Below are 55226 nucleotides of genomic sequence, written 5' to 3' on the forward strand. Positions count from 1 at the left end.
CACCGCCGCGCGCCTGGTCCACGGCCAACGCCGCCGCCGACTACGCATCCCACCGACCTGGCCCTGGGCCGAACAGATCACCGCCGCGTTCGCCCGGATCGCGGCCATCCCCGCACCCGGCTGACCACCACAGCCGCCATCCCACCGACCGGAGGACCCCCAGGAGACCACGCCCACCGCCGCGACAGACGGCCCCTCACTGCACCCCCGAACCAGATCAATCGGAGACCACCGATCAATCACCCCGGGTCGAAACACCCGACACCAGCCATGAACGATCGAGGCTAGGCCGTGTCTCGCGGATCATGAAGAGCGGTCCGGGACCGCGCGGAGCCAGTCGAGGGTTTCGGCGAGGTCGAGTGTGGCCTGGTAGGACTCGGAAAGCTTGTCGTAGCGGGTCGCCAGGCCACGCCACTGCTTTCGCCTGTTGAACCCTCGCTCGACCTGGTTGCGCTGTCTGTAGCGGTCGGTGTCGAAAGACGGCGGACGCCCACCAGAAGATCCTTTCTTGGCCCGGTTGGCTTTCTGATCCGTCCGCTCGGGGATCACCGCCTCAATCTTGCGGACACGCAACGCCGCCCGGTTCGCCTTGCAGGAGTACGCCTTGTCCGCCGACAGCGAGTCCGGACGCTTGCGGGGCCGACCGACCCCACCCGGACGCTTGACCGACACCTGGTCCAGCAACGCGATCAGCTGTTTGGTGTCGGCCACCTGGCCTGGCGTGACCCGCGTGGCGAGCGACCGGCCACGCCCGTCGGTCATAGAGTGAACCTTCGTGGTCAGTCCCCCACGGGAACGACCCAGACCTTCCCGTGCCTGCGCCTGCTGCGCATCGAGCCCCCTTTACGAGCTCCCGCGGCATGCTGATGAGCCCGCACCACCGTCGAGTCGACCTGAGCGTGCCAGTCGACGTCACCGTCCGCCTCGGCCACCGCGATCACATGCGCTTTCAACCTCGCCCACGTGCCGTCAACGGCCCACCGGCGGAACCGTCCAGCCAGGGTCTTCCACGGCCCGTACCGCTCCGGGGCGTCCCGCCACGGCGAGCCCGTACGTTTCACCCAGCAAATACCGTTGATCACCTGCCGGTGATCACGCCACTGACCACCCCGAACCGGCTGCTTGGGCAGCAACGGTTCCAAGATCGCCCACTCGTCATCCGTCAGATCAAATCGCGCCACGTAAGGAACAACGAGTCACCCCCAAGATCCGCGAGACACGGCCTAGGCGTCCGGGCCGATGCAGGGAGCATCGACCCGACGGCCGGCCCGGTCCGACTCGGTGCCCGGCCGCGGCCTGTCCGCTCCGTACCCGGTCGTCCGGCTCGGCCACGGCGGGCCCGGCGCGGCCGGCGGGCCCCGCGCGGGCCTGGCACGTAGGCTACGGACGTGAGGGACAACAGGGACGCCACCACCAGGCACAGCGCGCGGGCCGCCGGGCCCGCCCTCCGGACCGCCCCGGTCGGACGTGGGCGTGGTGACGGCGAACGCAGCGAGGAGACCGCATGACCGAGTTCGACGGGCTGCCCGTCCTACGGTCGCCGGTGGCCATCGCGGCCTTCGAGGGCTGGAACGACGCCGCCGACGCGTCCACCGCCGCCGTGGAGCACCTGGAGCAGGTCTGGTCGGCCCGCAAGATCACCGAGCTCGACCCGGAGGACTTCTACGACTTCCAGGTCAGCCGGCCGACGATCAACATGGCCGAGGGTGAGACCCGGCGGGTGGAGTGGCCGACCACGCGGTTCATGGTCGCCAGCCCGGAGGGCACCGACCGGGACGTGGTGCTGATCCGCGGCATCGAGCCGAGCATGCGCTGGCGCACCTTCTGCGAACAGGTACTGGAGATCTGCCACAGCCTGGAGGTCAACCGGGTGGTGCTGCTCGGCGCGCTGCTCGCCGACGTGCCGTACACCCGGCCGTTGCCGATCAGCGGAAGCGCGTCGGACAAGGACTCCGCCGAGCGCTACCAGCTCACCCCCACCCGGTACGACGGCCCGACCGGCATCGTCGGGGTGCTGCACGACGCCTGCACCCGCGCCGAGGTGGACGCGTTGTCGTTCTGGGTGCACGTGCCGCACTACGCCAACAACCCGCCCTGCCCGAAGGCGACGCTGGCGCTGCTGCACCGGGTCGAGGAGGTGCTCGACCTGCCGGTGCCGATGGCCGACCTGGCGGAGGAGGCGGCCGAGTGGGAGCAGCGGGTGAGCACCGCCGCCGAGCAGGACGCCGAACTCGGCGAGTACGTCCGCGAGTTGGAGGAGCGGGTCGGTGACGCCGGGATCAAGCCGCTGACCGGGGACGAGATCGCCCAGGAGTTCGAGAAGTACCTGCGCCGCCGGGGCGGCTCGGCCGGCCCGACCGCCGGCTCCTGGTGACGGGCTGACGGTTGACGGGCCGGCCGGTCGTCAACGCGTACGGTCGGCCGGCCCGCCACCGGTGATCAGGTCGCCGCGGCCGCCCACTCCGGCTTGACCGCCATCATCCGGGCGGTCTTGCCCGGGTCCGTGTCGACCAGGTCGCCCAGCACCTCGTCGATCCGGCGCAGTACGTCGTCGGGCAACCGGAGGCCGGCCGCGCCGGCGTTCTCGGTCACCTGCTCCGGGCGGGACGCGCCGATCAACGCCGCGCACACGCCGGGCCGGTTCAGCACCCAGGCGACGGCGAGTTGCGCCATCGACCGGCCGACCTCGTCGGCGATCGGGCGCAGCCGCTGCACCCGCTGCAGCAGGTGGTCGCCGAGCACCCGCCGGACGAACACCGGTGACCTGCCGTCCCGGTCGGCCCGGGAACCGGCCGGCGCCGGCCGACCGGGGTGGTACTTGCCGGTCAGTACGCCTTGGGCGAGCGGCTGGAAGGCGATCTGACCGATCCCCTCGGCCCGGCACAGCGGCAGCACCTCGGGTTCGATCACCCGCCAGAGCATGTTGTACTGCGGCTGGTTGGCCACGATCCGGTCGCGTAGGCCGAGTTCGCCGGCCAGGTCCAGGGCCGACCGGAGTTGCGGCGCGGTCCACTCGGAGACGCCGAGATAGCGCACCTTGCCCTGCCGGACCAGGTCGTCGAAGGCGATCAGGGTCTCGTCCAGCGGGGTGCCGTCGTCGAACCGGTGCGCCTGGTAGAGGTCGACGTAGTCGGTGCCCAGCCGGCGCAGCGAGGCGTGGCAGGACTCCATGACGTGCTTGCGGGACAGGCCCCGGTCGTTGGGGCCGTCGCCGGTGGGCAGGCAGACCTTCGTGGCGATCTCCACCGACTCCCGGCGTACGCCGCGCAGGGCCTCGCCGAGCAGTTCCTCGGCGGCGCCCATGGCGTACACGTCGGCGGTGTCGAAGGTGGTGATGCCGGCGTCCAGGGCGGCCCGTACGCAGGCCAGGGCGGCGTCCCGGGCCACCGATTCGCCGTGCGTGAGCCAGTTCCCGTAGGTGATCTCGCTGATCATCAGGCCGCTGCGGCCGAGGTGGCGATGCTCCATGTGGATCACCGTACGGTGATCGGCCGTGGGGCGGCGTCCCGCGTGTCGGTCCCGGGTGGATCGGCGTGTCGCGTTCCTTCCGGCACATCCCGTAGGCCATCCTAGGAACCTAGCTGTGATGGGGAGGACCGATGCAGATCAATCCGGGCACCGCCGAGTTCCCGCACCGGCAGATCGCCGCGCAGTTGCGGGCGCGCATCCGGCAGGGTGACTGGGCCGCCGGCGAGCGGCTGCCGTCCATCCCGGCGATGGCCGAGATGTTCGGCGTGGCCAAGCAGACCGTGCAGCGCGCCGTCGACCAGCTCCGGGTGGAGGGCGTACTGATCACCAAGCCCGGCTCCGGGACGTACGTCCGGGGCACCCGGCGCCGGCTCAACCGGCTCTCCCGCGGCCGGTACGGCGGCTACCGCGGCTACCACGCGGACCTGGCCGCCCGGTACCGGCAGCAGCTCGTCGAGGTCGGTCGCGCGCCGGCCCCGCCCGAGGTGGCCGACGCGTTCGGCGTCTCCGACGGCACCGAGCTGCTGGTCCGGCGGCACCTGGTGCGCACCGAGGACGCGCCGGTGGAGATCGGCGCCTCCTGGTTCCGGGTCGCCGACGCCGAGGGCACCTCGCTGGAACGGGCCGAGGCGTTCGGCCGGCCGCTCTACCAGGAGGCCGAGGAGGAGACCGGCCGGCGGTACGTCACCGCCACCGACACGATCAGCGCCCGGCAACCCAGCCGGGAGGAGGCCGAGCTGCTGCAGATCCGGCCGGACACGCCGGTGCTGCACCTGCTGCACGTGGCCTACGACGCGGCGCACAAGCCGATCGAGGTGGCCCAGGCGACCTGGCCGGGACCGATGACCACGCTGACCGAGGAGTACCGGATCCCGGCGCCGACGCCGGAGCCGGACCCCGATCCGGGCCTGGTCCTCGGCTGAGCCCGCGCCGGCCCGGTGATCGCCTAGAGGCGGATGCCGAGCAGGGCGTCCACGGTGGCGGCGAACAGGGCGGGCGCCCCGGTGTCGGCGCCGGTGCCGGTCAGCGTGCCCTCGACCCAGGCGTCCAGCAGCGCCAGCGCGCCCGGGGTGTCGAGATCCTCGGCCAGCCGGGCGCGTACCCCGGCGAGCAGCTCGTCCCCGGACGGCCCGGCCGGCGCGGTGGCCGCCTCCCGCCAGCGGGCCAGCCGCTCGGTGGCGACCTTGAGCAGTTCGTCGGTCCACGCCCGGTCGGACCGGTAGTGGCCGGCCAGCAGGGCGAGCCGGACCGCCATCGGGTCCACCCGGTCGGCCCGCAGCCGGGAGACGAAGACCAGGTTGCCGCGGGACTTGGACATCTTCTCGCCGTCCAGGCCGATCATGCCCGCGTGCACGTAGTGCCGGGCGAACGGCGCGGCGCCGGTCAGCGCCTCCGCGTGCGCGGCCGAACACTCGTGGTGCGGGAAGACCAGGTCGTTGCCGCCGCCCTGCACGTCGATGGTCTCGCCGAGCAGGTCCAGGGCGATCGAGGCGCACTCGATGTGCCACCCCGGCCGGCCGGGGCCGAGCACCCCACCGGGCCAGGACGGCTCGCCCTCGCGGACACCGCGCCACAGCAACGGATCGAGCCGGTCCCGCTTGCCGGCCCGGTCCGGGTCGCCGCCGCGTTCGGCGAAGAACTCCAGCATCCGGTCGCGGTCCAGGTTCGACTCGTAGCCGAACCGCGGCGCGGCGGCGATGTCGAAGTAGACGTCACCGGTGCCGTCGTCGAGCCGGTACGCGGCGCCGGCGTCCAGCAGCGCGGTCACCCGCTCGGCGATCGCCGGGATGGACTCGACCGCGCCGACGTAGTGCGCCGGCGGGATGATCCGCAGGCTCTCCATGTCCTCCCGGAACAGGGCGGTCTCGCGCATGGCCAGCACCACCCAGTCCTCACCGTCCCGGGCCGCCCGCTCCAGCAGCGGATCGTCGATGTCGGTGACGTTCTGCACGTACGTCACCGGGTGCCCGGCGTCGCGCCACAACCGCTGCACCAGGTCAAAGGTGATCATCGTGGCGGCGTGCCCGAGGTGGGTGGCGTCGTACGGGGTGATGCCGCAGACGTACATGGTCGCCGCGCCGGTCGGGTCACTCGGGGCGACCGTCTGCCGCGCGGAGTCGTACAACGCGAGCGGCTGCGCCGTCCCCGGCAGCCGCGGTACCTCGTGGCCCGCCCATGAATCCATGGTCGCCAGCCTAACGACCCGACGGGCCGCTCCCCCGGCCCGGCACCGGAAGTGATCAAGCCGACAGCGCCGGCCGCCCGGACACCGGCGACGCGATCGCCCCCGGCGGTGGGGTCACATCGGCGGCCAGGGCACCGCGGGCCAGTCCGGCGACGGGGCCGGGAACCGGCTGTCGGTCCGCAGCCGGGCGACCCGGGCGGTCAGCGCGGCGACCTCCCGGACGGTGAGGTGGTCGGCGAGTTCCTCGCCGAGCGGTCCGGCCAGGCTGCCGGCCAGCCGGCCGAGCATCTCCACCGCGTCCGGCGGCAACTCGCGGCCGGTCCAGCCCCACAGCACGGTACGCAGCTTGTCCTCGACGTGCAGGCTCACCCCGTGGTCGACCCCGTAGATCCGGTCCTCCGGGCCGACCAGCACGTGCCCGCCCTTGCGGTCGGCGTTGTTGATCACCGCGTCGAAGACCACCAACCGGGCCAGCCGCGGATCGTCGGAGTGCGCCAGCGCGTACGGGTTGCCGTCCTCGTCCTCGGCGGCCGCGACCCGGAACCAGCGCGGCGGCAGGCTGTCCGCCGGTACGAAACCGACGAGCGGTTCCGCGTCGTCGGGTTCGTCGATCCAGAGCTGGCAGGCGCCCGGGCCCAGCGGCCCGTCCCGCAGCACCGTCGGCGGCACCACGTGCCAGTCCATCGCGTGCGAGATCAGGTACGCGCTGACCTCCCGACCGGCCAGCGTGCCGTCCGGGAAGTCCCACAGCGGCCGCTCGCCGCGGATCGGCTTGTAGACGCATCGGCGGGTCACCCCGTCCAGGGTCAGGAATCCGCGCAGGGTGGTGTTGGAGGCGTCGACCAGCCGACCCTCCAGTTCGAACTCGCCGCCGCGCAGCAGCCGCAGGGCGTCCGGCTCGTCGAGCACCGGTTGCACGGACTCCGCGGTCACCGGTGGTAGCCGTTGTGCCGCGGGCAGAGGTGGCCCGCGGGGTCGAGCGGTTGGCCGCAGAGCGGGCAGGGCGGGCGACCGGCCGCCACCACCCGACGGGCCCGTTCGATGAACTCGCGGGCGGCCTGCGGGGTCAGCCGCACCCGGAGCCGGTCGAGATCCTCGTCCGGCTCGTCCTCGTCCTCGTCCTCGACCTCCTCGGCGACCCCGGTCAGCTCGGCCTCCGACTCGGACTCGGTCTCGCCGGCCTCGATCGCCTCGATCACCACGGTCGCGGTGTCGACGTCGAAGGCCAGGCCGAGGGTGCCGACCCGGAACTCCTCCTCGACCGGCGTGTCGAGGGGCTCGTTGTCGGACCCGGCGGCCACCGACTCCGGCAATTCCACCCCGAACCGGCGGCTGGCCTCGGTCAGCAACTCCTCGAGCTTCTCGGCCAGCAGGGACACCTGAACCTTCTCCAGCGCGACGCTGACCAGCCGGCCCCCGCCGCGCGCCTGGAGGAAGAACGTCCGTTCTCCGGGCGGCCCCACGGTCCCTGCGACGAACCGCTCCGGCGGCTCGAAGGCGTGCACCTGGTGGGTCATACCCACGACCCTATCCGGCCCGTCACGGCGCCGCGCGGCGCACCGACCCGAATCGCCGCCCCGGCGGTGCCGCCCGCCGTCGGCCCGGGGGTCGGGGTGCCGCTCACCGGCCCGATCCCCCGGCGCCGCCGCCGACCGGGGCGTCGGATTCGGCCGCGGCGGCCGGCGGCGCGACCAGGTTGGTCAGGTCCCCGCCGGTGTCGTTGGCGCGCAGCACGAACGGTCGGGTCGGGGTGTAGCGGATCGCGGTCACCGACCCCGGGTCGGCCACGATCCGCTGGAACTGGTCGAGGTGCAGACCCAGGGCGTCCGCCACTATGGCCTTGATCACGTCGCCGTGCGTACAGGCGAGCCAGATCGCCTCCGGTCCGTGCCGTTCGGTCAGCCGGGCGTCCCAGCCACGGACCGCGGCCACGGCCCGGGCCGCCATCGCCGCCATCGCCTCCCCGCCGGGGAACACCACGGCGCTCGGGTGCTGCTGCACCACCGGCCACAGTGGATCCTTGGCCAGCTTCTCCAGCGGCTGGCCCTCCCAGTCGCCGTACCCGCACTCGACCAGGCCGTCCTCCACCACCGGGGCGGCACCGGGCAGCGCCAGCTCCAGGGTCTGCCGGCACCGGATCAACGGGCTGGTGACCACCGCCGCCAGCGGCAGGCCGGCCAGCCGCTGGCGGACGGCGACCGCCTGGGCGCGGCCGGTGTCGTCCAGCTCGACCGGTTGGCGGCCGGCCAGGCCGCCCTCGGCGTTCGAGGTGGTCCGGCCGTGTCGCAGGAGCAGGAGGGTCGCCACGCCACCACCCTAACGGGGTACGCCCGGCCAGCCGGTCGGGCCCGGCCGCGCGCCTCTGGCCGGGCCCGGCCGCGCGCCTCCGGTCGGGCGCCTCCGGCCGAGCCCGATCGGGCCGCCCCGGGTCAGGTGGCCGCGATGGTGCCGGTCATCAGCAGGGCGAGCACCAGGCTGCCCAGCGCCACCCGGTAGAGCACGAACACATACAGCGTGTGGTGCGCCACGTAGCGCAGCAGCCAGGCGATGGCGGCGTAGCCGACCGCGAAGGCGATCACCGTGGCGACGATCATCTGCGCCCCGGACGGCGCGTGCCCGGTCCGGTCGAACACGTCCGGGATGCTGAACACCCCGGACATCACCACGGCCGGGATGGCCAGCAGGAAGGAGTACCGGGCGGCGGTCTCCCGGGTCAGGTTGAGGAACAGCCCGGCGGTCAGCGTGCCGCCGGACCGGGACACCCCCGGCACCAGGGCCATCGCCTGCGCGAATCCCATCACCACGCCGTCGCGCATCCGGAAGTCCTTGATGATCCGGCTCTGCCGGCCCCAGAACTCGGCGAAGGCCAGCACGAAGGCGAACACGATCAGGACCGTCGCGACCAGCCAGAGGTTCCGGGCCGCGGTGCGGATCTGGTCCTTGAACAGCACCCCGAAGATCCCGATCGGGATCGAGCCGACGATGACGTACCAGCCCATCCGGTAGTCGAGGCTGGAGCGGACCGAGGAGTCCCAGATGCCGACCACCCAGGTACGGGTGATCCGCCAGATGTCCTTGGCGAAGTAGACCAGCACGGCGGCCTCGGTGCCGAGCTGGGTGACCGCGGTGAAGGACGCGCCGGCGTCCTGATCGAAGAAGATCGCCGAGGTGATCCGCAGGTGCGCCGACGAGCTGATCGGCAGGAACTCGGTCAGCCCCTGGACGATGCCCAGGACGATTGTCTCAATCCAGCTCATGCCGGCCCTCCGCTGCGCTGCGGGCCGTCATGAGCACGTTCACGCTGATTCTGATGGTTCGCTCGCTCCGCTCGCTCACGATCCGACTCCGGCCAGGTCGAGGGCCTCGGCGCAGGTACGCAGGGTCTGCACCCCGCTGTCCCGGTCCGCGACGAACAGGGTCACCGAGAGGGTGGTGACGCCGGCCGCGGCGTACTCGCGCATCCGTTCGGCGATCCGCTCCTTCGGGCCGAGCAGCGAGGTCCGGTCGATGAACTCCATCGGCACCGCGGCGGCCGCGTCCCGCTGCCGCTTGTCCAGGTAGAGATCCTGCACCTCGCGGGCGGCGTCGCCGTAGCCCATCCGGGTGGCAAGCTGGTTGTAGAAGTTCTGCTTGCGGCTGCCCATCCCGCCGACGTAGAGGGCGGCGTACCAGCGGACCAGTTCGGCGCAGTTCGCGATGTCGTCGCCGACCACCACCGGCACGGACGGCACGACGTCGAAGCCGGCCAGTTCCTTGCCGACCCGGGCCCGGCCCGCCCGGACCGAGGCGAGCTGTTCCTGGGCGAACTCCGGGGCGTAGAAGACGGCCAGCCATCCGTCGGCGATCTCGCCGGCCAGCTCCAGGTTCTTCGGCCCGACGGCGGCCAGGTAGACGGGGATGTGGTCACGGGGTGGATGGAAGCCCAGTCGGAGCGCCTTGCCGGGGCCGTCCGGCAGCGGAAGGGTGTAGTGCTCGCCCGCGTACTCGACCGGCTTGCGGGCCACCGCCAGCTTGACGATGTCGACGTACTCCCGGGTCCGGGCGAGCGGCTTGGCGAACCGGACACCGTGCCAGCCCTCGGAGACCTGCGGGCCGGAGACCCCCAGCCCGAGCCGGAACCGGCCGCCGGAGAGCGCGTCGATGGTGGCGGCCGTCATCGCGGTCATCGCCGGGCTGCGCGCCGGGATCTGCATGACCGCCGAGCCCAGGTCGATCCGCTCGGTCTGGCCGGCCATCCAGGCCAGCATGCTGGGCGAGTCCGACCCGTACGCCTCCGCCGCCCAGACCACCGAGTAGCCGAGCCGGTCGGCCTCCTGGGCGAGGGCGAGATGGTCGGCGGGTGTACTCCACGCCGTCTGGTAGCCGAGGCTGAGCCCGAGTCGCATCTGGTTCTCCCCATCCGCACCGCAAGTCGCATCAGGGTACGCAATACGGCCGGGCGGTCCGATCACCGGTGTGCCCGGCCCGCCGGTCGGGCGTCCGGCGACGACCCGCACGGCGGCCGGACGGTCGGCTAACCGACGATCATCGCACTTCACCGGGAGCGAGGATATCCGCGCGGCGAGGTAATGAATAAGGTTCACCCATGCAACAGCGACCGCTCGGCCGAAGCGGGCTGGCGGTCTCCCGGCTCGCGCTCGGCACCATGACCTGGGGCCGGGACACCGACGCCGACGACGGTGCGGCCCAGCTCAAGAGCTACCTCGACGCGGGCGGCAACCTGGTCGACACGGCCGACGTGTACGCCGACGGCGAGGCGGAGGCCGTCATCGGCTCCCTGCTGGGCACCCTGGTCGCCCGGGACGACCTGCTCATCGCCACCAAGGCGGGGCTGCGACCGGGGTCGTCCCGGCGCCGGGACGGCTCCCGGGGACACCTGTTGCGCACCCTGGACGCCTCGTTGCGCCGGCTCGGCACCGACCACGTGGACCTGTGGCAGGTGCACGGCTACGACCCGGACACCCCGCTGGAGGAGACCCTCGCGGCCCTGGACCACGCCACCGCCAGCGGCCGAGCCCGGTACGTCGGCGTGTCGAACTTCTCCGGCTGGCAGACCGCCCGCGCGGCGGCCTGGCAGGCGGCCTTCCCGGGCCGGGCCCCGGTGGTCGCCACCCAGGTGGAGTACTCCCTGCTCGAACGGGGGGTGGAGCGGGAGGTGCTGCCCGCCTGCGCGGCCCTCGGGCTGGGCGTGCTGCCCTGGTCGCCGCTGGGTCGAGGCGTTCTGACCGGGAAGTACCGCCATGGGCGGCCGGCGGACTCGCGGGCCGCATCGCCCCATTTCGAGCCGTTTGTCGCATCTTACCTGGAGCCGCGCTGCTCGGCCATCGTCGAGGCGGTCGCCACCGCCGCCGACGGGCTCGGCGTCTCCCCGCTGGAGGTGGCGCTGGCCTGGGTGCGGGACCGCCCCGGGGTGGTGGCGCCCATCCTCGGCGCCCGGACCGTCGGCCAACTCCAGGGCGCCCTGCAGGTGGAACGGATGACCCTGCCGGTCGAGATCGCCCGGGCGCTGGACGACGTCTCGGCGGTGCCGGTGGGTTACCCGGAACGGGACGGCTGAGCACCGGACCCGGATGACCCCCGTCACCAGGGCGGACCCCGACGGGCGGCACCGCGCGCCGGGACTGGTGCCGGCGGGAGGCGATTGGGCAGGATAGTTCCCATGGACTACGAATACGCGCCGCTGCGGTTACCGCCGAATGTCGACCGGTTGACCGCCGCGGCGCAACTCGCCATCCAGGCGGAGTACTCCGGTTGGGAACTGGCCCGGGTGCGGCTGTTCCGCGACGGCACGCGACAGGTGGTGCTGCGTCGCCGGGTGCTGAACAAGCCGCAACCGGGCCTTTCCTACTGAATTCTTCCCGGCCTCAGCGGGCCGGCTCGGCCTCGTCGTCCTCGACGTCGTCGGTCAGGAACGGGTGCTCGTCGAGCCGGCCGACGAGCGTGTCCTGCGGACCCGGCCGGAACGGACCGGCGCCGTCCTCGTCGTCGTACGCCTCCAGGTCCAGCGGCTCGGTCACCTCGCTGACCATCACCAACCCGTCCAGCGGCTCCAACTCCGGGATGTCCAGCCCGCCGAGCGACCCGTCCCCGGTCTGCAGCAGCTCCAGCACCGCCTCGCCGACGCCCTCGACCGGCGCGACCTCCTCGCCGTCGGGCAGGCCGGAGCGTCGGGCCGCCTCCGCCACCCGCAGCAGGGCCGCCACGCTGGGCACCCGGAAGTCGCGGCGCTGGCGCACCGACAGCACCCGCGGGTGCGGGTCGGCCGGCTCGCCACCGTCCGCCCCGCCCAGGCCGACGCCGAAGCGCTCGTCGGCCTCGTCCGGGTCGATCGACTCCACGTCCCACGGGGTGACCTCACCGAAGGCGTCGAGCAGCCGCTCGTCGTAGTCGTACGAGGCGTTGTTCAAGGCGACGTACGACTGCCATACGGCGTCGTCGTCGATGCGCCCCTGGGCCGCCTTGACCGCGGCGAGGTGTCCCCGGGCGGCCTCGACGACCCGTTCCAGGGCGGCGTCCAGCTCGGCGTGCTGGTCGGTCATGGTGTCAGCAGTCCCTTCGCAGAAAATCTGGGGCGGTGGCGGACGACGCCGCGGCGCATCCCGGAGCCGTCAGCAGCTCCGGAGGAACCGGTCGAGAACCCGCACGCCGAACTCTAGCCCGTCGACCGGAACCCGCTCGTCAATGCCGTGGAACAGCGCGGAGAAGTTCAGGTCGGCCGGCAACCGCAACGGCGCGAAGCCGAAGCAGCGGATGCCGAGGGTGTGGAACGCCTTCGCGTCCGTACCGCCGGACAGCATGTACGGCACCGGGTGCGCGCCCGGGTCCTCGGCCCGCAGCGCGGCGGACATCGCGTCGACCAGCGCACCGTCGAAGGTGGTCTCGATCGCCTCCTGCCGCTGGATGTACTCGATCTCAATGTCCGGCCCGACCAGCTCCCGCAGCTGCTCGGCCAGCACCTGCGACTGGCCCGGCAGGCTGCGGCAGTCGATGGTGGCGGTGGCCCGGCCGGGAATGACGTTGTCCTTGTAACCGGCGGCCAGCCGGGTCGGGTTGGCGGTGTTGCGGATGGTCGCCCCGACGATGTTGGCGATCGGGCCGAGCTTCGCGATCGCCAGTTCCGGATCGTCCGCGTCGATCTCGATGCCGAGCAGCTCGGAGACGTGGTCGAGGAAGGCCCGTACGGTGGGGGTGACCACCACCGGGAACCGGTGCCGACCGACCCGGGCGACCGCCTCGGCGAGGGCCGTCACCGCGTTGTCGTCGTGCACGAACGAGCCGTGCCCGGGGCGGCCGCGGGCGTGCAGCCGCAACCAGTCGATGCCCTTCTCCGCCGTCTCGATCAGGTAGAGCCGCCGCTGCGCGTCCAGGCTGTACGAGAAGCCGCCCACCTCGCCGATCGCCTCGGTGCACCCGTCGAACTCCTCGGCGTGCCGCCGGGTCAGGAAGTGCGCGCCGTACTCGCTGCCGGCCTCCTCGTCGGCGGTGAACGCCAGCACGATGTCCCGCGCCGGTCGGACCCCGGTGCGCTGCCACTGCCGCACCACGGCGAGCACCATGGCGTCGAAGTCCTTCATGTCGATGGCGCCCCGGCCCCACAGGTAGCCGTCGGCGAGCTCGCCGGAGAACGGGTGCACCGACCACTCGTCCGGGTCGGCCGGGACCACGTCGAGGTGGCCGTGCACCAGCAGGGCGTCCCGGCCCGGGTCGGAGCCCGTGATCCGGGCCAGCACGTTGGCCCGGCCCGGTGCCGACTCGTAGATCCGCGCCTCGACGCCGACCTCGTCGAGCTTGCCGGCCACGTACTCCGCGGCCTGCCGCTCGCCGACGCTGGTGGCGTTGTCGCCGGTGTTCGTGGTGTCGATGCGGAGCAGGTCGCGGCACAGCTCGACGACCTCGTCCGGTGCGGGTCCGGGAACGGATGCGGGGTGGCTGGTCATGCTTCTTCATACCAGCCCGCCGGCCCGCGCGGTGCGGTGCGGGTTTCGCCGGGAGCCGCCCCGGGTACCGCCGGTGACGCCGACACAGACCCGTCGCGCCGCGCCAGGGACCCGCTCCGGGGCGTGCAACCGCGCAAGGAGGACCAGATGACCGCCGTCCCCCTTCCCCCGCTGCCCGGCGCCACCGACGAGGACGCCGACTACCGGCCCGGCGGGCGCAGCGCGGTGGAGATGCTGGCCGACGAACACGACCGCATCGTCCGGCTCGGCCGCGAGCTGGCCGATCCGACGACCGACCCGGCGCACCGGCGGGATCTGGTCGAGGTGCTGAGCGCCACGGTGACCCGGCACCTGTCCGCCGAGGAGCAGTACCTCTACCCCACCGTACGGGTGGCGCTGCCGGACGGTGGCACGCTGGCCGACCGGGAGATCGCGGCGGACGTGGAGCTGCTGCGGACCCTGCGCGACCTGGCCGCGACCACGCCGGACGACCCCGACTTCGACGGGCTCGCGGCCACGGTGTCCGAACAGTTGCGCCGGCACGTGCACGCCGCGGCCACCGAACTGTTCCCGCCGCTGCGGCAGATCGCCAGCGACGCGGAGCTGATCCGGTTGGGCAACCGGGTGGAGATCGCCGTGGAGGCGGCGCCGACCCGGCCGCGACCGGCCACCCCGACCACGCCACCGTGGAACAAGGTGGTCGAGCCGGCCCTCGGGATGGTCGACAAGGTACGCGACGCGGTGACCCGGCGACGGACGTACATCGAGGACTTGTCGACCCGCCCCCGGTCCATGTGAGGGCTCGAAGAACGCGGTTCGTTACGGAACGTTGCCCAGCGGGTCGTGATTGTTAACACGCCCTGTCTGTTCGGGTGGCTACACCTTGCCGTTCGGCGGATCTTTAACAACCAAAGGTCTTCCGGCGGATCCCGTTCTGGTCCTACCGTCACGCTATGAACTTGGAGTTGCGCCACCTCAAGGTGGTCTGCGCGATCGCCGAGACGGGCAGCGTGACCAAGGCGGCCTCGGCCCTGGGCCTCGCCCAACCGGCCCTCACCGCACAGCTTCAACGGATCGAACGCACGCTCGGCGGCCCCCTGTTCGAGCGGGACCGCCGGGGCGCGCGGCCGACCGCCCTCGGTGAACTGGTGCTGGAACGCGCCCGGGTGCTGCTGCCGGCGATGAAGGGGTTGCAGGACGAGGCGGCCCGGCTGGCCGGTGCCGGCACCGGCCTCAACCAGTACCGGTTCGGCGGCGTGAACAGCCCGATCCTCGGCCGGCTGGTGCACCGACTGACGACCGACCAGCCGCACGCGCAGATCAGCACGTACGCCTCCTGGTACGTCGACGAGCTGGCCCAACTGGTGCTCGGCGGCCGGCTGGACTACGCGCTGGCCGGCGTCTGCGGCGACGCGACCCCGTCCGCCGAGTACGGCCTCACCTGGCAGGCGGTCGCCGTGGACGCCGTCTTCGTCGTCCTGCCCGAGGCGCACCCGCTCGCCACCCGCGACGAGGTCGACCTGGCCGACCTCGCCGGCGAGCAGTGGGTCGCCGCGCCGGGTGACGGGTGCTTCGGGGACTGCTTCGCCTCGGCCTGCGCCCGGGCCGGCTTCACCCCCCGCAAGGTCTACGAGACCGACATCCGGGGCAGCACCGACCTGGTGGAGGCCGGCGCCGCGGTGGCGCTCTGCCAGGCCACCTTCCGGCCGGTGTCCGGCCTGGTCACCCGGCCGTTGGCCGGCGCGCCGCTGCGCTGGCGGCTGCTGCTGGGCTGGCACGCGGAGTCGCTGGCGGCCGGGATGGCGGAGCGGATCCTGGCGTACGCCCGGGCCGCCTACCACGACGCGATCGCCCGGAACCCGAACTACCGGGCCTGGTTGCTGCGCAACCCCACGTTCGGCGCGCAACGCCCGGCCGCGGCGTGACGTGCGGGGCGGGCGCCGCGGCATAACCACGCCGCGCGGTATGAGCAAGGTGGTATCTGTCCCGGCCCGTGTACCGGGCGTTAGGTTCTGAACGCGCCCTTCCAGATCCAGGTCGCCGATCCGTGACCCGGGCCGGCGTCCCTGACCCCCGGTTCGGCAGGGCGAGCTGGCGGCGCCGCCCGGTGATCCCCCACCCGGGCGGCCCGCGCCGTCCGGGCGTGCGAACCGGCCAGAACCGGGTACGGGTACCCCATGACCGACCTGTATCAGCCCGACGGCGACGAGCGGGACACCGCCCGCCGGGCCGCCGAGGCACACACCGCCGCCTCCCGCGACGTGGAGGTCTTCCTGCGCCGGTTGCCCGCGGTGCCGACGGCGGGCGACGTCGCCGAGTACGCCGCCCTGGTGGCCCGGGAGGAGGTGCTGCGGGCGCAGCGGCAGGCGGCGGTACGGACCGCCGGGTTGGACGTGCCCAGCGTCGAGCCGCAGTGACCTGGTCAGCGCTCCAGCAGCGGGTCGTGCCCCAGGTCCAGCAGCGCGTGCCGCCAGCTCTCGTCCGCCGCCCCGGCGGCGGGCCGGGCGTCGAGCAGGTCGTGGATGCCGGTGACCGCCTCGCGCATCACGTCCAGGTCGGCGCCGGTGAGGTCCACCTTGCGCTTGCCCTTGACCGCGAGGATGGACCGGCCGGGTTCGGGCAGGTCGAGGGCGGGGTCGGCGGAGAACGCCTGCTCGCCGGAGCCCTGGGTCAGCAGCCAACTGCGCAGCCTCTCGGAGTTGACGTTCACGACCTCGTGGAACTCGACCCAGAGCTGCTCCACCTCGGGTTCGATCCGCTGTTCCCGCGCCATCAGCACCCCTCCTCGTCGTCATCCCGGGCCGGCCCGTCCTGCGCGGCCTCGGCGTGCCGCCGCTCGTCCCGCTCGCGTTGCTGGACGGCGTTGCGCGCCTTCTGGTCGGCGTCGCGCACCTTGGTCCGCCGCGGGTTCGCGGTCGGCGCCTGAGCGACCGCGTCGGTCTTCGACGTCTTCTCCCGCGACTCCTCGGGATCGGTCACCGCCTCCCCTTCCCCGCCCGACCGGCTCACCGGCCGATCGAGGCCGCCTCCGGCGTACGGCCGGACCGGCCATCGCCCGGTGCGACCGCGAACCGCAGTTCGTCGTCGTGGGCGTCGACGGTGACCCGCTGCCCCGAGCCGAGCGTGCCGTCGAGCAGCATCCGGGACAGCCGGTTGTCCACGTCCCGCTGGATGGTCCGGCGCAACGGCCGGGCCCCGAACTGCGGCTCGTGCCCGTGCTCGGCCAGCCAGTCGATCGCCGCTTCGGTGAACTCCACCCCGATGTCCTGGCCGTGCAGCCGGCGGCGGGTCTCCTCGGTCATCAGCTCGGTGATCTGCCGCAGCTGGGCGGCCTCCAGCCGGCGGAAGATGATGATCTCGTCGACCCGGTTGATGAACTCGGGGCGGAACTGCTCCTGCAACCGGCGCATCACCCGCTCCCGCAGTTCGCTGTTCTCCTCGTCGTCGTCGCCCGCGCCGGTCCCGCCAGCGAAGCCCAGCGCGCGGTGGCTGCCGGTGATCAACTCCGAACCCGCGTTGCTCGTCATGATCAGTACGGTGTTGCGGAAGTTCACCACCCGGCCCTGGCTGTCGGTGAGCCGGCCGTCGTCGAGCACCTGCAGCAGGATGTTGAACACGTCCTGGTGGGCCTTCTCGATCTCGTCCAGCAGCACCACCGCGTACGGGCGGCGGCGGACCGCCTCGGTCAGTTGGCCGGCCTCCTCGTACCCGACGTAGCCGGGCGGGGCGCCGACCAGCCGGCTGACGGTGTGCCGTTCCTGGAACTCGCTCATGTCCACCCGGATCATCCGGTCCTGGTCGCCGAAGAGCGCCTCGGCCAGCGCCCGGGCCAGCTCGGTCTTGCCGACCCCGGTCGGCCCGAGGAACATGAAGCTGCCCATCGGCCGGTCCGGGTCGGCGAGGCCGGCCCGGGACCGGCGGACCGCCTCGGCGACCGCGCTGACCGCGTCGTTCTGGCCGACCACCCGCTCGTGCAGGTGCCCCTCCAACCGCAGCAGCCGGTCCCGTTCCTCCTCGGTGAGCTGGTTGACCGGGATGCCGGTGGCCCGGGACACCACCTCGGCTATCTCCTGCGTGCCGACCTGCGGCACCCGCTGGTCGTCGTCGTGCCCGTGGGCGTCCTCGATCCGGGACTCGATCCGCTGGATCCGGTCGCGCAGCGCGGACGCCTTCTCGTACTGCTCGTCGGTGACCGCCTGCTCCTTCTCCCGGCGGACCTCCTCCAGTTCCCGTTCCAGCTCCCGGGTGTCCCCGTCCGGGGTACGGGTGCGCAGCCGGACCCGGGCGCCGGCCTGGTCGATCAGGTCGATGGCCTTGTCCGGCAGGAACCGGTCGGTGACGTACCGGTCGGCCAGTTCGGCGGCGGCGACCAGCGCCTCGTCGGTGAACCGCACCTGGTGGTGGGCCTCGTAGCGGTCGCGCAGCCCGCGCAGGATGGCGATCGTGTCGTCCACGGTGGGCTCCGGCACCAGCACCGGCTGGAAGCGGCGGGCCAGGGCCGCGTCCTTCTCGATGTACCGGCGGTACTCGTCCAGCGTGGTCGCCCCGATCACCCGCAGCTCGCCCCGGCTCAGCGCCGGTTTGAGCATGTTGCTCGCGTCCATCCCCCCGTCGCCACCCCCGCCACCCGCGCCGACCAGGGTGTGGATCTCGTCGAGGAAGACGATCAGCTCGTCGTTGTGTGCCCGGATCTCCTCGATGACCTTCTTCATCCGTTCCTCGAAGTCGCCCCGGTAGCGGGTGCCGGCCACCAAGCCGGACAGGTCGAGCTGGATGACCCGCTTGCCGAGCAGGGTGCGCGGCACGTCGCCGTCGGCGATCCGCTCGGCCAACCCCTCCACGATGGCGGTCTTGCCGACGCCGGCCTCACCGATCAGCACCGGGTTGTTCTTGGTCCGCCGGGAGAGGATCTCCACCGCCTGCTCGATCTCGTCGGATCGCCCGATGACCGGGTCGATCTGGTCGGACCGGGCCAGCTCGGTGAGATCCTGCCCGTACCGGTCGAGGGTGGGGGTGCCGCGGTCCGGCGGCGCCGTCACGTTGCCGCGTTCGGCGTTGGCCGTCTGCAGGGCCTGCGGCTGGATCCGGCTGGCGGCCAGCATCCGGCCGGCCGGCGACTCCGGGTTCAGCGGCAGGGCCATCAGGATGTGCTCCGGCCCGATGTACGAGGCGCCCATCGCCCGGGAGAGCTGGTGGGCGTCGAGCAGGGCGCGTTTCGCCGCCGGGGTCAGCGACAGGTTCGGCGGCACCTCGCCGCCCCGCGCGCCGTCCTGCTGACCGCCCAGCGCGGCGAGCAGCGAGTCCGGGTTGGCCCCGGCGCGGTGCAGCAGGTCGGTCAGCGGGTCGCGCTGCAGCGCGGCCCAGAGCAGGTGGTCGGTGTCCAGGTCCCGGCTGCGCCGCTGGGCGGCCCGACGGGCCGCGTCGGCGAGCAGTTCCCGGGCGTCGGCGGTCATCAGCCGGGTGATGTCCACCCGGTGCGGGGAGCGACGGCCTTCGCTGCCCCGGCCGAAGTAGCGGGCCAGGAACTCGTCCCAGGGGTCGGCGCCGAACTCGTCGGGTCCCTGCGTCATGGTCTCCCCCTCCGGGCACGCGGCGGTCGGCGTGGGCTACCCGGCGGTCGGCCCGACAAACGTACGGCCGTGGCAGGCTGGCCGGGTGGAGCGTGAACCCCTGCTGGTCGTGGACGCCGCCAACGTCGTGGGCTCCCGGCCGGACGGCTGGTGGCGGGACCGGGCCGGGGCGAACGCCCGGCTGCGCGACTCGCTGGCCCCCCTCGCCCGGTCCGGCTGGGCGGAGTTGTCCGCGCCGGTGGAGGTGGTGCTGGTGGTGGAGGGCGCGGCCCGCCGGACCGCACCGGTGGACGGGGTACGGGTGGTCCGGGCGGACTCCTCCGGCGACGACGCGATCGTCGAGCTGGTGGGTGCCGAGCCGGCCGGCCGGCGCCGCGTGGTGGTGGTCACCGCGGACCGCGAACTGCGCCGCCGGGTGACCGAGCTGGGCGCCGAGGTACGCGGCCCGACCTGGCTCCGGTCGGCGCCGAGTCGACCGGATTGACGGATGACGAAGTCGCGACATTGTTGACAGTCGGGACAGTAACCAAGCGTTCTACCTCGGATACTTTCCGTCGCCGGAGGCGGCGCGGAACCGGACAACCGGTCGCCAACACGCCGAGGGGGTCGTCGGGGACGGAAGTCCTCTAGCCTCTACTGTGGGAGCCCTCCCCGCCCCCAGGAGGTCGCACCGTGGCGAGCGTCGCCGAGTTGAAGTCGGCCATTGATGCCGCGTTGCAACAGATCGGCGAAGGCCAGGCCGCGGTGCAGGCCGCGAGCGAGAAGCTGGCCGAGGCGCAGCAGACCCTGGCCGGCGCGCTGGAGGGCAGCGGTCACGCCACCGTCGGCGCCGCCCAGGCCTCACTCTCGCAGGCCAACCAGGAACTGGAGGAATGTCTCGCCGCGACACTCGCCGCGGTCGAGCAGGCGCAGCAGTACGTGGCGACCCTCTGAGCCGCCATGTCCATCATCGAGGAGCTGGGGGCCCGGGTCCGGGCGGCCAACGAGGAACTGCCGGTGGACCTGCTGGGCGTGGCGCTGGACCGGTTCAAGGCGGCCTCCGACCGGCTGCGCTGGGTCCGCCAGGAGTCGGCCGACCCGATGGGCGTACCGGAGCTGTCCGCCGCCACCGAACACGCCGAGAGCGCCGGAGCGGCGCTGCGGGTGGCCCAGGAGCAGTTCGCCAGCTACCTGGCCGCGCTGGGTCTGAGCCGGGACGGTGCCCCGACCGCCCGGCCGGTCCGTCCCGGTGCCGGCGAGCGACGGATCGAACCCGCGGTGCAGCCCCCGCCGGTGGAGGCGGTGCAGCGGGCACCGGGCGGCGAGGCGCACCACTGGTGGCCGGCCCGGGTGGCCGAGTTGACCGGTCGCACCGACGAGCCGGACAACCGGTCGGAACCCCGCGTCACCGACACCGAGGAGTTGCTGCGCCGGGTGGCCGGCGGTGCCCGGACCGGCGACCCGGGCCGGTTGCACGCCGAGCTGCGCCGCGCGGACGCCGACGTCGGGCTCGGCCTGGCCGCCCTCGCCCCGCCCAGGCTGCGCGAGCTGGCCACCGAGCTGCTCGGTCACCCACCGAAGGCGCAGGACCTGCCCCGGCTGCGCCGCGAACTGGACGGCGGCGTGCGCGCCCTGCTGCCCGGCCTCCCCCCGGCCGTCCTGGAGACGGTGCTGACCCGGGTCTGCCGGATGCCACCCCGACGCGACGGCGAGCAGCCGCACCCGGCCGACTCGGCGGTCACCGCGGGTGTCCTCACCGGCCTGCTGGAGGGCCGGGTCGGGCACCCCGCGGACCGGCGCACCGCCGCGGAACGCCGGGCGGCCACCGAGCGGCAGGCCACCGCCGAGCGGCAGGCCACCGCCGAGCGGCAGGCCACCGCCGAGCGGCTGGCCGCGGCCGAGCGACAGACCGCCGCCGACCGCCGCGACGCCGCGCAGCGGCTGGCCGCCGTGGCACGGCCGAACCCCGTGCCACGGGTCGGGACGTCCGATGGCTGATGTCCGCTCCCAGCTGACCGAACGGGTCCGGGAGATGCTGTCGCACGCCCTGGGTTCGGCCCTGGACCGGCTGGCCACCGCCCGTACCGAGGCGGCCGGTGCCCGGGACCTGCTGGCCCGTACCAGGCAGGCCGCCGAGCGGGTGCCGCGCCGGTCGGCCGGGCTGCGCGACCAGCGGATCGCCGAACTCGACAAGCGGTACGCGGCCGAGATCGACACGCTGGCCCGCCGGGCCGTGGCCGAGGCGCACCGTGAATCGCCCGGCGCGGCCGGCGAACCGTGGCCGACCTGGACCCCCGCACCGGCCGGGCGGGGCGAACCCGTCGGCGCGCTGCGGCTCGGCGACGTCGAGCTGCCGGGCGTCGATCCGGTGCCCGCGCTGCTGCCGCTGCTGGACGCGGGCCATGTCGAGCTGTCCGGCGACGACCGGGCGGGCTGCGACGCGGTGGTCGCCACGCTGCTGCTGCGCGCCCTGGGCCGGGCCGCTCCGGGCGCGGTCCGGCTGGTCGGCTACGACCCGGACCAGCTCGGCGGCGGACTGGCCGGCTTCGCCCCGCTGGCCCCGGCCGGCCTGCTCACCTTCGTCGGGCCCGGCGGCCTGGCCCGACTGCTGGACGACCTGGTGGACCAGGTCCGCCGGATCAACGAGACCGTGCTGGCCGGCGAGTACGGCTCGCTGCGGGAACTGGCCGCGGCGACCGGCCGCCGGCCCGAGCCGTGGCGGGTGGCGGTGCTGCTCGGCGGGGACGAGTTGTCCCGGCACGAACGCGGACAGCTCGACCGGCTGGTCCGCACCGGCGCCGCCTGCGGCGTGCACCTGGTGGTACGCGGCATCGACCTGCCCGCCGAGCCGGGCGTGCACCGGATCGTGCTGACCCCGGACGGCGCCCGCATCGGCGACTACCCCGACCTGCCGGTACGCCTGGACCCGGCGCCGCCCGCGACGCTGGTCACCGAGACCTGCCGGCGGATCGCCGAGCGGGTGAACGAGGGCCCACCGCCGACCCCGTTCACCGACCTGCTGCCGCCGGACGACCGGATGTGGCTGGAGAACTCGGCGAACGGCCTGGTCGCCCCGATCGGCGACGGGCCGCAGGGCCGGCAGGTCCAGCTCACCCTCGGCGACTATCCGCCGCACGCGCTGATCGGCGGCCCGTCCGGCACCGGCAAGACCAACCTGATCTTCGCCTGGATCGGTTCGCTGGCCACCCGCTACTCCCCGGCCGAGCTGGAGTTCTACCTGCTCGACTTCAAGGAGGGGGTGTCCTTCGCCCGGTTCGCCCAGGGCCGGCGGGACCCGAGCTGGCTGCCGCACGTCCGGCTGGTCGGGATCAACGTCAACACCGACCGGGAGTTCGGCCTGGCGCTGCTGCGGTTCCTGGCCGAGGAGCTGCGCAACCGGGCCGACGCGGCGAAGCGGCACGAGGTGACCAAGCTGGCCGAGCTGCGGGCGGTGGACCCGGACGGGCACTGGCCCCGGATCGTCGCCGTGGTGGACGAGTTCCAGATGCTGCTGGCCGGCCGGGACGCGGTGGCCCGGGAGGCCGCCGACCTGCTGGAGGACCTGGCCCGTCGGGGCCGGTCGCAGGGCATCCACCTGGTGCTGGCGTCCCAGGACGTACGCGGCATCGAGGCGCTCTGGGGACGCCCGGCGCTGGTCGCCCAGTTCACCCTGCGCATCGCGCTGCCCAAGGCGCTGCGGATCCTGGCCGAGCGCAACGACGAGGCGCAGACGCTGCCCCGGCACCACGCCGTGGTCAACGCCGAGTCCGGGATGGCCGAGGGCAACCAGGTGGCCCGCATCCCGGCGGCCAGCGACTGGGAGACCTGGAGCGAACTGCAGCACCGGCTGTGGCGGATGCGTACCCCGGACGCCGCACCGGCCCGGCTGTTCGACGGTGACGCGGTGCCCCGGCTGGCCGACGCGCCGGACTTCCGGGCGTTGACGCCGCCGGCACCGGCACGGTCCGGCGACGCCGGGGCGGGTGCGCCACCGGGCGCCGCCGCGCCGCCGGCCGGTGGAGCCCGGGGGCCGGTGGCGCTGCTCGGGGAGATCATCGACGTGCAGGCCCGGTCGGCCGGGATGCGGCTGCCCCGGGCGCCGGGCCGCAACCTGGCCGTGCTCGGCACCCGGGTCGACGAGGCCTGCGCGGTCCTCGACGCGGCGGCCCGCTCGTTGGCCCGGCAGCACCGGCCGGGTACCGCCCGTTTCTCGCTCGCCTGTCTCGACCCGGACGCCGACCTACCCGCCCGGGCGCTCTACGACGCGCTGGGCGACGACGCCGCCTGGTACGACGAGGAGACGGTCGCCGAGTTGATGGCCGAGACGGCGGCCGGGCTGACCGCGGGCGGTCCGCCGGGTGAGCCGCACTACCTGCTGCTGTACGCCGTCGACGCGGCCACCGCCCGGTTGGAGGCCCGGGTCGGGCAGCGCACCGGGCTGGACCACCTGCGCCGGATCCTGCACGACGGGCCGGAGCGGCGTACCCACGTGCTGGCCTGGTGGCGCGGGGTGGCCCGGATGCGGTCGGACCTGGGCGGCCCGGCGTCGCGGACCGACCAGATCGGCGCCTGGGTGGCGCTGGACATCCAGGGCGCGGAACTCACCTCGGCGTTGTACCCGGGCACCGGCGGCCCGGACTGGTACCCCCGGCCGTGGCGGGGACTGTTCTTCGACCGGGCGGTGCACCGTACCGGCCAGGTGATCATTCCCTACGGACCGGGGCAGCCGTGACGGACTCGTACGCGACCCTGCTGCGCCGGCTCGCCGAGCTGACCGCCCGGGTCGACGCCCAGCGCGCCGAGGCGCACGCCTGGTACGAGGCCCAGTGCGCCGCGGCCGAACGGGCGGTGGACGCGGCCGGGCATGCGGTACGACGGGCCGACAAGGCGTTGGCCGCCGCCCAGGAGGAGTGGGAGGGCACCGAGTCCGAGGCGGCCCACCTGTGGGAGGCGCTGCGCGGCCGGATCGGGCTGTCCGGCCGGCGGATCGGCCCGGCCCCGGGACCGGTGCCCGGGTCGACCGCCGACCCGGCGACGCTGGTCGCCGGGGTCCGCGACCTGCTCGACCGGACCCGGCGGCCCCGCGACCTGCCCAGCTCGGCCAACCCGGCGCTGGTGCTGTTCGGGGTGCTCGGCGCGGCGGCGGCCTCGGCGCTCGGCTTCGCGGCCCGACTCACCGGGCACCGGTACGGCGGCGACCTGGCCGTGGGACTGCCGGTGCTCGGGCTGGTGGTGACGCTGCTCGGCCCGGTGGTGGGGGTGGCGCCGGCGAAGCTGCTCGCCGACCGCCGGCACGCCACCCTCGGCCCGCGTCCGATCATCGTGGTGGTGCTCGCCGGACTGGTCACCACGGGCGCTCTCTTCGCCGTCCTACGCTGACCCGGCGCACGCCCCGACCCGGCACCGGGCCCGGTACCCGCGCCGCATGGCGGCGGCCGGACGGGGGCGGCCGGACGGCGGGCCGCCGGCGCGGTCGAACGGCTAGCGCGGCCAGGCGGCGAAGCGTTGCCGCACCCGCGCCACGTCGGCCCGGGTGAGCCGGTACGGCGCGAACGCCTCGTCGGGCAACCGGTCCAGCCGACGGCCCACCGCGGGGACGTCCTCGTCCTCGAGCCCGGGGTCCACCCGGCGGGCCATGGCCAGCAGTTGGGCCGGGGGGTACCGGTCCAGCACGGCGGCCACGTCCACGTAGTCGCGCTCCCGGGCCCGTCCGACGAGCGCGGAGACCTTCCAGGCGAGCAGGTCGGACAGGTCCATCACCGGCCCCACGTCGGACATCACCGGAGCGTGCAGCCGCGCCTGGCAGGACAGGCTGAGCCGGACCGCCCGCCCGTCCCGTTGAACCTCCCACTCGATCATGTGCTCGTCGAGACCGTCGATCATCGGTGGCAGCCCGCCGCCGTCGATCACCCGCGCCACCCGGTAGCCCGCCTCGCCCAGCGCCGTCTCGACCGCCTCGGCGGCCGGGGCGACGCCGCCCTCGCGGTCGGTGAACGCGTCGACGTCCTCGGTGGGCCGGTCCACCACCCCGTGCAGGACCAGCGCCAGGCCGCCGCCGAGGGCGAAGCCGTGCCGCCGGGCCACCACCAGGGCTACCCGGGCGACCTCGGTCAGCAGCGGATCGGCACGGGACATCAGGCCGCGGCCGCGACCGGGCGCAGCACCGGGTGCCGGTCCTCCCAGGCGCGGCGTACGCCCCGCGGGAGGTAGAGGTCGTCCCAGATCCGGACCAGCGTCCGGCCGTCGAGCCAGGTCCGGAGTTCGTCCGCCTGGACCGCCTCGGTCAGGACGATCTCGTACAGGCCGTCGAGCGCCCACCGCTGGTCGAGGTCGACCCGGCGGTCGGGACGCCAGAGCAGCCGGTGCGGCAGCTCCACGACGCCGCCGGTCGGCCCGCGCAGCTCGGTGAGGTCGTCCACGACCACGGCGCAGCGGCCCGGCCGGGTCTGGTACCGGCGGGCGGCCCGGCTCGAAACGGCGCTCACGCAGAAGAGCGTAACGCCTCGACCGGTCAGGCCGGGACCGCGACGGCCTCGCGCAGCAGTCGGCGAGCCAGCACGATCCGGTCGTGGTCGTCGTCCAGGCCGGGCAGGTCGCCGACCCGCACCGGGGCGCCGGCCAGCACCGCGCGCAGCGCCGGTCCGCACCAGTCCGGGAACCCGACCGTACGGTCGAAGACCCGCAACAGCACCCGACCCGGTTCGGCCGGCGCGGCGGTGAGCTGCCAGCGGGTCCCACCCCGCAGCGCGATCCGGCTGTCCGCGTCGAGGGCGGCGATCGCGGCGGCCTGGGCCATCGGCCGGATCGGCGCCGGTCGGGCAGCCGGCCAGGCCCGCTCCCGCAACCGGGCGGCCACCGCGGCCGGATCGGCACCGACCAGCCAGTCACGCAGCGCCTCGACCGTCTCGGTCAGTTCCGGTTCCACCTGGTCCGGGTCGACCACGTCGATCCCGTACGGCAGCGGGGCGCGCAACCGCCGGTCCTCGGCGGCCAGCCCGAGCAGCGCCTCGACCAGGGCGTACCGGGTCAGCGCCCGGATGCCCACGGTCAGGTGCAGCGAACTGTCGTCCTGCGCCTGGGCGCTGTGCAGCCAGCCGCGCGGCAGGTAGAGCGCGTCGCCGGGGGCCAGCACCACGTCCAGCGCCGGCGCGCCCTCGGCCACGGCGGCGACCTCGTCGGCCCAGCCGCCCCACGGCTGCCGCTCCAGCGGGTCGGGCAGCACCGGTTCGTGGATCCGCCAGTGCTTGCGGCCGTCGACCTGGAGTACGAACACGTCGTGCGTGTCGTAGTGGGTGGCGAACCCCTGGCTGCCGGCCGGCGTGAGGTAGGCGTTCACCTGCAACGGCTGCCGCAGGGCGGTGGACAGGTCGCGGGTGAAGTCGACCAGGGGCGGCCAGATCCGGTGCAGTCCCTGCAGCACCAGCGTGGCGCCGCCGGCGTACAGGTCGAGGACCTTCTCGTCGAGGACCTGGTCGGTGATCTCGGCCCCGGCCCCGCCGGGCCCGGTGAACCGCGCCGCCGGCAGCAGCTCGCCGTCCTTGGCGATCCGCAGGAACGGGGTACGCAGCCCGCGTCGGCTGAGCAGTTCGTCGGCGTCGGCCGGGCTGAGCAGGTCGGTAAAGCCGGACCGGTTGGGCAGTTCGGCGGCCCGGGACAGCAGCGGCGCGCGTCCCCAGTGCGCGGCGGCGAACTTGTCGGGCTCGACCGCCACGCACCGGGCCAGCACACCCGGTGCGGCCGCGGCGGCGGACGCCGGACGGTCGGAGCCGCCCGGCGTCACGTCGTCCATCAGGGGATCCCTACCGGTCAACGCGCGGAGCCGTCGGCGCCGCCGTCCTGCTTACCAGGAGTAGCCCCGCCGTCGGCCGGGCCCTCGGCACCGCCGTCGGCGCCACCGTCCTGCTTACCAGGGGTCGCCCCGCCGTCCGCCGGACCCTCGGCGCCACCGTCGGCACCCCCGTCCCGCCCGGTCGGGTTCGCCCCGCCGTCGGCCGGTCCCTCGCCGCCACCGCCGCCAGTGGTCCGGATGTCGTCATCGTCGAGCCTCATGGAGCCCCCTTCAGCTGCTCAGCGCCCCGGCGTACCGCACGGTGCGTCGTGTCTCCGGCTGTACCCCGCGGCCGATCCCGTCTAACCAGGCAACGCCGACAGAACGGTCGGGTCACGGCGAACGGCACCAGCCGCCCCGGTCGGGCGGTCGGGGGGCGCGGCTCGGCCGGGCCGGCCGGGAGCGCTCCCGGCCTGGTCACGCACCGATCGGCTCAGCCGATCAACCGCTCGGCAATCACCCACCGGCCGGTGGGTGTCGACTCGACCGCTGCGGGTACGTCCCCCGCCTACGAGTACGCCCGCCGCAGCGAGCCCGTTCCGGCGCCCGCACGGCCGAAAACGAGGTGCGCCGATGCCCCTGCTTTCCGCCCTGGACGCCCGACACACCGTGGCGCCCCCGGGTTACAGCCGTTGGTTGATCCCACCCGCCGCGCTGGCGGTGCACCTGTGCATCGGGCAGGTCTACGCCACCAGCGTCTACAAGAACAGCCTGATCGCCCACTTCGGGGCCAGCCAGACCGCCATCGGCGTCATCTTCAGCATCGCCATCGTGATGCTGGGCCTGTCGGCGGCGTTCGGCGGCACCTGGGTGGAGGCCAACGGCCCGCGCAAGGCGATGTTCGTCTCCGCCTGCTTCTGGGCGGCCGGTTTCCTGGTCGGCGCGCTCGGCATCGCCACCAAGCAGCTCTGGCTGCTCTACCTCGGCTACGGCGTGCTGGGCGGGATCGGGCTCGGCATCGGCTACATCTCGCCGGTGTCCACCCTGATCAAATGGTTCCCGGACCGGCCAGGGCTGGCCACCGGGCTGGCCATCATGGGCTTCGGCGGTGGCGCGTTGGTGGCCAGTCCGCTGTCGCGGCAACTGCTGTCGTTCTACGACCCGGGCTACAGCGCCGGAAACGCCGGTTCGGTCGCCTCCGGCAGCGCGCTGGTCTGGCTGTTCGTCACCCTGGGGATCGGCTACTTCGTGGTGATGATGCTCGGCGTGGTCAACATCCGGGTACCGGCGACCGGCTGGCGGCCGGCCGGCTTCGACCCCGCCGCGGTTGCCGCGAAGCCGATGGTGACCACGGCCAGCGTCTCCGCCGCGAACGCGATCCGGACCCGGGCGTTCTGGCTGCTGTGGGTCGTGCTGTTCTGCAACGTGACCGCCGGCATCGGGATCCTGGAACAGGCCAGCCCGATGATCCAGGACTTCTTCCGGGACAACGGGGTGTCGTCGGTGAGCACCGCCGCCGCGGGCGGGTTCGTCGGCCTGCTGTCGCTGTTCAACATGGCCGGCCGGTTCGCCTGGTCGTCCACCTCGGACGTGATCGGCCGCAAGCCGATCTACCTGGTCTACCTGGGCGTGGGGATCGTGCTCTACGCCCTGCTGGCCGTCGCCGGGCACACCGCGGTCGCGCTGTTCGTGCTGCTGGCCTGCGGCATCCTGTCCTTCTACGGCGGCGGTTTCGCCACCGTCCCGGCCTACCTGCGGGACCTGTTCGGCACCTTCCAGGTCGGCGCGATCCACGGCCGGCTGCTCACCGCCTGGTCCGCGGCCGGCGTCGCCGGACCGCTGATCGTCAACGGCTTCCTGGACGCCCAGGGCAAGCCCGGCACGCTCACCGCGGCGGCCTACCGACCGGCCCTGTTCACCATGATCGGCGTACTGGCCGTGGGCTTCGTGGCGAACCTGCTGATCCGGCCGGTCCCGGACCGCTTCCACGAACCCCGCGACTCCGCCCGCACGGAGACCACCGGTACGACCGAACGGAGTGATCTGCAATGACCGACCCGACCCCGTACACGAACCCTTATTCGGGCCCGACCCGCACCGGCCAGACGGGCCGGCTGTGGGGCTCCTGGCTGCTGGTGGCGGTCCTGCTCGGCTACGGCGTGGTGCAGACGCTGATCACGGCGGCCAATCTGTTCACCCGCTGACCTCACAGCTCGCCGGCAGCGGTTCCTCAACGACAACGCCCTGTTCCGGACGTGTCCGGAACAGGGCGTGCCACGGGCCGACTGCTACCGCTCCGCTACACCGTCGACGAACGCCTTCCACGCGGACGGCGCGAAGGCAAGCACCGGCCCGGTGCCCTGGTCCTTCGTGTCGCGGACGTAGACCGCCGCTGCGAGGTTGTCGGCCACCTCCACACACGCACCACCGTTGTTGCCGCTACGCGTGCTCTTGCGCCAGTTGGCGCGGGTCAGGTTCATGATGCGGCTTCCTTGATCATGTCGATGGATGTCCGGCTGGGGAGCGCCCGACTCCTCACCCGTTCCCACGGCGGCCAGCGGCAACGCCGTCAACGAAGGCCCTCCATGCGGACGGCGCGAAGATTAGGCCCGGACCTTGACGGTCCTTGGTGTCCCGCACGCCGATCACGTCAGGCAGATTGTCCGCGACCTCGACGCAGTCGCCCCCGTTGCCGCTACTCTTGCTGCTCTTGTGCCAGACGGCGCCGGTCAGTTCCATGCTTCCGCCAACTCCCTGATCAGCTCGATGGATTGCCGGTGAGGTAATGCCTCACCTCGGCAAGACTCCCACGCGTGGAGAACGTCTGTCACTCTGTCCGAGTCGTCAACGACCTCACCGGCGAGCGGAGTGTCGAGGTAGGCCATCACCCGCGATCCAGGAAGGTCCGCCAGCACGAACGCTCCGTTCAGCCCCGCGTATGCCCCGGCGGCGGTCGGCACGACATGGATGCGGACGTTCGGTAGCGCCGCTGCCGTGTTGACGAGGTAGTTCAGTTGTGCCCGCATGACGGCGGCCCCGCCGACTGGCCGCCGTAATGCGAACTCATCCACGACTGCCGTCAGGGACGGTGGTTCTTCCCGGGCGAGGATCGCCCGGCGGGCCATCCGGCCGTTGACGTGGTTCGGCACATCGCTACGCCGCACCAAGCCGGCTTCGGTGAGGACGACGCGTGCGTATTCAGGGGTTTGCAGCAGACCGGGAATGACGAGTGGTTGAAAAGACCGCAGCGCCAGAGCTTCGGCTTCAATCTCCCGCCACGGTCGGAACCATGTCGCATCACGTCGCCGGTCAGGCCACAACTGAGCCGGGTCCTCGGACAAGATCGTCGCCACCGCAGCCCGGTTCCGCGGGTGTGGAACTCGTCCCCGCGATAGCCAACGGGAGACCGTTTTCGGGTCGACGCCGATCTTTCCGGCCAGGCTCTCGCACGTTTCGCCTGTTCGAGACATCGCCGTACGCAGAACTTCGTTCACCTTCACCGCTCTCCTGAATGGACGCTGCGGACGTCCCAAAAGGTACCCACTCGACGTAGAGATGTCACCTCCCTGTAGGCAGGGTGTAACCGAGCGACACCGCACGACGCCCCATCAGCCCTCGTCAGGAGGTCAGCTTGTGTCTCACCGTTATCGCTGCGCGCCACGATCGACGGCGCCCCGCACACCACAAGAACCCGCACCGTCGGCGGACCGGTCCAGTGACCGGCCGGCCCGGGCAGCGTCGGAGACGGTCAAATTCACGGCCGGGGAACGCGCGGAGATCTGGCGACTGAACGGGCGGCGGCCATGACCACGCCCAGACCGTCACAGAGCCGCGTCCCGCGGCATCCGCCCCTGCGCCCGTCGTGGCGGTGTCGGACGTGCGGCCACCTGTGGCCGTGCGAGTCCGCGAAGGCTGACGTCATCGACGAACTGAACGGGGACATGGTCGCGGTCGCCGTGTTCATGGCGGCCTCGATGTCCGAGGCGATGCATGACCTGATGAGGCTGACGCCGGACGACATGCCGACCCCGGCCGAGGTGTGGGACCGCTTCCTCCAGTGGCTCGACGTCGCCAGGCGCCTGGAGGTCGGTGGATGACCGCCACCGCCAGCCCCGCACGCGTCTGCCGCCCGTGCCCCGTCCCCGCCCGCCGGAGAGGAGGCCAAGAGCATCAGTTGTAAACCTGCCGGCGGGGCGGCGTGTCGTACCGGAAAAGCACTGATGCTCATGACTCGCCGTCCCGCCCGCCGGCATCGGGACGACGCGGTCGCCGTTTGCGGCGGCGCCGTCGTGCCCGATTGCCTACCTGCAGCTCGGGGCGTGGTCCCGATTTCGGCGCTACATCGTAGATGTAGTAGCTACTACGTCTTTGATGTGGCGCCGAAATCGGAACCGGCTCACCCGTCACGGAGAACATGCCCTGGCGGGACCTCACCGTGACCGAGCCGGGCGTACCCCAGACGGTGGCCCGGACGCCGTCCCAGGCCTGTGGTACGGCGAAGAGCGCCCACCCCAGCGTGACCGCGAGCGCGAAGGTGACCAGTCCGCCGACGATGAGGCGGATGAGCCAGTGGGCTTCGCGGACGGCCGCCGGCAGGTGCCACAGCTTCGATCGGCGCGCCGGTCGTCCGGATACGCGCCGCATACCTGGAAAGGTTAGCCAGGCCGGGTCCGTCGACGGAAGCGGCGGCCTGCCGCCGTGCACGTTGCGCACAGCGGAGGAAACCCCGACACTTAATCGACAGAATTCGATTAAGTGTCGAACGCATCCCGGAGGACCTCGATGGCACCCGCTCGGTACCGATCCCGCATTGTGCTCGCCGGCGCTGTCGGTCTCGCCACGGCCGCCGCGGCCGGCCTGCTGACCACGACCGCAGCCCAGGCCGCACCGGGCTGCGGCGTCGACTACACGGTGTCCAGCTCGTGGCCCGGCGGCTTCACCGCGGCGGTCGCCGTCACCAACCTCGGTGATCCCCTCACCGGCTGGAAGCTGACCTGGTCCTTCACCGCCGGGCAGACCGTCACCCAACTGTGGAACGGCTCGGTCGCCCAGTCCGGGTCCCAGGTCACCGTCACCAACGCGGCCTACAACGGCACCGTCGCCACCGGTGGCACCGTCTCGTTCGGCTTCAACGGTACGTGGACCGGCAGCAACCCGAAGCCCGCCAGTTTCACCCTCAACGGCGTCCTGTGCACGGGTTCGGTCGGCGGGTCCCCGACGCCGACACCAGGCGACCCGACGCCAACGCCGACAGCGACACCGACGTCGTCGCCGACACCGAACGACCCCACCCCGTCGCCCGGCGGGCCCACGCCGCCGCCGGTCAGCTCCGTCGGTGGCTCCGGACCCTACCCGGCGGGGTACGAGACGGTGAGCAACCTGGACAATCACACCCTCTACCGGCCGGCCAGCTTCCCGTCCCGGCCACTGCCCGTCTTCCTCTGGGGTAACGGTGGTTGTGCGGCGAACGGGACCACCGCGCTGCCGTTCCTGCGCGAGATCGCGTCACACGGGTTCCTGGCCATCTCCAACGGCCGCCCGAACGGCTCCGGTACGGAGACCGCGGCGATGCTGACGCAGTCGATGAACTGGGTCGTGGCGGAGAACAGCCGACCGGGCAGCTGGTACTACGGACGGATCGACACCACGAAGATCGCCGTGGCCGGTTGGTCCTGCGGGGGCCTTGAGGCGTACGAGGTGTCCAACGACGCCCGGGTCAGCACGACCATGATCTTCAGCAGCGGGCTGTTGGACGACAACAACGACTACCAGTTGCGGCGACTGACGAAACCGATCGCGTACTTCGTCGGCGGACCCGGCGACATCGCCTACCCGAACGCCATGGACGACTGGGGCAAGCTGCCGAGCGGCCTGCCGGCCTTCATGGGCAACCTGCCCGTCGGGCACGGCGGGACGTACGGCCAGACCAACGGCGGGGAGTTCGGCCGGGTCGCGGTGCTCTATCTCAAATGGCGTCTGCTGGGTGACCGGACCGCCGGTCAGACCTTCGTGGGCGGCAACTGCGGCCTCTGTGCCAACACCCAATGGACCGTCCAGCAGAAGAACCTCACCCTCTGAGTGCCGCGTCCGCTGTCCCGGTCCCGACTGAGCAGTCAAACGATCACGCTCGATATCGGTATCCTCGCTCGATATGGGGAGCATCGGGGTCGCGGCGCCGCCGAACCCCGACCGCCCTCCGCCGCCGCCGCGCCCGCCCGCGCTCTGGCGCAGCCGGGACTTCAGCGTGTTCTGGCTGGTCCAGACGCTGTCGGTGGCCGGTGACTCGTTCTCGTACGTGGCCATCCCGCTGCTGGTCCTGCACGCCACCGGCTCGGTGGCGCACATGGGGCTGCTCACCGCGTTGGGCGGCGCGGCCTCGGTGGTCACCGGGATCTTCGCCGGGGTGCTCGTCGACCGGGTCAACCGGCGGGCCCTGCTGGTCGGCTGCGACGTCGCCCGCGCCGTGGTCTACGCGCTGATCCCGATCGCCTGGCTGTTCGCGCCGCAGGTCTGGCTGATCTACCCGGTGGTGGCGATCGGTGGCGTGCTCGGCATGGTCTTCAAGGTCAGCTACGTCACGGCGGTGCCCCGGCTGGTCGCCCCGGAACGGATCACCGAGGCGAACGGGCTGCTCTCCGCCACGTACGCGGCGGCCGGGGTCGGCGGGCCGATGCTGGCCGGCGTGGTGTCCGGGCTGTTCGGCGCGACGGCGGCGATCGGGATCGACGCGGCGACCTTCGCCGCCTCCGCCGTGGGGCTGTGCTTCGTCCGGCTGCGTCCCTGCCCACCCGCGGCCCCGGCCGCTGCCGGTGGCCGGGAGACCCCGGGGACGTCCTGGCGGGACTTCCTGGCCGGCGCGCAGTTCCTCTGGCGGCACCCGGCGCTGCGGTCACTCACCCTGCTGCTGTCGCTGCTGATCTTCATGATCCTCGGGCTGACCGACGTCTTCATCTACTACCTCAAGCACGACCTGGGCCGCACCGACGGCACCGTCGGCACCGTGCTGGCGGTGGCGGCGGTCGGCACCGTGGTCGCGGCCCTGCTGGTCGCGCCGGCCCGCCGGACCCTCGGCTTCGGTACGTGCTGGATCGGGGCGAACGCGCTCGGCGGGCTCGCGGTCGTCGGGGTCGGCGTCTCCACCGACGTGGTGGCGGTGGCGCTGCTGGTCGCGACGTTCACCTTCGCCGTGGCAGTCGGCGGCATCTGTTCGATGTCGCTGCGTCAGGAGATCACCCCGGACCACCTGCTCGGCCGGGTCACCTCCGCGTTCTGGACCATCCACTCCGCCCTCGGCCCGCTCGGTGCCGCGCTGCTCACCGCCGCGGTGGCCCGGGTGGGCAGCCCCACGGTGCTCGTGGTCGCCGGCGTGTCGTGCCTGACCATCGCCCTGTCCGGCCTGCTCACCCCGATCCGGCAACGCCGGCCCGAACACGTGCCGCTCAGCCCGGCCGAGGCAGCCGCCGGAGCCGGCTGAGGGCCGCGCCCGGCCCTGGCCGCGTTACGGGCGGGCGGCGCTGGCCGGTTGGGTCCGCCGGCTGGCCGCGGCGTACGGGACGGCCGGCACGGCGTACGTCTTCTTCAACAACGACCCCGGCGGCGCTGCGGTGGTCGACGCCACCGCCTTCGCCGCCCTCGCCCGGCGCGCCGACCTGCCGGTCAGCCGCGTCCCCGACTGACCGGCGTCCGGCGGTACGTCACGTCACGACAGCACCGGGGCGAGTTCCTTGGGCATGTTGGACCGCACGTCCTCCCACTCCCCGTCCGGTACGTGCCGGCGCAACGCGTCCAGCACGGTACGGACGAGTTGCTCGGTGCCGCCCTCGATCTCGTACGGGAAGCCCTGCCGCACCTCGTAGAGGAAGTCGTCCCGGCGCAACTTGACCGGCACCTCGTCCGGGTTCCACCCGTCGTAGTAGACGCCCCGCACGAGGATCGGCAGGTTCGCGGCGAACTGCGCCGCCTCCTGCACCGGCAGCCGGTCGCGCAGCAGGTGCAGCACCGTCCGCAACGCCGCGTACGACTGGTCGCGTCGCTCCTTGGGCCACCCGTAGGCCTCTTCGATGTCCTTCAGGATGCGGTTCGTCTTGTCCAACGACGCCTCGTAGGCGGCGTACAGGTTGCTGCCCATGTTCTCCCCCCGTCCGGTTGTCGGTGCATACGGTCCATAGATGGCCTCCCACTTCGAGGTTCCGCCCGTGCCGGGTGAGGGTGCCTCACCCTCGTCTGATGAAACGTCGGTGAGCTGCCAGGCCGCGGTGATCAGGCCGATGTGTGAGAACGCCTGCGGGAAGTTGCCCAGTTGCTCCCCGGTGGCCAGGTCGACCTGCTCGGCCAGCAGCCCGAGGTCGTTGGCGCGGCCGGCGACACTCTCCAGCATCGCCGCGGCGCGGTCATGTTCACCGCACAGCGCCAGGCAGCGCACCATCCAGTAGGAGCACAGGAAGAAGCCGGCCGGGTCGCCGTCCCAGCGCCGGATCAGGCCGTTGTGGGACAACCGCCGGCAGACCAGCTCGATGGTGGCCCGCATCCGCTCGTCGGTGGCCGGCAGGAACCCCACGCACGGCATGACCAGCACCGAGGCGTCCAGGTTCGGCGAGCCGAAGGCCCCGGTGTACGCGCCGACCTCGGCGTTCCAGCCCTCCCGCAGCACGGTGGCGCGGATCTCGTCCCGGGTCACCGCCCACCGCTCGATGTCCGCCGGCCGGCCGATGGTACGACCGAACCGCACCGCCCGGTCCAGCGCCACCCAGCAGAACACCTTCGACGACAGGTAGTGCCGCTGCCGGTCCCGGGCCTCCCACATCCCGGCGTCCGGTTCCCGCCACCCGGCCGCCGCCCGGTCGGCCAAATCGCGCAGCAACACGCGAATCTGCTCGGGCAGCGGGTCGAGCCGGTGGCGCAGCAGCCAGGCCGCGTCGATGACCTCCCCGGGTACGTCCGCCTGGTTCTGCCGCCACGCGTCGTTGCCGACGCACACCGGGGCGCTGTCGGCGTACCCGCGCAGGGTGTCGATCGGGTGTTCGGTCAGGTCGCGTTCGCCCTCCACCCCTGCCATGATCGGCACCGGCGCGTCAGCCACGCTGCCGACGGTCCGGGCCACCCAGGCGAACAACCGGTCCGTCTCGTCCGGACAGGCGGCCACCCAGAGGGCGCGCAGGGTCAGGGTGAAGTCGCGCAGCCAGGCGTACCGGTAGTCGTAGTTGCGGTCCCCGCCGAGGCACTCGGGCAGCGAGGTGGTGGCCGCGGCGACCACCGCGCCGCTGGGCTGGTAGGTCAGCCCCTGCACCACCAGCGCGCTGTGCCGGACCAGGTCCGGGTACCGGCCCCGGTAGTCGTGCTCCGCGGCCCAGGACCGCCAGCCCGCCGCGGTGTCGGCGAGCGCCTCCGGTACGTCGCGGCGGGCCGGCCGATCCGGCCCGTAGGTCGGGGTGTAGCTCAGGTCGAACGTCTCCCGCCGGCCGGTGCGGACGGTGAACCGGGCGGTGGCACTGCCGCCGACGCAGCACATCGGGACGCTGGCGGTCAGGGTCAACGTGGTCGGGCCGACGCTGGCGACTATCCGCCCGTCCCGCTCGACCAGCTGCCCGACGACCCGGGCGTACTCGAACCGGGGCCGGTACTCCATGACCAGCTCGACCTCGCCGGCCAGTCCCTCGACCAACCGCACCAACGTCCGGGGCGACCGCCGGCCGATCTGGTGGCCGCGGACGCCGGGCTCCAGCGCCAGCGCGTCGGTGACCGCCACCGAGCCGTCGGCGGTGTGGAAGACCGTCCGCAGGACCAGGGTGTCCGGCAGGTAACCGCGTTCGGTGCGGAACCGGCCGGTGGGGCGGACCGACCAGTGCCCGCCGTCGGGGTCGAGTAGCCGGGCGAAAACCGACGGCCCGTCGAACCGGCTCGGGCACCACCAGTCGACCGAGCCGTCCCGGTCGACCAGGGCGGCGCTCCGGCCGTCGGCCAGGAAGCCGTGGTCGCTGATCCGCCCACCGCTCACCCGGCGCGGTTACCCGAAGCCGTCCGGGCTAACCCGCCTCACCCGTCCAGCAGACCGGCCGGCGTGGTCGCGTTGGGTTGGGATCGGTCCAGGAGGCCGTACCGACCTTGATCTCGCCCATCTCTCCAGTGAACCGTGCGTCGGTTCAGGCCACGCGGCGTTCCCGGTGCTGCTTGCAGGACACGCAGCTGGTGGCCGCCGGGAAGATCTCCAGCCGCTCCACCGGGATCGGACCCGAGCAACCCTCGCACTGACCGTAGGAGCCGTCGCCGAGGCGGGCCAGGGCGTGCTCGTACTGGGCCCGCCGTTCGAGGATGGTACGCAGCAACGACTGGGCGGTGTCCCGCTCGGCGGTCTTGGTGCCGCTGTCGGCCTGGTCGTCACCGGCCGTGTCACTCACCTCGACCAGGCGCAGCACCTGGCTCTGGGCCATCGCCTCGTCGTACTCGCGGGTCAGCTCGTCGTAGCGGGCCCGCAGCGCGACCTGGATCTGGTCGGTCTCCACCTGGGAGCGGACCATGGTGGCCGTGTCGTTGACAGACATCCGTGCCGCCTTTCGATGACGTGCGGACCGGAGACCGGATCCTGGTGGTGGTCCGGCTACGGTCCGCGGGTGAGCCGTGCGGATACCCGCGCCCCGGACCGGTCAAACCGCCGAATCGGAAGATCATGCGGTCGGATCGCGCTCCACCACCGCGGGGTGGCGCGGGTCGTCCAGACGGACCACCACATCGGCAAACGTCGACGGGGCGACCTCGTCGGCGTAGCGCCGGAACGCCGGCAGGGTCCAGGCCTCGGTCGCGGGTGTCCGCCGGGCCAGCGCGGCCGGTGACATCTCCAGGTGGACGGTCAGGTCGAACGGCAGCAGACCACCGAGCAGCAACGGCCCGCTGACCAGCAGGACCGCACCGGCGGGCAGCGGGACGTAGGCCGCCCGGCTGGCCCGGTCGGTCTCGGCGTTCCAGAGCGACGGCAGCACCTGCCCGGTGCCGGCCGGGCCGGCCGGGTCGAGCACCTCGCGCCGCAGGCCGGCCTCGTCCAGCCAGCCGCTGTAGTACGCGTCGGGGTTGGTGCGGCCGAACTCGTAGCGCAGCGACGCGGGACGGAGGAAGTCGACGGTCCGGATCCGCAGCGCGGCCCGACCGCGTACCCGGAGCGGGTCGACCAGGGCGTCGGCGAGCCGGTCCGGGTCAGCGGCCGGCGGGCCGTCCAGGGCCACCCGCGACCGGTCGGTGGGTGGCCCGTCGGCGATCAGGTCGGCCAACTCGTCGACCAGCTTCGCCGGGGCGATGGGGCGGATCTTCACCGCACCATCGTGCCTCGGGTGGGGTCAGCCGGTGCGGTCGACGGAGACCCGGGCGTCGTCGGCCAGCCGGTAGCCCACCCCGTAGACCGTCGTCACCAGCGGTACGTCGGCGCCGACCTTGCCGCGCAGCCGGCGGATGTGCACGTCCACCGTGCGCACGCCGGCGTGTTCGTAGCCCCAGACCGCGGCCAGCAGTTGCAGCCGGGTGAACACCCGCCGAGGGTGCGCGACCAGGTGCATGAGCAGGTCGAACTCCAGCCGGGTCAGCGGCAGCGGCTCGGCGTCCAGCAGCACCGACCGGGAGGCGGCGAGGATGTGCAGCGACGGGGCGGTCGTGGCGGGGGCGGCGGCGGGTTGCTGGCGCAGCGCCGGCGGGTCGAACCGGCGATCGGCACCGATCGGCGTGACGCTCACGTTGGCGTCGCCGCGCTCGACGAGTTCCCGGGCCGCGTCGAGCAACCGCCGGGCCGGCGCGGTCAGCGCCTCCTCCCCCTGCAACGGGATGGACAGTGTCAGGGTCAGCGCGGGAACGGCGGTGGTGGCTGGCCGACGCTGGACGCCGGGCGGGCGACCAGGTCCCGCGAGCTGGGACGCACGCCATCCGGTACGCGACGAAGCAGGGCTGACCGACATGGTCCTCCTAGGCTGGTCCGGGTTTCTCCCCACGGCCCGGGGCGCCGCAGCCTCGATGCTTCCCGGCGCCCGGACGAGGGTCAAGGGCCGCGGCGTTGCATGAATGTGACAATTGACGAACAGACCGGAGCGGATCACTCGCTCTCGGTACCAGAATGGATGGTATATGAGGGCACCCGGACGGCTGAACGCCCGGGTGCCATCCGATCATCGGCGATGGCCGATCAGAACCGGACCGACGTCCGACCGACCGGTCTCACCAGCATCGATGGTGCCGCGCCGGGCGGGACGGGGATGCCGAACGGCCGGGCGTAGACGTCGGTCGGGCCGAACGCCGGCAGGCCGGCCATCCGCCACGCGGCGAACCCGCCGATCACGTCGGTGGCCCGGTGCAGGCCGACATCCTGCAGGGCGGCGGCGGCCAGCGACGAGGTGTATCCCTCCTGACAGAGCACGACGACGGGCAGGTCGTACCGGTCGGCGATCGGCAGCCGGGCGGCGCAGCGCGGGTCGAACCGCCACTCCAGCACGTTGCGTTCGACGACGAGCGCGCCCGGGACGGTGCCCGTCGCGGCGCGCTGCGCGGCGGGCCGGATGTCCACCAGGACGGCGCCGGCGCGGTGCGCCAGGTGGGCCGTCTCGGCATCGACCCGGCGCAGTCGGGCCCGGGCGGCGGCCAGGATGTCGTCGATCCCGCGGGCACCGGCGGGCGCGGCGTCCTCGGCGGGACCGGCGGGCGTCCAGGGCAGCGGCAGTACGGAGGTCGGGTACGGACGGGCGCTCACCAGGCCACCCCCGCCTCGGCCACCTCGACCATCCGCAACCGTCCGTCGTGGAGGTCGTAGCGGTTCATCCGGCGCAGCGCGGGACGGTAGACGTGCACGCTCACGGCCGGCCGGTCGCCCCGGTTGCTCACCCGGTGCACGTGTCGCGGGCCGAAGGACCGCCCGGTGCCGGTGACGAGCGTGCGCGGCCGCAACGTCCCGGCGGCCACCGTCTCCTCGGTGAGTTCGCCGGAGACGACGGTGAACGCCCCGGCGCAACCGCCGTGGTCGTGCAGGTCGGTGTGCTGGCCGGGCAACCAGGTCAGTACCCACACCTCGTGGTCGGGCGTGCCGCCGAGGCGCGCGTACCACCGCTGCGCCGGGTCGTACCGGACCGGGAACGGCCAGGCCTCCGGGTCGGCGGCATACTGGCGGGCCACGGCCAGCAGGCCACGCTCCGCCCGGGTGAGAGAGATCATCATTTACCCTTCGCAGGTCGGACCACGGCGTCAGGGACAGATTAGTCTTCAAACCCTATCGGATTAATAGGGTTTCCCGGATGACGGGACAGCGGATCCGACCCGCCGAGTCGGCCCGGGCGGTGGACACGGCCTCGGGCCCGCCGCGGCCCGACCCCGCGACGCGGGACCGGGCCGGGTGGGCCGTCCGGGACCCAGTGAGGTTTGCCCGTCGGGAGTACGGGTAGCCGCCGGCCATGACGACGTCGAACGCGCCCGACGCCCTGCTGCTGGGCGGTCCCCGGGACGGCACGTTGTTCACCGCGGACGACGCCGCCGTCGTGCAGTTGGAGATCGACGGGCTGATCCAGCGCTATCTGCGAACCACCAGCCGGCAGGACCACCGCGGCCAGCCGGTGCTGGTCTACGTCTACGACGGTGCGACCCCGCCGGACGGCGGGCTGCCGGGCATCGGCCTGGCCGACGGCGGACCACCCGCCGCGGGCGCCTGGTAGCCGGGACCGGTATACAGGGCGGATGACGCACGATTCGGCGGCGACCCGGATGCGGGCCGCCGGGAGCGCCCTGTTGGCGACGCTGGACCCGGTGGCCCGGGTGGCGGTCGCGCACGCGTTCGACGACGAGCCGGCCCGCCGGTGGATCGAGTACCGGCCCCGACCCCGACCCGGCGCCTGCCTCGCCGATCTGGACCCGGCCGCCCGCAAGGCGGCGCACCGGCTGTTGGCGACCGGGCTGAGCCGGCACGCCTACGCCCAGGCAATGACGGTCGTCGCGTTGGAGGAGGTGCTGGACCGGGACGAGGGTTGGCGCCGCGGCCGGCACAGCGGCGACTACTGGGTGGCGGTGTTCGGCGACCCCGGGCGGGACGACCTGTGGTCCTGGCGGTTCGAGGGCCACCACCTGTCGGTCACCATGACCGTCCGGGACGACCGGGTCTCCCCCGCCCCGGTGTTCCTCGGCGCCAACCCGGCCCGGGTCGACCACGCCGGTCGTACGGTGTGCGCGCCGCTCGCCCCCGAGGAGGACCTCGGACACGCGCTGCTGGCCGCCCTCGACCCGGCCGGCCGGTCGGCGGCGATCGTGGCCGACGAGGCGCCCACGGACATCCACAGCGGCACCCGGCCCCGGACCGACCGGCTGGAACCGCTCGGGCTGTCCGCCGGTCGGCTGGACGGAACGGCCCGGCAGACGCTCGACCACCTCGTCACGCTCTATCTGGACCGGCTCCCCGAACCGGTCGCGGCGGCCGAGGCCGCCCGGATCGCGGCCGGGGACCTGCACTTCGCCTGGGCCGGTCCGCCCGGACCGGGCGGCCGGCACTACTACCGGATCCAGGGCGACGACCTGCTGATCGAGTACGACAACACCAGCCCGGACGGCAACCACGCGCACACCGTGCTGCGCCGGCCGGACAGCGACTTCGGCGACGACGTGCTCGCCGCGCACCACACCGACACGCCGCACCCCTGAGGGACGGGTCCGGGGGCCGGAACCACCGCCGAAGCGGCCGTCAGGACGAGACGGGCACACCGTCGAGGAGGGTGATCGTCCAGTCGATTCCGTGCCCACCGAGAAAGTCGAGGAAGTCGGTCGGGTCGAACGCCTGGGCGGGTACGAGCACACCCGGTCGCGTGCCGCCGAGAGCGAGCCGGCGGGCCGCCTCCACGGAGATCGTCGCCGTGCTGCCGTAGGTGTCGACGCCCCGGACCACTCCCCGCACCCACCGACCGTCGGCCCCGGACACGTCCACCACGTACGTGAAGCGTTGCCCGCGCCGGTCGTCTTCGGACGGCCCGGCCGGGAGGCCCGCGATGACCGGTCCGGCAAGCGGCGTGGCCAGCCGCGCGCCGAGGGCGGCGTCGGCGAGGCCCTCGACCCGCCGGACCGACGTGTGCCGGGGGATGGTGACCACCTCCGGTAGCGGGAACCGTGCCACCGTCGTCGGTGCGGCGGCATCGGGAAACACGACCGACCTGGGCCGGGCGGGAACGTCACCGCGCCACTCGCCGTCCTGGTAGACGAGCCCGCCTGACCGGACCACGTCGATCGTCTCGGCGAGCGAGCGGAGCGAGCCACGGGACATCCCGCCGGCCCCGACGACGAGGTGGCTGACGATTACTTCCTCGATGGGATCGACGCGCTCGGCCAACAGGCGGGCGACCAGGTCCACCGGAAGACATGCGTCGTTCGTCCCGGGGACGACCGTCACCCCCGCGTCTTCCGCCGCCGTGGCGAAGCCCCGGAAAACGGCGTCGAGGTACAGCTGCTCGCCCGCGGTGTCGACATAGTGGCAACCGGCGGCGACGGCGGCCCGCACGACGGCCGGCCCGGTGGGCGTGAACGGTCCGGCGCAGTTGACGACGGTGTCGGCATCCCGGAAGGCCGCCACCATGGCGTCGTGGTCGTCCGTGTGCGCCACCCGCCACCGCGGCTCACCGACGTCCACCGCCGCGGCGGCCGCCCGCACGCGATCACCGTCGCGTCCGACGAGGACCATGTCGATGTTCCGCCGGGCCAGTTCGGCGAGGACGAGTCCGGCCTGGTAACCGGTCGCGCCGTAGACGGCGATCCGCATGAGTGCTCCCCACGAGAACGATTCGGAGAATTTCGGCGAGCTGCCAGCAGCTCGTTCGTGATCACCGTAGGCCGCGGTGGAAGACGCCCCAATGCTTGAGGCGCTTACCTTCCTGTGCAATCGTCTCGCCGGTTGAGCGTGGCGATAGGCTGCTCGCCATGGATGTGCTGTCCGACGCGGTGGTCGCCATGCGGACGGGCCGTCCACACTCCGGATGGGTACGCCGACAGGCGCCGTTCGGGACGCGGTTTCCCGCCTTCGACGGTGCTGGCTTCCACGTCGTCCTGCGGGGATCGTGCTGGCTGCTGCCGGGCGACGGTGCCCCGGTTGCCCTCGGCACGGGAGACGTCGTCCTGCTGCCCCGCGGAACCGGTCACGGACTCGCCGACAGCCTCTCCACCCGGTTGGTGGACGCTCCCCCGTCGCCGGCCGCAGCCGACGGCCGGACCAACGACCGGATGCCGACCGGGCACGACATGGCGGTCGGGGTCACCCACATGCTCTGCGGCGCCTACCTGCTGGACCGATTTCGGCCGCACCCGCTGTTGGGCGAGCTGCCCGAGGTCGTACACCTGCCGGCGCGCGTCGGCCGACACACCGGGCTACGCGCGGCCGTCGACCTGCTCGACGAGGAACTCGAGAACGCCCGGCCGGGCGCCGACGCGATGATGCCGGCCCTGCTGGACGTCCTGCTGCTGCACATCCTGCGCACGTGGTTGGACGACCGGCGGGAGCACACCCGGACGGGTTGGTCGGCCGCGCTGCGCGACCCCGCGGTGGCCGCGGCCCTGCGGGCCATCCATGACGCTCCGGGCCATCCATGGACGGTCCAGAAACTGGGCGCTCGGGCGGGACTGTCCCGGGCGGCCATCGCGCGGAGATTCACCGGCCTGGTCGGCCAGCCGCCGCTGACGTACCTCGCCTGGTGGCGGATGACGCTCGCCGCGCGTCTGTTGCGCGACGGCGACACGCCGGTTGCCGCGATCGCCCGCCGGGTCGGTTACGCCTCCGAGTCCGCCTTCGCGCACGCGTTCAAACGTGCCGTTGGAGTTGCTCCCGGAGCGTTTCGCCGTTCGGCCCCCGGACGGTAGTCAGCCGGCGGGCGCCTGGTTGGTGGCCGGCACCGGCAGCACGGCGGCCAGCGACGAGTCGGCGTCGTCGTGGGGCACCGCGTCGGCGGGGACGCGGTCGAACCGGCGCACCAGCACCGTGCCGAGCGCGACGCCGAGCGAACCGACGGCCAGCCCGAGCACCTCCAGCACGACCACGCCGCCGCCCACCCGGTGCTCGGGCGCGCCGGCCCGGACCAGGCAGGCCAGGACGAACAGGCCGGCCGCCACCGCGTTGGTCACGTTGAAGCTGACCGCGGCGCGGCGGGTCCGGCCCGGGGTCGCGTCCCAGAGGTCGACCAGCCCGGCGACCGCGGTCAACGCCGCGGCGACCAGGCCGGCCACCATGGTCCAGTAACCCACCTGGCCGAGCAGCGCGGGCGCACCGGCGACGGCGGCCACGTCGAACACCGTGGCGCAGACGAAGAGTCCGAAGGGAAAGGTCACCAGCATCGGCTGGATCGGATTCCCCGCCAACCGCAGACGACTGTCCACGATGTCACCTCCCCAGGCATACGATCCGTACGGTCCAGGTTCGTACCCCGGCGGGGTGAGGTCAAACGACTGTCCGGTGTGGGTCAGCTCGCCGACCCGGTCGGATGGTTGCGGGCCACCGAGGCGACCAGGCGTTCGGCCACCTCCCGGACCGGGATCGACAACGCCGTCGACGCGGTACGCAGCACCTGCAGCGCCTCGGGCGCCGGACAGCCGCGCTGGGTCATGATGACGCCGATCGCCTGGCCGAGCACCCCGTCTATCAGCGACTCGTCGAGTTCGCCGGCGGCCGCCGCCTGCCGGGCCCGGTCCCGTACCCCGGCCAGCAGCAGGCCGGCGTGCTCGGCCAGCAGCATCGCGGTGAGCTGCCGGGACGGCGTCAGTCGGGCCGGCTCGCGGGAGTAGAGGCTGACCGCCCCGATCACCTGCTCGTCGACGTCGAACGGCGCGACCAGCACCCCGTGCACTCCGAGCGCGAGCGCCCGGTGCCGCCACGCCGACCAGTGGTCCCCGGTCCGCAGGTCGGGGATCAGGACCAGTTCCCGCCGGCGGATGGCGGTCAGCACCGGCCCATCCCCGTCGTACGCCGGCCCGTCGGACCCGGGCCGCGACGCGGGCTCCACGTAGGTCGGGCCGGCGGTAACCGCCGGACCGACCGGAAACTCGTCGACGGCGGTACCCGCCGGACCGGTCGGGAGTTCGTCGAGGATCTCGCCGGGCCGCAGGGCGTCGAGGTCGCGCAGCGACTCGTCGCTGACCGCCACGGTCGCCGGCTGGCCGGCCCGCAGCACCGTCACCGAACTCCAGGTCACCCCGGCCACCGCGGTCCGGCAGGTCCGGACCACCTGGTCGAGCGCCGCGTCGAAGTCGGTGCCCCGGATCAGCCCCGCGGTCAGTTCCCGCAGCAGGGCGGCCGTCTCCAGCACGCCCAGGGTCTCGTGGGTGGCGTCGCGGGCCGCGTGGGTCCCCAGCCTCACCGGGACCCGGTCCCGGCCGGCGCGGCGGCCGACGTCCCGGCCCCGGCTCCTGGCACGAACTCAACCATCTTCACGTCTCTCCCCCGTGACCGTCGTTCTGGGCCCGGGGCTACTACCCGGCCGGTCACGGCTGCAAACAGTCAGAAAAAGCCACATCTCATCGCCGAATGCGGTAGCGGCCTCGCGGTGGAACCGAGCCCACCCCGGACCGCGCCCACCGCAGCGGCGCTGCCCGCCGGTACGTGACCGGCGGGCAGCGTACGGCGACAACGCCGGTCAGCGCGAGCCGGATCCGGCCAGCCGGCGGCCGACCGAGGCGATCAACCGGTCCAGCTCCGAGCCGAACGGGTTGTCGTGCACCAGGTACGTCCAGGTGGCGCTGGGCCGGACCAGCGACGACTCGTCCGGCTCCCAGTCGTCGTCGAACTCGGTCTCCTCGAAGGTCGCCACGGTCCGTTCCTCGATCGCCGGGATCAGCGCGTTGAAGGCGGGCACGGCCGACCGGTGGAACTCGTCCAGCGGGTCCAGCCGGCCGAGCGCCCGCAGGTGCACGCCCTCGCGTACCTCGGACAGCTCGGCCAGGTGCTCGGCCCAGAGCCGGTCGAGGTGGTAGAGCGCGATCGACCGGGCGGCCCGGGACAGGATGTCCTCGTCCATGTCCTCGGTCTTCTCCGGCAGGCGGTCCATCAGCATCAGGGCCGCCACCTCCGAGGTGAGCAGCCGCTCGCGGCGCTCGGCGAGGGCCTTGCGCTGCTGCTCGATCACCACGTTGTAGCGCCAGGTGTTGCGGTGGATCTCGTGGTTGACGCCCTCGGCCACCCGCTGCGCGTGCTCCACGGCGAAGTCCACCTGCTCGTCGGTGACCAGGCCGTCGGCGTTCATCCGGGGCGACGGCGGCACCGCGTCCAGGGCGTGCCGGGTGACCAGGTTGTCCTCCAGACTGACGAAGAAGACCGACCCGCCGGGGTCGCCCTGCCGGCCGGCCCGGCCGCGCAGCTGGTCGTCGACCCGCCGGCTGTCGTGCCGGCCGCTGCCCATCACCATCAGGCCGCCCAGCTCGACGACCCGGTCCCGGTCGGACTCGTCGCTGCCACCGAGCCGGATGTCGACACCCCGGCCGGCCATCTGGGTGGAGACGGTGACCGCGCCGTACGCGCCGGCCTCGGCGATGATCGCCGCCTCCTCGTCGTCGTTCTTGGCGTTCAGCACCACGCAGGGCACCCCGGCGGCGTTCAGGCCGGCGGCCAGCCCCTCGGACTCCTTGACGTCCAGGGTGCCGACCAGCACCGGCCGACCGGCCTCGTGGCAGCGCTTGATCTCGTCGATCAGCGCCTCCTCCTTCTCGGCCCGGGTGGCGTAGATCCGGTCCGGGTCGTCGACCCGCACGCACGGCGTGTTCGGCGGGATCACCGCGACCTCGAGACCGAAGAATTCCCGCAGCTGGTCGCCGATCAGCACGGCGGTGGCGGTCATCCCGCACACCGTCCTGTACAGCGCGACGTACGCCTGGACCGTGACGGTGCCGAGCACCTCGCCCTCGGCGGTGGCGTTCAGCCCCTCCTTGGCCTCCACCGCGGCCTGCAGGCCGTCCGGCCAGCGCCGCCGCTGGGCGACCCGGCCGCGCATCTCGTCGATCAGCTCGACGGTGCCGTCCCGGACGATGTAGTCGATGTCCCGGTGCAGCAGGGCGTGGGCGTGCAGCGCGACGTTGACGGCCGAGAGCTGCTCGACGTGCTCGGTGTCGTACAGGTCGATGCCGCCCAGCTTGGCCTCCATGTTGGCCAGGCCGGCGGCGGTGAAGGCGGCGCTGCGGCCGTCCTCGGCGACCTCGTAGTCCCGGCCCGCGCGCAGGCCGCGCACCAGCGCCGCGGCGGCGTGCACCGGGTCCTGCTCGCCGGGGACCGCGCCGGCCAGCACCATCGGCACCCGGGCCTCGTCGATCAGGATCGAGTCCGCCTCGTCGACGATCGCCGTCGCCAGCCCTCGCTGGACCCGCTGGTCCAGGTCGGTGACGAGCTGGTCGCGCAGGAAGTCGAAACCGGCCTCGCTCACCGAGACATAGGTGACGTCCTTCGCGTACGCCTCGCGGCGCTCCTCGGGGGTGGACGCCTCGGTCACCCAGCCGACGGTCAGGCCGAGCAGCGTGTAGACCGGCTCCATCCACTGCGCGTCCCGGCGGGCCAGGTAGTCGTTGACGGTCAGCACGTGGACCGGCCCGTTCCCGTGCCGGACGTGCCCGTACGCGGCGATGGTGGCGGTCAGGGTCTTGCCCTCACCGGTGGCCATCTCGGCCACCTTGCCGGCCAGCAGCGACATCGCGCCGAGCAGCTGCACGTCGTACGGCCGTTGGTCCAGGCCGCGCCGGGCGGCCTCCCGACCGACGGCGCAGATCTCGGTGTAGTCCTCCGCCCGACCGGCGGCCTCGGTCAGCTCGGCGTCGTCCAGCGCCGTCAGGTCCTCTTCCCGGGCCTCGATGGCCGGCAACAGCTTCTCCAGTGGTGCCAGGTCGACGGTGCTGCCCGGCCGCTGGAGAAAGCGCCGGAACCTGTTCTTGACTCGCTGCGACACGCCCATGACCGGAAACGGTAGCCGACCGGAGGCCGGCGGTGCGGCCCGGCCGGGCGGGTCACCCGCTGAGAATTACCTGGATCTCCCGCCGGCGCCGTCGGGCCAGGTCGGTGAGCAGGGCCGGTGCCTCGTCGAACGGCACCACCGCCGAGATCAGATTGGCGCTGATCAATCCCCCGTACGCCCGGAGCAGGTCGACGGTCTCGCCGGACAGCCGGTCCCGGTCCCAGGCCGGCGCCAGCCCGCGGGGCACCCGGCCGATCTGGGCGCAGCGCAGGGTCAGCCCGTTGTGGTGGAACTCCTCGCCGAACCGGACCTCGTCCGCGCCGCCCTGGTAGAAGGCCAGGTCGATCACGGTGCCCTGGGGCCGCAGCAGGCGCAGGGCGAGCCGCAGCGCGGACGCCTGCCCCCGGCACTGGAAGACCACGTCGGCGCCCCGGTCCCCCGGACCGTGCGCCCAGCGGGTCTTCAGCACGGTGGCCGGGTCCGCCGCGTCCGGATCCAGGGTCTCCAGACCCAGCGCCTCGGCCACCGCGCGCCGGGCCGGGGTCGGATCCAGCACCACCACCGAGGCGGCACCGTGCCGGACCGCGAACAGGGCGGTCAGCAGGGCCACCACTCCGGCGCCGGTCACCGCCACCCGCCGGCCGCGGACCCCGTCACCGAGATCGCGTACGGCCGGACCGTGCGCGTCGGCGGCGGCGTGCAACAGCCCGTTGGCGCAGATCGGACCCATGTGCGCCAGGTAGACGCCGAGCATCGGGTCGAGGTCGGGCGGCAGCGGGACGAACCGGTCGACCAGCGGATCGGCCAGGTGGCCGGTGCGGTGCCCGTACGCCATCGCGCCGACCTGCCCCTCGGTCACCCCGGGGGTACGGCTGTGCGTCACCCGGGCGACCTGCATGTACCCGAGCCGGGTCACCGGGTACGGCGTGCTCGGCGCGCCCGGCCGGAACAGCCCGAGGCCGGCGTCCCAGGTGGCCCGCAGGTACGGGTTGGTGCCCTTGACGTAGCTGAGTTCGGTGCCGGCGGAGACGCCGCTGAACAGCGTCTCGACCCGGAACCCGCCGTCCGGGACCGGCGCCTGCGGCTCGGTACGCAGCTCCACCCGGCCCGGCCCGGTCACCACGACCACCCGGTCAGCCATCGCCGCGCACCCGCACCGGTGGCTCCGCCGGCACCGGCGAACCGGTCGCGACCGGCCGCCCGCCGGGAGGCACCGGCCATCGGCGGTCGCCGGGACGGACCGGACGGCCGGTACGGGTCGACTCGGCCAGCGCGCAGGCCAGCCGGTGGGTGGCCACCGCCTCGGCGTACGGCACCCGGACGTCGGCCCCGACTCCCCGTACCGTGTCGACGAAGGCCCGGTCGACCGCCGTACGGGCGGCGTCCGGGTCGGCCGGGACGGTCCACTCGCCGGTGCCGTCCCGGACGGTCAGGCCGTGCTCGCCGACCGACAACGCCAACCCGTCGGCGAGCACCTCCACCCCGGCCCGGTGCTTCCAGGACAGGACGCAGGCGGCGGTCACCACCCCCACGGCGCCGGCGGCGAACCGCAGCACCGCGGCCGTCACGCCGTCGATGTCGGCGCCGTCGAGGTACGCGCCGTCGGGGTCCGCGCCGCCGGCCCGGGGTGGTGTCCCGTCGCCGTAGCCGCACACCTCAGTCGCCTCGCCGGCCAGCAGCCGCATCAGGTCGAGCACGTGCGCGGCCTGTTCCACCACCGGTCCGCCGGACAGTTCCCGCCGGGGCCACCAGGCCACCGGCGGCACCCGGTCCCACCAGGCGCCGCCGATCATCCGGACCGGCCGGTCGGCCAGCAGCTCCCGGGCCCGGTCCACCACCGCCAGGTACCGCCAGTGGTGGCCGACGGCGGTGACCGTGCCCCGCTCGCGCGCCAGCGCCTCGACCCGTTCCGCGGTGGCCAGGTCGGCGGCCACCGGTTTCTCCACGAACATCGGCAGCCCGGCGGCGAGCACCGCCTCCTCGGCCGGGCCGTGCGCGAACGGGGGCACGCAGACGTACACCGCGTCCAGGTCCGCCGCGAGGACCGCGGCCACGTCCGGCAGGGCCCGGCAGCCGACCTGGTCGGCCAGCCCCTCGGCGGCGGCCGGGACCACGTCGGTGACGCAGACGAGATCGACGTCGTCGAAGCCGGCCAGTACCCGGGCGTGCCGCCGCGCCACCCCACCCGCCCCCACCAGCCCCACCCGACACCTCCGCATCGGCCGCCCGCCTTTCCCGTCGCCGAGACCCTGGCGGGGATTGGCCCTCGGAACGGCCACTTCGCGCCAAGATCGTCTGGATGCGCCCGCCGCCGGGACGGCGTGGCTGGTGGCCGTGTGCCTCGGGGGGCGGGTTTCAAACGTCGTGGCCGGGGCGTAGCGGGGGGTGCGGGGAGCGAAGATCACGACGTGGGCGGGCGGCGCCGCATAGAGTCGGTCGGCCCGGGAAATCGCGGTGGGACGCGGATCCGACCGGACTCGCGATCCGGCACGCTCGGCCCGACCCGGGAGGGGTGACCCGTGAGGCAGGTACGACAGACCGTCCCACCGGGCGCACCCGGGTGGCCCGGCCGCCGCACCGGCACCGCCGACGAGTGGACGGCGCCGGGACTGCTGCCAGCCAAGGGGGACACCACGGTCAGCGTGGTCCTTCCGGCGCACGACGAGCGGGAAACCGTGGGCGCCATCGTGGCGACCGTCCGGGACGAACTGGTGGATCGGGTACCCCTGGTCGACGAGGTGATCGTGGTGGACTCCCGGTCCACCGACGACACGGCGGCGGTGGCCGCCGCGGCCGGCGCGCGGGTGGTCAGCCAGGACCGGATGACCCAGGACCTGCCCCGGATGGCCGGCAAGGGCGACGCACTCTGGTCCGGCCTGGCGGCCGCCTCCGGCGACGTGGTCGCCTTCGTCGACGCCGACCTGCGCGAGTTCAGCCCGCACTTCGTCGTCGGCCTACTCGGCCCGCTGCTCACCGACCCCACGGTGGCCTTCGTCAAGGGTTTCTACCACCGGCCGCTGATCGGCACCTCCGGCGTGGAGCGCGACGGCGGGGGCCGGGTCACCGAACTGGCGGCGCGGCCGATGCTCAACCTGTTCTGGCCGGAACTGTCCGGTTTCATCCAACCGCTGGCCGGCGAGTACGCCGGCCGCCGCGCGGTGCTCGAACGGGTGCCGTTCGTCTCCGGGTACGGGGTGGAGACGGCGCTGCTGATCGACCTGCTGGACCTGGTCGGCCTGGACGCGCTGGCCCAGGTCGACCTCGGCGAGCGGCTGCACCGGCACCAGGACACCGAGGCGCTGGGCCGGATGTCCGCCCAGATCATGTTGACCGCCTGGTCCCGGCTGCACCGGCAGGGCCGGGTCAGCTCACCCGCCCCACCGACCTCGCTGCTCACCCAGTTCCGCCGGGTGCCCGGCGGCGGCGGTCCGGACGGGCTCCGGCGCGAGGTCGTGGTCACCGACGTGGCGGTGCAGGAGCGGCCGCCCCTGTTGGAGGTCGCCGACCTGATGCGGCGGCGCCGCGACGAGGTGGCGTCATGGGCCTGACGGTGCTGATGAACGCCGGCCCGTGGCTGGCCGTCCCGCCGCCCGGGTACGGCGGGATCGAGAACGTGGTGGCCACCCTCGTACCGGAGTTGCGCAAGCTCGGTGTGCGGGTGCTGCTCGCCTCGGTGGGCAGCAGCACGCTGGCCGCCGACGAGCGGCTGTCGGTGTTCCCCGACGGGCAGTTCGAGAACCTGCAGCGGCCGTACAACCAGGTCTGCGGGGTGGCCCAGGCGCACCTGCACGGGGTGGTCCGGACGCTGCGCGAGCGCGACGACATCGACCTGGTCCACGACCACGTGGAGGCGGTCGGCCTGGCCACCCTGGCCGCGCTGGGACCGGGCGCCGCGCCGGTGCTCCACACCCTGCACTGGGACCTGGGCAAACACCCCGATCTGTACGGCACGCTCGACGGCGGGGACCGGGTCCGGGTCAACGCGGTCTCGGCCGCGCAACTCGCCCGCGCCCCGCGGGCGCTGCGCGCGCACGCGATCGGCCACGTCCACCTGGCCACCCCACTCGCCGTGGGCGCCGACCGCCGGGCGCCGGTCGAGGTGGGGGACTACGCCCTGATCCTCGGCCGGATCACGCCGGGCAAGGGGCAGGACACCGGCGCCCGGCTGGCCCGGCGGGCGAACATCCCGCTGGTGCTGGCCGGCCCGGTCGGCCCGTACCGGGATCCGGCGGAACTGGCGGCGGCGGGTGCCGCGGCCCGGCAGAACCCGGACGTCCGGTTCTGGTACGACGAGGTCGCACCGCACGTGGACGGGGTGACCGTCCGGTGGATCGGCCAGGTGGCCGGCGCGGAGCGCGACGGCCTGGTCGCCCGGGCCCGGGCGACGCTCTTCCCGCTGCGCTGGGAGGAGCCGGGCGGCACGGCCGTGGTGGAGTCGTTGGCCCTCGGTACGCCGGTGGTGGCCACCCGGCGCGGCTGCCTGCCCGAGTTGATCGAACACGGGCGGACCGGGCTGCTCACCGACGACGAGGACGAACTGGCCGACCTGGTGGTCGCGGCGGGGCTGGTGGACCGGGCCGAGTGCGCCCGGGAGGCGGCTCGTCGCTTCACCCCGGAGGTGATGGCCCGGCGTTACCTGGAGCTGTACGAGCGGGTGCGCCGGCAGCCGGTGGCGGTCGCCGTGCTGGCGGCCTGACCGCGGTCCGCGCCGCCCGGGGCGCCCGATCGTTTGTCGGTCCGGGGGTCCGGAAGGCCCGCCGGCGAGGAGGTGTGGGCGCGCATGGTGACCGGACGAGCCCAGTCGCGGGCGCGGGCCCGACCGCATCCGGCCGCGCACCGGCCATCGGTGTGCCGGACGGGTCGAGCGCTCGCCGTGGTCTTCGTGCTGCTCGGGATCCTCGGCTTCGTCCCCGGCGTCACGATCGGCTACGACACGCTGCGGTTGGCCGGGCCGCTGTCCCGGGCGCTGCTGTTCGGCGCGTTCCAGGTGTCGGTCCTGCTCAACCTGGTGCACCTCGGATTCGGGCTGGTCGGGCTGGCGCTGTCCGGCACCGTCCCCGGTGCCGTCCGCTACCTGGCCGGCGGCGGCGCCCTGCTCCTGCTGCTGGCCGGCTACGGGCTGACGGTGGGGCACGGTACCGGCGCGGCCAACGTCCTGCCGGGCAATCCTGCGGACGCCTGGCTGCACCTGGGCTTCGGCCTCACCATGGTCACGCTGGGCCTGTTCTGCGCGGCCCGCCGCCGCTCGGCCTGACCCACCGCCGCCGGTCCATCCCGGGACGGCCGGCCATTCTCCGCGCCGCCGAGGCCGACCGGGCGGCGGTTCCCGATGAGGCGGAAGGAGGCGTACGGGCGGCGTATGGAGATTTACCCTGGTTGGTGGGTTTTCTCCAAACCGGACCGGGTAGCCACCCGCGTCCGGTGTGCGACGCGGTGACGGGGTGAGGGCGGATGCCGAAAAGGGTGACGACGGAGCCGCAGCGCGGCGGCGAGCCGGTGGTCCTGGCACCCGCGCACTTCGGCGGCTATCCCGGGCCGGTCCGCGACCCGGTCCGCGGCGGCACGCTGGTCAAGCTGCTGAGCACCACGGACGCGAAGCAGATCGGCCTGATGTACGGGGTCACCGCGTTCACGTTCTTCGTGATCGGCGGCTTCATGGCCATGCTGATCCGGGCCGAACTGGCCGAGCCGGGGCTGCAGTTCCTCTCCACCGAGCAGTACAACCAGTTGTTCACCATGCACGGCACGATCATGTTGCTGCTGTTCGCGACCCCACTGGTGTTCGCCTTCGGCAACTACGTCGTCCCGTTGCAGATCGGCGCGCCGGACGTCTCGTTCCCCCGGTTGAACGCCTTCGCCTACTGGCTGTACCTGTTCGGCGGGACGTTGGCGGTGGCCGGTTTCATCACCCCGAACGGGGCCGCCGACTTCGGCTGGACCGGCTACACCCCGCTGAGCAGCGCGCAGCACTCGCCGGGAGTCGGCGCCAACATGTGGATCTTCGGGTTGGTGATCTCCGGCCTCGGCACCATCCTCGGCGCGGTCAACATGATCACCACGATCGTGACCCTGCGCGCGCCCGGGATGACCCTGTTCCGGATGCCGATCTTCACCTGGAACCTGCTGCTCACCTCGGTCCTGGTGATCCTGGTCTTCCCGCTGCTGGCCGCGGCACTGTTGGCGCTCGCCGCCGACCGGCTGCTCGGCGCCCACGTGTACGACCCGTCCACCAACGGCCCGATGCTGTGGCAGCACCTGTTCTGGTTCTTCGGCCATCCCGAGGTGTACATCGTGGCGCTGCCGTTCTTCGGCATCGTCACCGAGATCATCCCGGTCTTCTCCCGCAAGCCGATCTTCGGCTACAAGGGCCTGGTCGCCGCGACCATCGCGATCACCGTCCTGTCGATGACCGTGTGGGCGCACCACATGTTCGCCACCGGCCAGGTGCTGCTGCCGTTCTTCAGCCTCCTCAGTTACCTGATCGCCGTGCCGACCGGGGTGAAGTTCTTCAACTGGGTCGGCACCATGTGGAAGGGCCAGCTCACCTTCGAAACGCCGATGTTGTTCGCCGTCGGGTTCCTGGTCACCTTCCTGCTCGGCGGGCTGACCGGGGTGCTGCTGGCCAGTCCCCCGGTGGACTTCCACGTCACCGACACCTACTTCGTGGTGGCGCACTTCCACTACGTCCTGTTCGGCACCATCGTGTTCGCCGCCTTCGGCGGGGTGTACTTCTGGTTCCCGAAGATGACCGGCCGGATGCTCGACGAACGGCTCGGCAAGCTGCACTTCTGGAGCATGTTCCTCGGCTTCCACGGCACCTTCCTGGTGCAGCACTGGCTGGGCAACGAGGGCATGCCCCGGCGGTACGCCGACTACCTGCCGTCCGACGGGTTCACCCTGCTGAACGAGATCTCCAGCGTGTCGTCGTTCGTGCTCGGCTTCTCCACCCTGTTCTTCGCCTACAACGTGTGGAAGTCGTGGCGCTTCGGTCGGCAGGTGACGGTCGACGACCCGTGGGGCTTCGGCAACTCGCTGGAGTGGGCGACCAGTTGTCCACCGCCGCTGCGCAACTTCGACCGGATGCCCCGGATCCGCTCCGAGCGGCCCGCCTTCGACGCCAAGTACGGTCACCTGGTCGCCGACCTCGGCCGTGACCTGCCGCAGCGCAGCACCCTGCCGCCGCAGCACCTGGCCGAGGAACTGCACCGCGAACGGCACCGGGAGGAGGGTCCGAGCGCCGTCGGCGCGCTGGGCGCGCACGAGGCCGTCGAGTACCACCCGCCCGCCCGGTCCGGGGCTCGCTACGTGGAGGTGCCCGAGCCGGAGGGGATCCGCCGCCCGTCGTTCGAGGAGGACCAGCCGGGCGTGTCCAATCCGCTCGCGGCGCAGGACGAAACCGACGAGGGTCCGGTG

The 55226-nt window shown here is 73.1% G+C and carries 55 protein-coding genes and 3 pseudogenes (1 of these 58 running past the window's edge); 25 read left to right on the plus strand and 33 right to left on the minus strand.

The window, feature by feature from the left end; all coding sequences use genetic code 11:
- Positions 1-303: 303 nt before the first annotated feature.
- Positions 304-1181: pseudogene (locus ACFOX0_RS25090) on the minus strand (IS5 family transposase).
- Between the two features lie 323 nt (positions 1182-1504).
- On the opposite strand from ACFOX0_RS25090, the gene ACFOX0_RS25095 reads away from it, so the two are divergent.
- Positions 1505-2374 (plus strand): PAC2 family protein, encoded by an 870-nt coding sequence (locus ACFOX0_RS25095; RefSeq protein WP_377550315.1) that lies wholly within the window; start codon positions 1505-1507, stop codon positions 2372-2374.
- 65 nt (positions 2375-2439) lie between these two features.
- On the opposite strand, the gene ACFOX0_RS25100 is transcribed toward ACFOX0_RS25095, so the two are convergent.
- Positions 2440-3468 carry an aldo/keto reductase family protein gene (locus ACFOX0_RS25100; RefSeq protein ID WP_377550317.1) on the minus strand — a complete coding sequence of 343 codons (1029 nt, stop codon included), beginning with the start codon at positions 3466-3468 and terminating at the stop codon, positions 2440-2442.
- 131 nt (positions 3469-3599) lie between these two features.
- Between ACFOX0_RS25100 and ACFOX0_RS25105 the strand changes: the two genes are divergently transcribed.
- Entirely contained in the window at positions 3600-4391 is a 792-nt protein-coding gene (locus ACFOX0_RS25105; protein WP_377550319.1) for a GntR family transcriptional regulator, read from the plus strand.
- A 23-nt stretch (positions 4392-4414) separates the two neighbouring features.
- Here the strand turns inward: ACFOX0_RS25105 and mshC are convergent, their stop codons facing one another.
- From mshC to ACFOX0_RS25135, 6 genes are all read right to left on the minus strand, one after another.
- Positions 4415-5653, minus strand: coding sequence for a cysteine--1-D-myo-inosityl 2-amino-2-deoxy-alpha-D-glucopyranoside ligase (mshC, locus tag ACFOX0_RS25110; RefSeq protein WP_377550321.1), 1239 nt, complete (start codon positions 5651-5653; stop codon positions 4415-4417).
- A gap of 114 nt (positions 5654-5767) precedes the next feature.
- Positions 5768-6586, minus strand: coding sequence for an SCO1664 family protein (locus tag ACFOX0_RS25115; protein ID WP_377550323.1), 819 nt, complete (start codon positions 6584-6586; stop codon positions 5768-5770).
- Positions 6583-7170, minus strand: a complete 588-nt coding sequence (locus ACFOX0_RS25120) for a DUF3090 domain-containing protein (protein ID WP_377550325.1) — start codon at positions 7168-7170, stop codon at positions 6583-6585. Before ACFOX0_RS25120 ends, ACFOX0_RS25115 begins: the two co-directional genes overlap by 4 nt.
- A gap of 103 nt (positions 7171-7273) precedes the next feature.
- Complete coding sequence (locus ACFOX0_RS25125; RefSeq protein ID WP_377550327.1) at positions 7274-7960, minus strand: MSMEG_4193 family putative phosphomutase; 687 nt, start codon at positions 7958-7960, stop codon at positions 7274-7276.
- Between the two features lie 122 nt (positions 7961-8082).
- The gene (locus ACFOX0_RS25130; RefSeq protein WP_377550329.1) at positions 8083-8910 is read right to left on the minus strand and encodes an undecaprenyl-diphosphate phosphatase; all 828 of its coding nucleotides are present in this window, start codon (positions 8908-8910) and stop codon (positions 8083-8085) included.
- 75 nt (positions 8911-8985) lie between these two features.
- Entirely contained in the window at positions 8986-10038 is a 1053-nt protein-coding gene (locus ACFOX0_RS25135; protein ID WP_377550331.1) for an LLM class F420-dependent oxidoreductase, read from the minus strand.
- Between the two features lie 200 nt (positions 10039-10238).
- On the opposite strand from ACFOX0_RS25135, the gene ACFOX0_RS25140 reads away from it, so the two are divergent.
- Both ACFOX0_RS25140 and ACFOX0_RS25145 read left to right on the plus strand, forming a co-directional pair.
- A complete protein-coding gene (locus ACFOX0_RS25140) occupies positions 10239-11210 on the plus strand; it encodes an aldo/keto reductase (protein ID WP_377550333.1) in 972 nt (323 codons plus the stop codon).
- A gap of 102 nt (positions 11211-11312) precedes the next feature.
- Positions 11313-11504 carry a DUF5703 family protein gene (locus tag ACFOX0_RS25145; RefSeq protein ID WP_377550335.1) on the plus strand — a complete coding sequence of 64 codons (192 nt, stop codon included), beginning with the start codon at positions 11313-11315 and terminating at the stop codon, positions 11502-11504.
- Between the two features lie 13 nt (positions 11505-11517).
- Here the strand turns inward: ACFOX0_RS25145 and ACFOX0_RS25150 are convergent, their stop codons facing one another.
- Positions 11518-12192, minus strand: a complete 675-nt coding sequence (locus ACFOX0_RS25150; protein ID WP_377550337.1) for a hypothetical protein — start codon at positions 12190-12192, stop codon at positions 11518-11520.
- Positions 12193-12261: 69 nt separating this feature from the next.
- The gene (locus ACFOX0_RS25155; RefSeq protein WP_377550339.1) at positions 12262-13590 is read right to left on the minus strand and encodes a M20/M25/M40 family metallo-hydrolase; all 1329 of its coding nucleotides are present in this window, start codon (positions 13588-13590) and stop codon (positions 12262-12264) included.
- A 147-nt stretch (positions 13591-13737) separates the two neighbouring features.
- Here ACFOX0_RS25155 and ACFOX0_RS25160 point away from each other — a divergent pair, with 147 nt between their 5' ends.
- The 3 genes from ACFOX0_RS25160 to ACFOX0_RS25170 all read left to right on the plus strand — a co-directional run bounded on the left by ACFOX0_RS25160 (position 13738) and on the right by ACFOX0_RS25170 (position 16007).
- Positions 13738-14388, plus strand: coding sequence for a hemerythrin domain-containing protein (locus tag ACFOX0_RS25160; protein WP_377550341.1), 651 nt, complete (start codon positions 13738-13740; stop codon positions 14386-14388).
- Positions 14389-14543: 155 nt separating this feature from the next.
- Entirely contained in the window at positions 14544-15515 is a 972-nt protein-coding gene (locus ACFOX0_RS25165; RefSeq protein ID WP_377550343.1) for a LysR family transcriptional regulator, read from the plus strand.
- Between the two features lie 252 nt (positions 15516-15767).
- Positions 15768-16007 (plus strand): hypothetical protein, encoded by a 240-nt coding sequence (locus ACFOX0_RS25170; protein ID WP_377550345.1) that lies wholly within the window; start codon positions 15768-15770, stop codon positions 16005-16007.
- Between the two features lie 5 nt (positions 16008-16012).
- On the opposite strand, the gene ACFOX0_RS25175 is transcribed toward ACFOX0_RS25170, so the two are convergent.
- From ACFOX0_RS25175 to ACFOX0_RS25185, 3 genes are read right to left on the minus strand one after another with little or no spacing between them, the layout of a single operon-like run.
- Positions 16013-16363, minus strand: a complete 351-nt coding sequence (locus tag ACFOX0_RS25175) for a DUF3140 domain-containing protein (RefSeq protein ID WP_377550347.1) — start codon at positions 16361-16363, stop codon at positions 16013-16015.
- Positions 16363-16569, minus strand: a complete 207-nt coding sequence (locus tag ACFOX0_RS25180) for a hypothetical protein (protein ID WP_377550349.1) — start codon at positions 16567-16569, stop codon at positions 16363-16365. The genes ACFOX0_RS25175 and ACFOX0_RS25180 overlap by 1 nt, the downstream gene beginning before the upstream one ends.
- Positions 16570-16595: 26 nt before the next feature.
- Positions 16596-19160, minus strand: coding sequence for an ATP-dependent Clp protease ATP-binding subunit (locus tag ACFOX0_RS25185; RefSeq protein ID WP_377550351.1), 2565 nt, complete (start codon positions 19158-19160; stop codon positions 16596-16598).
- An 85-nt stretch (positions 19161-19245) separates the two neighbouring features.
- Between ACFOX0_RS25185 and ACFOX0_RS25190 the strand changes: the two genes are divergently transcribed.
- From ACFOX0_RS25190 to ACFOX0_RS25210, 5 genes are all read left to right on the plus strand, one after another.
- Positions 19246-19644 carry a hypothetical protein gene (locus tag ACFOX0_RS25190; RefSeq protein WP_377550353.1) on the plus strand — a complete coding sequence of 133 codons (399 nt, stop codon included), beginning with the start codon at positions 19246-19248 and terminating at the stop codon, positions 19642-19644.
- Positions 19645-19832: 188 nt separating this feature from the next.
- Positions 19833-20093 carry a hypothetical protein gene (locus tag ACFOX0_RS25195; protein ID WP_377550355.1) on the plus strand — a complete coding sequence of 87 codons (261 nt, stop codon included), beginning with the start codon at positions 19833-19835 and terminating at the stop codon, positions 20091-20093.
- Between the two features lie 6 nt (positions 20094-20099).
- Complete coding sequence (locus ACFOX0_RS25200) at positions 20100-21137, plus strand: hypothetical protein (protein WP_377550357.1); 1038 nt, start codon at positions 20100-20102, stop codon at positions 21135-21137.
- A complete protein-coding gene (locus ACFOX0_RS25205; protein WP_377550359.1) occupies positions 21130-23871 on the plus strand; it encodes an FtsK/SpoIIIE domain-containing protein in 2742 nt (913 codons plus the stop codon). Before ACFOX0_RS25200 ends, ACFOX0_RS25205 begins: the two co-directional genes overlap by 8 nt.
- Positions 23868-24518 (plus strand): hypothetical protein, encoded by a 651-nt coding sequence (locus ACFOX0_RS25210; RefSeq protein ID WP_377550361.1) that lies wholly within the window; start codon positions 23868-23870, stop codon positions 24516-24518. The genes ACFOX0_RS25205 and ACFOX0_RS25210 overlap by 4 nt, the downstream gene beginning before the upstream one ends.
- 102 nt (positions 24519-24620) lie before the next feature.
- Here ACFOX0_RS25210 and ACFOX0_RS25215 read toward each other — a convergent pair whose 3' ends face one another.
- The 4 genes from ACFOX0_RS25215 to ACFOX0_RS25230 are packed head-to-tail and all read right to left on the minus strand — an operon-like array spanning position 24621 to position 27188.
- Entirely contained in the window at positions 24621-25274 is a 654-nt protein-coding gene (locus ACFOX0_RS25215; RefSeq protein WP_377550363.1) for a nucleotidyl transferase AbiEii/AbiGii toxin family protein, read from the minus strand.
- On the minus strand, positions 25274-25624 hold the full coding sequence (locus tag ACFOX0_RS25220; protein WP_377550365.1) for a hypothetical protein: 351 nt from the start codon (positions 25622-25624) through the stop codon (positions 25274-25276). Before ACFOX0_RS25220 ends, ACFOX0_RS25215 begins: the two co-directional genes overlap by 1 nt.
- Positions 25625-25650: 26 nt before the next feature.
- Positions 25651-26928, minus strand: coding sequence for a cupin domain-containing protein (locus ACFOX0_RS25225; RefSeq protein ID WP_377550367.1), 1278 nt, complete (start codon positions 26926-26928; stop codon positions 25651-25653).
- Between the two features lie 17 nt (positions 26929-26945).
- On the minus strand, positions 26946-27188 hold the full coding sequence (locus ACFOX0_RS25230) for a hypothetical protein (RefSeq protein ID WP_377550369.1): 243 nt from the start codon (positions 27186-27188) through the stop codon (positions 26946-26948).
- 358 nt (positions 27189-27546) lie between these two features.
- Between ACFOX0_RS25230 and ACFOX0_RS25235 the strand changes: the two genes are divergently transcribed.
- Both ACFOX0_RS25235 and ACFOX0_RS25240 read left to right on the plus strand, forming a co-directional pair.
- A complete protein-coding gene (locus ACFOX0_RS25235; RefSeq protein WP_449288866.1) occupies positions 27547-28959 on the plus strand; it encodes an OFA family MFS transporter in 1413 nt (470 codons plus the stop codon).
- On the plus strand, positions 28956-29111 hold the full coding sequence (locus tag ACFOX0_RS25240; RefSeq protein WP_377550373.1) for an MFS transporter small subunit: 156 nt from the start codon (positions 28956-28958) through the stop codon (positions 29109-29111). The genes ACFOX0_RS25235 and ACFOX0_RS25240 overlap by 4 nt, the downstream gene beginning before the upstream one ends.
- Before the next feature lie 84 nt (positions 29112-29195).
- Here ACFOX0_RS25240 and ACFOX0_RS25245 read toward each other — a convergent pair whose 3' ends face one another.
- The 3 genes from ACFOX0_RS25245 to ACFOX0_RS25255 are packed head-to-tail and all read right to left on the minus strand — an operon-like array spanning position 29196 to position 30401.
- Positions 29196-29387 (minus strand): DUF397 domain-containing protein, encoded by a 192-nt coding sequence (locus ACFOX0_RS25245; protein ID WP_377550375.1) that lies wholly within the window; start codon positions 29385-29387, stop codon positions 29196-29198.
- A gap of 55 nt (positions 29388-29442) precedes the next feature.
- Positions 29443-29646, minus strand: a complete 204-nt coding sequence (locus tag ACFOX0_RS25250) for a DUF397 domain-containing protein (RefSeq protein ID WP_377550377.1) — start codon at positions 29644-29646, stop codon at positions 29443-29445.
- Positions 29637-30401 (minus strand): Scr1 family TA system antitoxin-like transcriptional regulator, encoded by a 765-nt coding sequence (locus tag ACFOX0_RS25255; protein WP_377550379.1) that lies wholly within the window; start codon positions 30399-30401, stop codon positions 29637-29639. The genes ACFOX0_RS25250 and ACFOX0_RS25255 overlap by 10 nt, the downstream gene beginning before the upstream one ends.
- A 447-nt stretch (positions 30402-30848) precedes the next feature.
- Between ACFOX0_RS25255 and ACFOX0_RS25260 the strand changes: the two genes are divergently transcribed.
- The 4 genes and pseudogenes from ACFOX0_RS25260 to ACFOX0_RS25275 all read left to right on the plus strand — a co-directional run.
- Positions 30849-31004 carry a hypothetical protein gene (locus tag ACFOX0_RS25260; protein WP_377550381.1) on the plus strand — a complete coding sequence of 52 codons (156 nt, stop codon included), beginning with the start codon at positions 30849-30851 and terminating at the stop codon, positions 31002-31004.
- Positions 31005-31719: 715 nt separating this feature from the next.
- Entirely contained in the window at positions 31720-32985 is a 1266-nt protein-coding gene (locus ACFOX0_RS25265; protein WP_377550383.1) for a cellulose binding domain-containing protein, read from the plus strand.
- A gap of 73 nt (positions 32986-33058) precedes the next feature.
- Positions 33059-34381 carry an MFS transporter gene (locus ACFOX0_RS25270; RefSeq protein WP_377550385.1) on the plus strand — a complete coding sequence of 441 codons (1323 nt, stop codon included), beginning with the start codon at positions 33059-33061 and terminating at the stop codon, positions 34379-34381.
- 16 nt (positions 34382-34397) lie between these two features.
- Positions 34398-34583 (plus strand): annotated as a pseudogene (locus ACFOX0_RS25275) (DUF72 domain-containing protein); the annotation flags it as partial.
- A gap of 23 nt (positions 34584-34606) precedes the next feature.
- On the opposite strand, the gene ACFOX0_RS25280 reads toward ACFOX0_RS25275, so the two are convergent.
- From ACFOX0_RS25280 to ACFOX0_RS25310, 7 genes and pseudogenes are all read right to left on the minus strand, one after another.
- Positions 34607-35035, minus strand: a complete 429-nt coding sequence (locus ACFOX0_RS25280) for a DUF2267 domain-containing protein (RefSeq protein WP_377550524.1) — start codon at positions 35033-35035, stop codon at positions 34607-34609.
- A gap of 93 nt (positions 35036-35128) precedes the next feature.
- A pseudogene (locus ACFOX0_RS25285) lies at positions 35129-36901 on the minus strand (glycoside hydrolase family 15 protein); the annotation flags it as partial.
- 145 nt (positions 36902-37046) lie between these two features.
- The gene (locus ACFOX0_RS25290) at positions 37047-37445 is read right to left on the minus strand and encodes a TraR/DksA family transcriptional regulator (RefSeq protein WP_377550387.1); all 399 of its coding nucleotides are present in this window, start codon (positions 37443-37445) and stop codon (positions 37047-37049) included.
- 123 nt (positions 37446-37568) lie between these two features.
- Positions 37569-38207 (minus strand): uridine kinase, encoded by a 639-nt coding sequence (locus ACFOX0_RS25295; protein ID WP_377550389.1) that lies wholly within the window; start codon positions 38205-38207, stop codon positions 37569-37571.
- 24 nt (positions 38208-38231) lie between these two features.
- Positions 38232-38840 (minus strand): winged helix-turn-helix domain-containing protein, encoded by a 609-nt coding sequence (locus ACFOX0_RS25300; protein WP_377550391.1) that lies wholly within the window; start codon positions 38838-38840, stop codon positions 38232-38234.
- 224 nt (positions 38841-39064) lie between these two features.
- Entirely contained in the window at positions 39065-39589 is a 525-nt protein-coding gene (locus ACFOX0_RS25305) for a rhodanese-like domain-containing protein (RefSeq protein ID WP_377550526.1), read from the minus strand.
- Positions 39590-39621: 32 nt separating this feature from the next.
- Positions 39622-40086, minus strand: coding sequence for a cysteine dioxygenase (locus ACFOX0_RS25310; RefSeq protein ID WP_377550393.1), 465 nt, complete (start codon positions 40084-40086; stop codon positions 39622-39624).
- A 233-nt stretch (positions 40087-40319) separates the two neighbouring features.
- Here ACFOX0_RS25310 and ACFOX0_RS25315 point away from each other — a divergent pair, with 233 nt between their 5' ends.
- Both ACFOX0_RS25315 and ACFOX0_RS25320 read left to right on the plus strand, forming a co-directional pair.
- On the plus strand, positions 40320-40577 hold the full coding sequence (locus ACFOX0_RS25315; RefSeq protein ID WP_377550395.1) for a hypothetical protein: 258 nt from the start codon (positions 40320-40322) through the stop codon (positions 40575-40577).
- Positions 40578-40599: 22 nt separating this feature from the next.
- A complete protein-coding gene (locus ACFOX0_RS25320) occupies positions 40600-41553 on the plus strand; it encodes a DUF3500 domain-containing protein (protein ID WP_377550397.1) in 954 nt (317 codons plus the stop codon).
- Positions 41554-41593: 40 nt separating this feature from the next.
- On the opposite strand, the gene ACFOX0_RS25325 is transcribed toward ACFOX0_RS25320, so the two are convergent.
- On the minus strand, positions 41594-42658 hold the full coding sequence (locus ACFOX0_RS25325; protein WP_377550399.1) for a saccharopine dehydrogenase family protein: 1065 nt from the start codon (positions 42656-42658) through the stop codon (positions 41594-41596).
- Between the two features lie 158 nt (positions 42659-42816).
- Between ACFOX0_RS25325 and ACFOX0_RS25330 the strand changes: the two genes are divergently transcribed.
- Entirely contained in the window at positions 42817-43749 is a 933-nt protein-coding gene (locus ACFOX0_RS25330) for an AraC family transcriptional regulator (protein WP_377550401.1), read from the plus strand.
- Here ACFOX0_RS25330 and ACFOX0_RS25335 read toward each other — a convergent pair whose 3' ends face one another.
- From ACFOX0_RS25335 to ACFOX0_RS25355, 5 genes are all read right to left on the minus strand, one after another.
- Positions 43750-44262: a DUF2231 domain-containing protein gene (locus ACFOX0_RS25335; protein ID WP_377550403.1), complete on the minus strand. Its 513-nt coding sequence runs from the start codon at positions 44260-44262 to the stop codon at positions 43750-43752.
- Positions 44263-44345: 83 nt separating this feature from the next.
- A complete protein-coding gene (locus ACFOX0_RS25340) occupies positions 44346-45239 on the minus strand; it encodes a GAF and ANTAR domain-containing protein (RefSeq protein ID WP_377550405.1) in 894 nt (297 codons plus the stop codon).
- Between the two features lie 276 nt (positions 45240-45515).
- Positions 45516-47813, minus strand: a complete 2298-nt coding sequence (gene secA2, locus ACFOX0_RS25345; RefSeq protein WP_377550407.1) for an accessory Sec system translocase SecA2 — start codon at positions 47811-47813, stop codon at positions 45516-45518.
- A gap of 52 nt (positions 47814-47865) precedes the next feature.
- Positions 47866-48954 carry a zinc-dependent alcohol dehydrogenase gene (locus ACFOX0_RS25350; RefSeq protein WP_377550409.1) on the minus strand — a complete coding sequence of 363 codons (1089 nt, stop codon included), beginning with the start codon at positions 48952-48954 and terminating at the stop codon, positions 47866-47868.
- Positions 48947-50032 carry a Gfo/Idh/MocA family protein gene (locus tag ACFOX0_RS25355; RefSeq protein WP_377550411.1) on the minus strand — a complete coding sequence of 362 codons (1086 nt, stop codon included), beginning with the start codon at positions 50030-50032 and terminating at the stop codon, positions 48947-48949. The genes ACFOX0_RS25350 and ACFOX0_RS25355 overlap by 8 nt, the downstream gene beginning before the upstream one ends.
- Before the next feature lie 300 nt (positions 50033-50332).
- On the opposite strand from ACFOX0_RS25355, the gene ACFOX0_RS25360 reads away from it, so the two are divergent.
- The 4 genes from ACFOX0_RS25360 to ctaD all read left to right on the plus strand — a co-directional run.
- The gene (locus tag ACFOX0_RS25360; protein WP_377550413.1) at positions 50333-51361 is read left to right on the plus strand and encodes a glucosyl-3-phosphoglycerate synthase; all 1029 of its coding nucleotides are present in this window, start codon (positions 50333-50335) and stop codon (positions 51359-51361) included.
- Entirely contained in the window at positions 51352-52509 is a 1158-nt protein-coding gene (locus ACFOX0_RS25365) for a glycosyltransferase (protein ID WP_377550415.1), read from the plus strand. The genes ACFOX0_RS25360 and ACFOX0_RS25365 overlap by 10 nt, the downstream gene beginning before the upstream one ends.
- 84 nt (positions 52510-52593) lie before the next feature.
- Positions 52594-53067: a DUF4383 domain-containing protein gene (locus tag ACFOX0_RS25370; protein WP_377550417.1), complete on the plus strand. Its 474-nt coding sequence runs from the start codon at positions 52594-52596 to the stop codon at positions 53065-53067.
- A 197-nt stretch (positions 53068-53264) separates the two neighbouring features.
- Positions 53265-55226: the 5' portion of an aa3-type cytochrome oxidase subunit I gene (gene ctaD / locus ACFOX0_RS25375; RefSeq protein ID WP_377550419.1), read on the plus strand. Its footprint extends 84 nt past the window's final position; the window shows 1962 of its 2046 coding nt (coding positions 1-1962); its start codon is at positions 53265-53267; its stop codon lies off the right edge, out of view.

It is taken from the genome of Micromonospora zhanjiangensis, from assembly GCF_042650605.1.
In the GTDB taxonomy this organism is placed as follows: domain Bacteria; phylum Actinomycetota; class Actinomycetes; order Mycobacteriales; family Micromonosporaceae; genus Micromonospora_J; species Micromonospora_J zhanjiangensis.

Bases quoted from the DNA above. Each gene is read 5' to 3' on its own strand.
- ACFOX0_RS25260 (WP_377550381.1), top strand. From the start codon at position 30,849: ATGGTCGCGGTCGCCGTGTTCATGGCGGCCTCGATGTCCGAGGCGATG.
- ACFOX0_RS25150 (WP_377550337.1), bottom strand. From the start codon at position 12,192: ATGACCGACCAGCACGCCGAGCTGGACGCCGCCCTGGAACGGGTCGTC.
- secA2 (WP_377550407.1), bottom strand. From the start codon at position 47,813: ATGGGCGTGTCGCAGCGAGTCAAGAACAGGTTCCGGCGCTTTCTCCAG.
- ACFOX0_RS25365 (WP_377550415.1), top strand. From the start codon at position 51,352: ATGGGCCTGACGGTGCTGATGAACGCCGGCCCGTGGCTGGCCGTCCCG.
- ACFOX0_RS25200 (WP_377550357.1), top strand. From the start codon at position 20,100: ATGTCCATCATCGAGGAGCTGGGGGCCCGGGTCCGGGCGGCCAACGAG.
- ACFOX0_RS25370 (WP_377550417.1), top strand. From the start codon at position 52,594: ATGGTGACCGGACGAGCCCAGTCGCGGGCGCGGGCCCGACCGCATCCG.
- ACFOX0_RS25165 (WP_377550343.1), top strand. From the start codon at position 14,544: ATGAACTTGGAGTTGCGCCACCTCAAGGTGGTCTGCGCGATCGCCGAG.
- ACFOX0_RS25330 (WP_377550401.1), top strand. From the start codon at position 42,817: ATGGATGTGCTGTCCGACGCGGTGGTCGCCATGCGGACGGGCCGTCCA.
- ACFOX0_RS25205 (WP_377550359.1), top strand. From the start codon at position 21,130: ATGGCTGATGTCCGCTCCCAGCTGACCGAACGGGTCCGGGAGATGCTG.
- ACFOX0_RS25315 (WP_377550395.1), top strand. From the start codon at position 40,320: ATGACGACGTCGAACGCGCCCGACGCCCTGCTGCTGGGCGGTCCCCGG.
- ACFOX0_RS25185 (WP_377550351.1), bottom strand. From the start codon at position 19,160: ATGACGCAGGGACCCGACGAGTTCGGCGCCGACCCCTGGGACGAGTTC.
- ACFOX0_RS25245 (WP_377550375.1), bottom strand. From the start codon at position 29,387: ATGAACCTGACCCGCGCCAACTGGCGCAAGAGCACGCGTAGCGGCAAC.
- ACFOX0_RS25350 (WP_377550409.1), bottom strand. From the start codon at position 48,954: ATGGCTGACCGGGTGGTCGTGGTGACCGGGCCGGGCCGGGTGGAGCTG.
- ACFOX0_RS25140 (WP_377550333.1), top strand. From the start codon at position 10,239: ATGCAACAGCGACCGCTCGGCCGAAGCGGGCTGGCGGTCTCCCGGCTC.
- ACFOX0_RS25145 (WP_377550335.1), top strand. From the start codon at position 11,313: ATGGACTACGAATACGCGCCGCTGCGGTTACCGCCGAATGTCGACCGG.
- ACFOX0_RS25160 (WP_377550341.1), top strand. From the start codon at position 13,738: ATGACCGCCGTCCCCCTTCCCCCGCTGCCCGGCGCCACCGACGAGGAC.
- ACFOX0_RS25325 (WP_377550399.1), bottom strand. From the start codon at position 42,658: ATGCGGATCGCCGTCTACGGCGCGACCGGTTACCAGGCCGGACTCGTC.
- ACFOX0_RS25175 (WP_377550347.1), bottom strand. From the start codon at position 16,363: ATGGCGCGGGAACAGCGGATCGAACCCGAGGTGGAGCAGCTCTGGGTC.
- ACFOX0_RS25095 (WP_377550315.1), top strand. From the start codon at position 1,505: ATGACCGAGTTCGACGGGCTGCCCGTCCTACGGTCGCCGGTGGCCATC.
- ACFOX0_RS25250 (WP_377550377.1), bottom strand. From the start codon at position 29,646: ATGGAACTGACCGGCGCCGTCTGGCACAAGAGCAGCAAGAGTAGCGGC.
- ACFOX0_RS25120 (WP_377550325.1), bottom strand. From the start codon at position 7,170: ATGACCCACCAGGTGCACGCCTTCGAGCCGCCGGAGCGGTTCGTCGCA.
- ACFOX0_RS25240 (WP_377550373.1), top strand. From the start codon at position 28,956: ATGACCGACCCGACCCCGTACACGAACCCTTATTCGGGCCCGACCCGC.
- ACFOX0_RS25300 (WP_377550391.1), bottom strand. From the start codon at position 38,840: ATGTCGGTCAGCCCTGCTTCGTCGCGTACCGGATGGCGTGCGTCCCAG.
- ACFOX0_RS25320 (WP_377550397.1), top strand. From the start codon at position 40,600: ATGACGCACGATTCGGCGGCGACCCGGATGCGGGCCGCCGGGAGCGCC.
- ACFOX0_RS25355 (WP_377550411.1), bottom strand. From the start codon at position 50,032: ATGCGGAGGTGTCGGGTGGGGCTGGTGGGGGCGGGTGGGGTGGCGCGG.
- ACFOX0_RS25215 (WP_377550363.1), bottom strand. From the start codon at position 25,274: ATGTCCCGTGCCGATCCGCTGCTGACCGAGGTCGCCCGGGTAGCCCTG.
- ACFOX0_RS25105 (WP_377550319.1), top strand. From the start codon at position 3,600: ATGCAGATCAATCCGGGCACCGCCGAGTTCCCGCACCGGCAGATCGCC.
- ACFOX0_RS25310 (WP_377550393.1), bottom strand. From the start codon at position 40,086: ATGATGATCTCTCTCACCCGGGCGGAGCGTGGCCTGCTGGCCGTGGCC.
- ACFOX0_RS25270 (WP_377550385.1), top strand. From the start codon at position 33,059: ATGGGGAGCATCGGGGTCGCGGCGCCGCCGAACCCCGACCGCCCTCCG.
- ACFOX0_RS25230 (WP_377550369.1), bottom strand. From the start codon at position 27,188: ATGAGGCTCGACGATGACGACATCCGGACCACTGGCGGCGGTGGCGGC.
- ACFOX0_RS25170 (WP_377550345.1), top strand. From the start codon at position 15,768: ATGACCGACCTGTATCAGCCCGACGGCGACGAGCGGGACACCGCCCGC.
- ACFOX0_RS25280 (WP_377550524.1), bottom strand. From the start codon at position 35,035: ATGGGCAGCAACCTGTACGCCGCCTACGAGGCGTCGTTGGACAAGACG.
- ACFOX0_RS25225 (WP_377550367.1), bottom strand. From the start codon at position 26,928: ATGGACGACGTGACGCCGGGCGGCTCCGACCGTCCGGCGTCCGCCGCC.
- ACFOX0_RS25290 (WP_377550387.1), bottom strand. From the start codon at position 37,445: ATGTCTGTCAACGACACGGCCACCATGGTCCGCTCCCAGGTGGAGACC.
- ACFOX0_RS25135 (WP_377550331.1), bottom strand. From the start codon at position 10,038: ATGCGACTCGGGCTCAGCCTCGGCTACCAGACGGCGTGGAGTACACCC.
- ACFOX0_RS25100 (WP_377550317.1), bottom strand. From the start codon at position 3,468: ATGGAGCATCGCCACCTCGGCCGCAGCGGCCTGATGATCAGCGAGATC.
- ACFOX0_RS25155 (WP_377550339.1), bottom strand. From the start codon at position 13,590: ATGACCAGCCACCCCGCATCCGTTCCCGGACCCGCACCGGACGAGGTC.
- ACFOX0_RS25130 (WP_377550329.1), bottom strand. From the start codon at position 8,910: ATGAGCTGGATTGAGACAATCGTCCTGGGCATCGTCCAGGGGCTGACC.
- mshC (WP_377550321.1), bottom strand. From the start codon at position 5,653: ATGGATTCATGGGCGGGCCACGAGGTACCGCGGCTGCCGGGGACGGCG.